Source organism: Agrobacterium tumefaciens (assembly GCA_025560025.1).
Taxonomy (GTDB): domain Bacteria; phylum Pseudomonadota; class Alphaproteobacteria; order Rhizobiales; family Rhizobiaceae; genus Agrobacterium.
The window spans coordinates 1654443-1709402 of record CP048485.1; the positions used below are offsets into that span (position 1 = coordinate 1654443).

General features: G+C 59.6%; 59 protein-coding genes, 1 tRNA gene and 1 other RNA gene (2 of these 61 running past the window's edge). 27 read left to right on the forward strand and 34 right to left on the reverse strand.

Annotation, left to right across the window (positions count from 1 at the left end; translation table 11 throughout):
- From FY152_08185 to FY152_08195, 3 genes are all read left to right on the forward strand, one after another.
- On the forward strand, positions 1 to 122 hold the 3' portion of the coding sequence (locus FY152_08185; GenBank protein UXS32065.1) for a hypothetical protein. The gene continues 472 nt to the left of window position 1, outside the view; only the last 122 of its 594 coding nucleotides appear in the window; its start codon lies off the left edge, out of view; the stop codon is at positions 120 to 122.
- Positions 123 to 191: 69 nt separating this feature from the next.
- Positions 192 to 605 carry a DUF2946 domain-containing protein gene (locus FY152_08190; GenBank protein ID UXS32066.1) on the forward strand — a complete coding sequence of 138 codons (414 nt, stop codon included), beginning with the start codon at positions 192 to 194 and terminating at the stop codon, positions 603 to 605.
- A 46-nt stretch (positions 606 to 651) separates the two neighbouring features.
- A complete protein-coding gene (locus FY152_08195; GenBank protein ID UXS32067.1) occupies positions 652 to 2016 on the forward strand; it encodes a PepSY domain-containing protein in 1365 nt (454 codons plus the stop codon).
- 66 nt (positions 2017 to 2082) lie between these two features.
- Here the strand turns inward: FY152_08195 and FY152_08200 are convergent, their stop codons facing one another.
- Together FY152_08200 and FY152_08205 are read right to left on the reverse strand one after the other, a co-directional pair.
- On the reverse strand, positions 2083 to 2559 hold the full coding sequence (locus FY152_08200; protein ID UXS32068.1) for a hypothetical protein: 477 nt from the start codon (positions 2557 to 2559) through the stop codon (positions 2083 to 2085).
- Positions 2560 to 2571: 12 nt separating this feature from the next.
- Positions 2572 to 3183: an NAD(P)-dependent oxidoreductase gene (locus FY152_08205; protein UXS32069.1), complete on the reverse strand. Its 612-nt coding sequence runs from the start codon at positions 3181 to 3183 to the stop codon at positions 2572 to 2574.
- A 154-nt stretch (positions 3184 to 3337) separates the two neighbouring features.
- On the opposite strand from FY152_08205, the gene FY152_08210 reads away from it, so the two are divergent.
- Positions 3338 to 3721: a helix-turn-helix transcriptional regulator gene (locus tag FY152_08210; protein UXS32070.1), complete on the forward strand. Its 384-nt coding sequence runs from the start codon at positions 3338 to 3340 to the stop codon at positions 3719 to 3721.
- 36 nt (positions 3722 to 3757) lie between these two features.
- On the opposite strand, the gene FY152_08215 is transcribed toward FY152_08210, so the two are convergent.
- Together FY152_08215 and FY152_08220 are read right to left on the reverse strand one after the other, a co-directional pair.
- Complete coding sequence (locus tag FY152_08215) at positions 3758 to 4219, reverse strand: GNAT family N-acetyltransferase (GenBank protein UXS32071.1); 462 nt, start codon at positions 4217 to 4219, stop codon at positions 3758 to 3760.
- Positions 4220 to 4268: 49 nt separating this feature from the next.
- Positions 4269 to 4622: a DMT family protein gene (locus tag FY152_08220; protein UXS32072.1), complete on the reverse strand. Its 354-nt coding sequence runs from the start codon at positions 4620 to 4622 to the stop codon at positions 4269 to 4271.
- A gap of 256 nt (positions 4623 to 4878) precedes the next feature.
- Here FY152_08220 and uvrB point away from each other — a divergent pair, with 256 nt between their 5' ends.
- Complete coding sequence (gene uvrB, locus FY152_08225) at positions 4879 to 7830, forward strand: excinuclease ABC subunit UvrB (protein ID UXS32073.1); 2952 nt, start codon at positions 4879 to 4881, stop codon at positions 7828 to 7830.
- A gap of 82 nt (positions 7831 to 7912) precedes the next feature.
- Here uvrB and FY152_08230 read toward each other — a convergent pair whose 3' ends face one another.
- Positions 7913 to 8512 (reverse strand): hypothetical protein, encoded by a 600-nt coding sequence (locus FY152_08230; GenBank protein ID UXS32074.1) that lies wholly within the window; start codon positions 8510 to 8512, stop codon positions 7913 to 7915.
- Positions 8513 to 8702: 190 nt separating this feature from the next.
- Between FY152_08230 and FY152_08235 the strand changes: the two genes are divergently transcribed.
- Entirely contained in the window at positions 8703 to 9671 is a 969-nt protein-coding gene (locus tag FY152_08235) for an esterase family protein (protein UXS32075.1), read from the forward strand.
- A gap of 13 nt (positions 9672 to 9684) precedes the next feature.
- Here FY152_08235 and FY152_08240 read toward each other — a convergent pair whose 3' ends face one another.
- Entirely contained in the window at positions 9685 to 10119 is a 435-nt protein-coding gene (locus tag FY152_08240; protein ID UXS33244.1) for a DUF1801 domain-containing protein, read from the reverse strand.
- A 141-nt stretch (positions 10120 to 10260) separates the two neighbouring features.
- Here FY152_08240 and FY152_08245 point away from each other — a divergent pair, with 141 nt between their 5' ends.
- Both FY152_08245 and FY152_08250 read left to right on the forward strand, forming a co-directional pair.
- Entirely contained in the window at positions 10261 to 10716 is a 456-nt protein-coding gene (locus tag FY152_08245) for a PRC-barrel domain containing protein (GenBank protein ID UXS32076.1), read from the forward strand.
- 160 nt (positions 10717 to 10876) lie between these two features.
- Positions 10877 to 11488, forward strand: a complete 612-nt coding sequence (locus tag FY152_08250) for a DUF922 domain-containing Zn-dependent protease (GenBank protein ID UXS32077.1) — start codon at positions 10877 to 10879, stop codon at positions 11486 to 11488.
- A gap of 30 nt (positions 11489 to 11518) precedes the next feature.
- Here the strand turns inward: FY152_08250 and FY152_08255 are convergent, their stop codons facing one another.
- Positions 11519 to 12121, reverse strand: a complete 603-nt coding sequence (locus FY152_08255) for a DnaJ domain-containing protein (protein UXS32078.1) — start codon at positions 12119 to 12121, stop codon at positions 11519 to 11521.
- Between the two features lie 394 nt (positions 12122 to 12515).
- Between FY152_08255 and FY152_08260 the strand changes: the two genes are divergently transcribed.
- Complete coding sequence (locus tag FY152_08260; GenBank protein UXS32079.1) at positions 12516 to 12869, forward strand: nuclear transport factor 2 family protein; 354 nt, start codon at positions 12516 to 12518, stop codon at positions 12867 to 12869.
- A 59-nt stretch (positions 12870 to 12928) separates the two neighbouring features.
- Here the strand turns inward: FY152_08260 and FY152_08265 are convergent.
- Positions 12929 to 13004, reverse strand: a tRNA-Thr gene (locus tag FY152_08265).
- A gap of 212 nt (positions 13005 to 13216) precedes the next feature.
- On the opposite strand from FY152_08265, the gene FY152_08270 reads away from it, so the two are divergent.
- Positions 13217 to 14956 carry a GGDEF domain-containing protein gene (locus tag FY152_08270; GenBank protein UXS32080.1) on the forward strand — a complete coding sequence of 580 codons (1740 nt, stop codon included), beginning with the start codon at positions 13217 to 13219 and terminating at the stop codon, positions 14954 to 14956.
- Between the two features lie 16 nt (positions 14957 to 14972).
- Here the strand turns inward: FY152_08270 and FY152_08275 are convergent, their stop codons facing one another.
- The 5 genes from FY152_08275 to FY152_08295 form a co-directional block, all read right to left on the reverse strand.
- A complete protein-coding gene (locus tag FY152_08275; protein UXS32081.1) occupies positions 14973 to 16082 on the reverse strand; it encodes an endonuclease in 1110 nt (369 codons plus the stop codon).
- Between the two features lie 298 nt (positions 16083 to 16380).
- Complete coding sequence (locus tag FY152_08280; GenBank protein UXS32082.1) at positions 16381 to 17409, reverse strand: ABC transporter ATP-binding protein; 1029 nt, start codon at positions 17407 to 17409, stop codon at positions 16381 to 16383.
- Complete coding sequence (locus FY152_08285; GenBank protein ID UXS32083.1) at positions 17397 to 19091, reverse strand: iron ABC transporter permease; 1695 nt, start codon at positions 19089 to 19091, stop codon at positions 17397 to 17399. The genes FY152_08280 and FY152_08285 overlap by 13 nt, the downstream gene beginning before the upstream one ends.
- Before the next feature lie 9 nt (positions 19092 to 19100).
- Positions 19101 to 20084: an ABC transporter substrate-binding protein gene (locus FY152_08290; GenBank protein UXS32084.1), complete on the reverse strand. Its 984-nt coding sequence runs from the start codon at positions 20082 to 20084 to the stop codon at positions 19101 to 19103.
- A gap of 326 nt (positions 20085 to 20410) precedes the next feature.
- The gene (locus tag FY152_08295) at positions 20411 to 21655 is read right to left on the reverse strand and encodes a PLP-dependent aminotransferase family protein (GenBank protein ID UXS32085.1); all 1245 of its coding nucleotides are present in this window, start codon (positions 21653 to 21655) and stop codon (positions 20411 to 20413) included.
- 272 nt (positions 21656 to 21927) lie between these two features.
- Here FY152_08295 and FY152_08300 point away from each other — a divergent pair, with 272 nt between their 5' ends.
- Positions 21928 to 22380, forward strand: a complete 453-nt coding sequence (locus FY152_08300) for a fucose-binding protein (GenBank protein ID UXS32086.1) — start codon at positions 21928 to 21930, stop codon at positions 22378 to 22380.
- Between the two features lie 108 nt (positions 22381 to 22488).
- Positions 22489 to 23520, forward strand: a complete 1032-nt coding sequence (locus FY152_08305) for an endonuclease (protein UXS32087.1) — start codon at positions 22489 to 22491, stop codon at positions 23518 to 23520.
- A 70-nt stretch (positions 23521 to 23590) separates the two neighbouring features.
- Here FY152_08305 and ilvC read toward each other — a convergent pair whose 3' ends face one another.
- The 3 genes from ilvC to FY152_08320 all read right to left on the reverse strand — a co-directional run bounded on the left by ilvC (position 23591) and on the right by FY152_08320 (position 26621).
- Positions 23591 to 24610: a ketol-acid reductoisomerase gene (gene ilvC / locus FY152_08310; protein UXS32088.1), complete on the reverse strand. Its 1020-nt coding sequence runs from the start codon at positions 24608 to 24610 to the stop codon at positions 23591 to 23593.
- Between the two features lie 49 nt (positions 24611 to 24659).
- Entirely contained in the window at positions 24660 to 25313 is a 654-nt protein-coding gene (locus FY152_08315; GenBank protein ID UXS32089.1) for a TetR/AcrR family transcriptional regulator, read from the reverse strand.
- A gap of 399 nt (positions 25314 to 25712) precedes the next feature.
- Positions 25713 to 26621, reverse strand: coding sequence for an AraC family transcriptional regulator (locus FY152_08320; GenBank protein ID UXS32090.1), 909 nt, complete (start codon positions 26619 to 26621; stop codon positions 25713 to 25715).
- Between the two features lie 190 nt (positions 26622 to 26811).
- On the opposite strand from FY152_08320, the gene FY152_08325 reads away from it, so the two are divergent.
- Positions 26812 to 27858, forward strand: a complete 1047-nt coding sequence (locus tag FY152_08325) for an NAD(P)-dependent alcohol dehydrogenase (protein ID UXS32091.1) — start codon at positions 26812 to 26814, stop codon at positions 27856 to 27858.
- Positions 27859 to 28086: 228 nt separating this feature from the next.
- On the opposite strand, the gene FY152_08330 is transcribed toward FY152_08325, so the two are convergent.
- Positions 28087 to 29352: an NAD(P)/FAD-dependent oxidoreductase gene (locus FY152_08330; protein UXS32092.1), complete on the reverse strand. Its 1266-nt coding sequence runs from the start codon at positions 29350 to 29352 to the stop codon at positions 28087 to 28089.
- Between the two features lie 71 nt (positions 29353 to 29423).
- Entirely contained in the window at positions 29424 to 30179 is a 756-nt protein-coding gene (locus FY152_08335; protein ID UXS32093.1) for a pyridoxine 5'-phosphate synthase, read from the reverse strand.
- Positions 30180 to 30410: 231 nt separating this feature from the next.
- Here FY152_08335 and FY152_08340 point away from each other — a divergent pair, with 231 nt between their 5' ends.
- Entirely contained in the window at positions 30411 to 31106 is a 696-nt protein-coding gene (locus FY152_08340; GenBank protein ID UXS32094.1) for a MerR family transcriptional regulator, read from the forward strand.
- 6 nt (positions 31107 to 31112) lie between these two features.
- On the opposite strand, the gene FY152_08345 is transcribed toward FY152_08340, so the two are convergent.
- Positions 31113 to 32240 (reverse strand): AAA family ATPase, encoded by a 1128-nt coding sequence (locus tag FY152_08345; GenBank protein ID UXS32095.1) that lies wholly within the window; start codon positions 32238 to 32240, stop codon positions 31113 to 31115.
- A gap of 124 nt (positions 32241 to 32364) precedes the next feature.
- Here FY152_08345 and FY152_08350 point away from each other — a divergent pair, with 124 nt between their 5' ends.
- Together FY152_08350 and FY152_08355 are read left to right on the forward strand one after the other, a co-directional pair.
- Positions 32365 to 33651, forward strand: a complete 1287-nt coding sequence (locus FY152_08350; protein ID UXS32096.1) for an SDR family oxidoreductase — start codon at positions 32365 to 32367, stop codon at positions 33649 to 33651.
- On the forward strand, positions 33651 to 34133 hold the full coding sequence (locus FY152_08355; protein UXS32097.1) for a DUF2269 domain-containing protein: 483 nt from the start codon (positions 33651 to 33653) through the stop codon (positions 34131 to 34133). The genes FY152_08350 and FY152_08355 overlap by 1 nt, the downstream gene beginning before the upstream one ends.
- Positions 34134 to 34139: 6 nt before the next feature.
- Here the strand turns inward: FY152_08355 and FY152_08360 are convergent, their stop codons facing one another.
- A complete protein-coding gene (locus FY152_08360) occupies positions 34140 to 34622 on the reverse strand; it encodes an SRPBCC family protein (GenBank protein ID UXS32098.1) in 483 nt (160 codons plus the stop codon).
- Entirely contained in the window at positions 34619 to 34978 is a 360-nt protein-coding gene (locus tag FY152_08365; protein ID UXS32099.1) for a helix-turn-helix transcriptional regulator, read from the reverse strand. The genes FY152_08360 and FY152_08365 overlap by 4 nt, the downstream gene beginning before the upstream one ends.
- A gap of 94 nt (positions 34979 to 35072) precedes the next feature.
- Between FY152_08365 and FY152_08370 the strand changes: the two genes are divergently transcribed.
- The 3 genes from FY152_08370 to FY152_08380 are packed head-to-tail and all read left to right on the forward strand — an operon-like array spanning position 35073 to position 36827.
- Positions 35073 to 35501 (forward strand): hypothetical protein, encoded by a 429-nt coding sequence (locus FY152_08370; GenBank protein UXS32100.1) that lies wholly within the window; start codon positions 35073 to 35075, stop codon positions 35499 to 35501.
- Positions 35485 to 36042 carry an RNA polymerase sigma factor gene (locus FY152_08375; protein ID UXS32101.1) on the forward strand — a complete coding sequence of 186 codons (558 nt, stop codon included), beginning with the start codon at positions 35485 to 35487 and terminating at the stop codon, positions 36040 to 36042. The genes FY152_08370 and FY152_08375 overlap by 17 nt, the downstream gene beginning before the upstream one ends.
- Complete coding sequence (locus FY152_08380) at positions 36039 to 36827, forward strand: anti-sigma factor (GenBank protein UXS32102.1); 789 nt, start codon at positions 36039 to 36041, stop codon at positions 36825 to 36827. The genes FY152_08375 and FY152_08380 overlap by 4 nt, the downstream gene beginning before the upstream one ends.
- Before the next feature lie 2 nt (positions 36828 to 36829).
- On the opposite strand, the gene FY152_08385 is transcribed toward FY152_08380, so the two are convergent.
- Positions 36830 to 37423, reverse strand: coding sequence for a LysE family translocator (locus tag FY152_08385; GenBank protein UXS32103.1), 594 nt, complete (start codon positions 37421 to 37423; stop codon positions 36830 to 36832).
- 163 nt (positions 37424 to 37586) lie between these two features.
- Between FY152_08385 and FY152_08390 the strand changes: the two genes are divergently transcribed.
- Positions 37587 to 38432 carry an aldo/keto reductase gene (locus FY152_08390; GenBank protein UXS32104.1) on the forward strand — a complete coding sequence of 282 codons (846 nt, stop codon included), beginning with the start codon at positions 37587 to 37589 and terminating at the stop codon, positions 38430 to 38432.
- A gap of 177 nt (positions 38433 to 38609) precedes the next feature.
- Here the strand turns inward: FY152_08390 and FY152_08395 are convergent, their stop codons facing one another.
- The 4 genes from FY152_08395 to FY152_08410 all read right to left on the reverse strand — a co-directional run bounded on the left by FY152_08395 (position 38610) and on the right by FY152_08410 (position 42019).
- Positions 38610 to 39140 (reverse strand): SRPBCC family protein, encoded by a 531-nt coding sequence (locus FY152_08395; protein ID UXS32105.1) that lies wholly within the window; start codon positions 39138 to 39140, stop codon positions 38610 to 38612.
- The gene (locus FY152_08400; GenBank protein ID UXS32106.1) at positions 39133 to 39501 is read right to left on the reverse strand and encodes a helix-turn-helix transcriptional regulator; all 369 of its coding nucleotides are present in this window, start codon (positions 39499 to 39501) and stop codon (positions 39133 to 39135) included. The genes FY152_08395 and FY152_08400 overlap by 8 nt, the downstream gene beginning before the upstream one ends.
- Positions 39502 to 39633: 132 nt before the next feature.
- Positions 39634 to 40206, reverse strand: coding sequence for an acetolactate synthase small subunit (gene ilvN / locus FY152_08405; GenBank protein UXS32107.1), 573 nt, complete (start codon positions 40204 to 40206; stop codon positions 39634 to 39636).
- Between the two features lie 19 nt (positions 40207 to 40225).
- Positions 40226 to 42019 (reverse strand): acetolactate synthase 3 large subunit, encoded by a 1794-nt coding sequence (locus FY152_08410; GenBank protein ID UXS32108.1) that lies wholly within the window; start codon positions 42017 to 42019, stop codon positions 40226 to 40228.
- A gap of 382 nt (positions 42020 to 42401) precedes the next feature.
- On the opposite strand from FY152_08410, the gene FY152_08415 reads away from it, so the two are divergent.
- Positions 42402 to 44414 carry an ATP-binding protein gene (locus FY152_08415; GenBank protein UXS32109.1) on the forward strand — a complete coding sequence of 671 codons (2013 nt, stop codon included), beginning with the start codon at positions 42402 to 42404 and terminating at the stop codon, positions 44412 to 44414.
- Positions 44415 to 44423: 9 nt separating this feature from the next.
- On the opposite strand, the gene miaA is transcribed toward FY152_08415, so the two are convergent.
- Positions 44424 to 45320, reverse strand: coding sequence for a tRNA (adenosine(37)-N6)-dimethylallyltransferase MiaA (gene miaA, locus FY152_08420; protein UXS32110.1), 897 nt, complete (start codon positions 45318 to 45320; stop codon positions 44424 to 44426).
- Here miaA and serB point away from each other — a divergent pair.
- Both serB and FY152_08430 read left to right on the forward strand, forming a co-directional pair.
- Positions 45319 to 46209 carry a phosphoserine phosphatase SerB gene (gene serB / locus FY152_08425; protein ID UXS32111.1) on the forward strand — a complete coding sequence of 297 codons (891 nt, stop codon included), beginning with the start codon at positions 45319 to 45321 and terminating at the stop codon, positions 46207 to 46209. The genes miaA and serB overlap by 2 nt on opposite strands.
- Complete coding sequence (locus FY152_08430; protein ID UXS32112.1) at positions 46206 to 46778, forward strand: GNAT family N-acetyltransferase; 573 nt, start codon at positions 46206 to 46208, stop codon at positions 46776 to 46778. Before serB ends, FY152_08430 begins: the two co-directional genes overlap by 4 nt.
- A 28-nt stretch (positions 46779 to 46806) precedes the next feature.
- Here the strand turns inward: FY152_08430 and FY152_08435 are convergent, their stop codons facing one another.
- The 7 genes from FY152_08435 to FY152_08465 form a co-directional block, all read right to left on the reverse strand.
- Entirely contained in the window at positions 46807 to 47556 is a 750-nt protein-coding gene (locus tag FY152_08435) for an SDR family oxidoreductase (GenBank protein UXS32113.1), read from the reverse strand.
- Between the two features lie 90 nt (positions 47557 to 47646).
- Complete coding sequence (locus tag FY152_08440) at positions 47647 to 49188, reverse strand: Do family serine endopeptidase (protein ID UXS32114.1); 1542 nt, start codon at positions 49186 to 49188, stop codon at positions 47647 to 47649.
- Positions 49189 to 49413: 225 nt separating this feature from the next.
- Positions 49414 to 50331, reverse strand: a complete 918-nt coding sequence (locus FY152_08445) for a protease modulator HflC (protein UXS32115.1) — start codon at positions 50329 to 50331, stop codon at positions 49414 to 49416.
- A 1-nt stretch (position 50332) separates the two neighbouring features.
- Positions 50333 to 51454 (reverse strand): FtsH protease activity modulator HflK, encoded by a 1122-nt coding sequence (gene hflK, locus FY152_08450; GenBank protein ID UXS32116.1) that lies wholly within the window; start codon positions 51452 to 51454, stop codon positions 50333 to 50335.
- A 143-nt stretch (positions 51455 to 51597) separates the two neighbouring features.
- Positions 51598 to 52125: a dihydrofolate reductase gene (locus tag FY152_08455; GenBank protein UXS32117.1), complete on the reverse strand. Its 528-nt coding sequence runs from the start codon at positions 52123 to 52125 to the stop codon at positions 51598 to 51600.
- Complete coding sequence (locus tag FY152_08460; GenBank protein UXS32118.1) at positions 52122 to 52916, reverse strand: thymidylate synthase; 795 nt, start codon at positions 52914 to 52916, stop codon at positions 52122 to 52124. The genes FY152_08455 and FY152_08460 overlap by 4 nt, the downstream gene beginning before the upstream one ends.
- Positions 52917 to 53006: 90 nt before the next feature.
- Positions 53007 to 53315 carry a DUF2853 family protein gene (locus tag FY152_08465; GenBank protein ID UXS32119.1) on the reverse strand — a complete coding sequence of 103 codons (309 nt, stop codon included), beginning with the start codon at positions 53313 to 53315 and terminating at the stop codon, positions 53007 to 53009.
- A gap of 142 nt (positions 53316 to 53457) precedes the next feature.
- On the opposite strand from FY152_08465, the gene ssrA reads away from it, so the two are divergent.
- From ssrA to FY152_08485, 4 genes are all read left to right on the forward strand, one after another.
- Positions 53458 to 53830, forward strand: a transfer-messenger RNA (tmRNA) gene (gene ssrA / locus FY152_08470).
- Positions 53831 to 54059: 229 nt separating this feature from the next.
- On the forward strand, positions 54060 to 54572 hold the full coding sequence (locus FY152_08475; GenBank protein UXS32120.1) for a hypothetical protein: 513 nt from the start codon (positions 54060 to 54062) through the stop codon (positions 54570 to 54572).
- Between the two features lie 44 nt (positions 54573 to 54616).
- Complete coding sequence (locus FY152_08480; protein ID UXS32121.1) at positions 54617 to 54820, forward strand: DUF4169 family protein; 204 nt, start codon at positions 54617 to 54619, stop codon at positions 54818 to 54820.
- Between the two features lie 105 nt (positions 54821 to 54925).
- On the forward strand, positions 54926 to 54960 hold the start of the coding sequence (locus FY152_08485; protein ID UXS32122.1) for an aryl-sulfate sulfotransferase. Its footprint extends 175 nt past the window's final position; 35 of the gene's 210 nt are visible here — the first part of the coding sequence; the start codon lies at positions 54926 to 54928; the stop codon falls past the right edge of the window.

Below are 54960 nucleotides of genomic sequence, written 5' to 3' on the forward strand. Positions count from 1 at the left end.
ACGTCATTCTGTTCACGCTGGCAGTCTTCATCGACAATCGCCGCTTTCACCGGTTTCTCGTGGTTTTCGCGCTGATCTATCAGATCGCCTGGATTTTCCGCACCTACGACCTGCTGGCCTGAAGAAAGACTTCGCCACGCTCGTCATTGTGTCGCGGTGACAATTCGCCGCAAATATGACATTTCGATTGCATGGGATTCATTCGCAGGATCATGCAGGACAGGAGTTCGGCTGGCGCCATCGCCACGCTGGCGGTTTTGCTTTTCCTTTTGCAGGGTCTCGCCAATGGGCTGACCAGCGGCAATATGGCGATGGCCGCGCTTGCCGCGGATGAGATCATCTGTTCCAGCCATATGCTTGAGGGCGGCGGCAAGCGGGACCCGGCCCCAAATCCTGCGAGCAAGATTGCCGCGGACTGCTGCGGCACGCTCTGCCGTCTGGCATCGGCCACGATCGCCACGCTTCCGGTCACGCCTGTCGAACGGGCGGACAGGATCACGCCGACGGATGAAGTCGCTTTTGTGAACTTCGACGCGGCCTTGCCGCCATCGCCACCCAATCTGGAATCGCGCCCACGCGCGCCGCCTTCCGCTCCGCAAAACTGAGACCTTCCCGGCTCGCCGGAAAATCAATCTTCTTGCGGAGACATCCATGTCCGTTACGACCTCTTTCGAGGGCGAGCGCGCGCCTGCGCATTCCTCGTCCGTCAATCTTTACCGCGCCGTATGGCGCTGGCACTTCTATGCCGGCCTCTTCGTCCTGCCCTTCATGATATCGCTCGCCGTAACCGGCGCGCTCTATCTGTTTCGCGACGAAATCGACAATCTCATTCATTCGGATCTGAAGCGCATAGAGGTGGTGCAGGGCGCCCCCAAAGCACTGCCTTCCGAGATCGTGGCGGCAGCCCTCGCAGCCGTTCCCGGCACGGCAGTCAAATATACGACACCGGCCGATCCGGGCGCCTCAACGGAAGTCACCGTCAATACGGCGGATGGGAAACGCGCCGTCTACGTCAACCCCTATACGGCGCAGGTAACCGGCTCCCTGCCGGATCGCGGCACCGTCATGTGGACGATCCGTTACCTACACAGCCTGAAATATTTCGGCACCTACACCCGTTATCTCATCGAGATCGCCGCCGGCTGGTCCATCCTCCTTGTCGCTACCGGCATCTATCTCTGGTGGCCACGCAAGCAGACGGGTGGCGTCGTCACAGTGCGCGGCACGCCCAAAAAACGGGTGTTCTGGCGCGATACCCATGCCGTCACCGGCATTTTTGTCGGCTTTTTCATCGTCTTCCTCGCCGTTACCGGCATGCCCTGGTCTGGCGTGTGGGGTGCGAAGGTGAATGAATGGGCAAATGGCAGCAATTTCGGATATCCGACGGGGGTGCGCACCGATGTTCCCATGTCCGGCGACCATCTCGATCACGTGGCAAAAACGAGCTGGTCGCTGGAACAGGCAAAAATTCCGGAATCGACGGCCGCTGCCGAAAGTCGACCGATCGGAATAGATGAGGCAATCGCCCGTTTCGACGGACTTGGCCTTGCCCCCGGTTATGCGGTGGCCCTTCCGGGGAAACCGACAGGGGTCTATAGCGGCTCGATTTATCCGGACGACCTGGCGCAACAGCGCGTCGTCCATCTCGATCAATATAGCGGCGAACCGCTGATCGACATGAGTTATGCCGATTACGGCCCGCTCGGCAAGGCGCTGGAATGGGGCATCAATGTGCATCTGGGCCAGCAATATGGCCTCGCCAATCAGATAGTGCTCGTGATGGCCTGTATCGGCATCGTCCTGCTTGCCGTATCCGCCGGCATCATGTGGTGGAAGCGTCGCCCGAAAGGTTCACTCGGCGTGCCGCCTTTGCCCCAGGAAAAACGCGTCCTGCGTGGCCTGATCGCTCTGCTCGCCATCGGCGGCATACTGTTCCCGCTGGTGGGCGCGAGCCTGCTGGCAATGCTGGCGCTGGATATGGCCGTTCAGGCACGCCAGAGGCGACGCGCGCTCTGAAAAGACAAACCGGCCGGGAGCAATCCCGGCCGGTTTCATGCTTTTGGCCAGAGGGCGTAAGCCGCCTCAGAACATCGTATTGTTGTTCGCCGCCTTTTCCGGAACCTCCTGGATCACGTCCCAGTGCTCGGTGATCTTGCCGTCGGTGACTCGGAAAATATCGACGATGGCCCTGCCGCGATCACTTTCATTTTCCGTCGAATGAATGTGCAGATAGACCAGATCGCCATCCGTGGCGCTGCGAACGATCCGCGCCTTCGACTGCGGATTCTCCTTGAAGAAGCCGGTAAAATAATTGACGAACGGCGCCTTGCCGTCCGGCACCATCGGGTTGTGCTGCTTGTAGCTGTCGACGAGGACAGCGGCGCCCTTGTCTACCTCATGCTTGTTGAAGACCGTATCGTAGAACTCGATCACCAGTTTGCGATTGGCTTCTTCCTGCGCGAAATCCCGCGTTGCGGTTTGCGCCAGAACGGGCGCAGCCATCAAGGCGGGCACGAGGGCGAAAGCGGCGATGGCAAGACGGCGTGTTACGAAATTCATGGGTGATACCTCTCAATAACCGATGGTGAAACGCTGGCGGGAATGCTGCGGCTTCTCGACTTCATCGACGAGCGCGATGGCATAGTCTTCGAAGGAAATACGGCTGCCTTCGTCATTGCTGAGGAGGCTATCCTTGCCGAGACGGAATTTGCCGGTTCTCTCACCCGGCACGAATTCGGCTGACGGCGACAGGAAGGTCCAGTCGAGCTGCTTTTCCTGCTTCAGAATATCCAGAAACTCCGCACCCTTGGTGGCCTCGGCCTTGTAGGCGGCCGGGAAATCCGGCAGGTCGACCACACGCTGACCCGGTGCGATTTCAAGACTGCCAGCCCCGCCGACCACGAGATAACGCTGAACGCCGGAAGCGCGCACGGCCTCGATCAGAGTTGCCGGATCGCTGGCGGTGAAATGCACCGAGCTAATCACGGCATCGTGACCCTTCAGCAGTTCCGAAAGCCCTGCCTGATCGAAAAGATCGCCCTTCTTTGCCACCACATTCGGCAGGCTGGCGATCTTTTCGGGATTGCGGGCGATTGCCGTCACCTGATGTCCCCGGTCGGAAAGTTCCTTCAGAATACGGGACCCGGCATTGCCGGAAGCGCCGATGAGCGCGATTTTAGCCATGGCTTCTTTCCTCTTGTCACTATCGTTACCGGTCTAGATTATAGACCGCGAACAAGAGCTATGGTATCGCAGCCGTAGTCGCAAGAAGTCAGCGGCGGCTGATCTGGTCACATGGCGATGACCTGCAAGGGTAAAAAGGGCAAGGGGTAAGAACATGGCGGATACGCAGACGAAAGAAGTTTTTCCTTTCGATCAGCCCTGCCCCATCCGCGACGTGCTGGACCGTATCGGCGATCAATGGAGCCTTTTGGTTCTGGAAGCCCTGCAGGGCGGCGTGCTGCGCTTCAACGAGCTGAACCGCAGGATCGACGATATTTCCAAGCAGATGTTGTCGCGTACCCTGAAGCGGCTGGAAGAAGACGGCTTCATCCGCCGCACGCTTTATGCCGAAGTGCCGCCGCGCGTGGAATATGAACTCACCAATCTCGGCCGTTCATTCCTGGTGCCGATGCAGTTGCTGGTGCAATGGGCCGATGAAAACCACGTCCGCATCTGCAGGGCGCGTCAGCAATATTCCGAAAACGACAATCGCAGCTGAGCGCCGACCGGCAGGACGTCGGCTCGCAAACGATGACTAGGCGAGCCGGTAAACCTTGCAGACCAGCCCTTCCGGCTGGCGATAGGTGGTGAAACCCATCGCGTCATAATAATTCTGCCCGAGCAGATTGTCCGCACCGATGCTGGCGTCGATATTTTTCAGGCCGCGAGCCTCCGCCGCCTTTCGCGTCGCTGCGAAGAGAGCGGATCCAATGCCTCTTCGCGCCGCATGCGGGCTGACATGGGTGCCGATGATGCCCCAGCCTTCCGCAACGTCGTAAGGGTTGTCGGCCTGTGCGTAACGCAGCGACTGAAACCCGAGAATGCGACCGTTTTCATCCTCGGCGATCGAACATTCGATGCGGTCCGTGTGCTGAATGTAATTTGCCAGCACCGTATCAATATCCGTTGGCGCTTTTCGGAGACCGGCGGCGAATATCTCGTTCTGAACCGCCGCCATTCCAGCCGCGTCATCAAGTTTTGCAGATCGTATTTTCATCGATACATCACCTCGATTGTTGCGGCTGGCAGACGGTGGCAGTTGCCATTCAAGACCGGAAGATGAAAGAAGCGCCGAAGGCGATCAGCGCAAAACCGATCACATGGTTGATCGTGATGCTTTCCTTCAGCCAGAAGATCGAGAACAGCGCGAAGACCGCAAGCGTGATGACCTCCTGAATGGTCTTGAGCTGCGCGGTCGAATAGACCTCAGAGCCGATGCGGTTGGCGGGCACGGCGAGCATATATTCGAAGAAGGCGATACCCCAGCTGGCGACAATCGCCAGGAAGAGCGCGCTGCCCTTGTGCTTGAGATGCCCATACCAGGCGAAAGTCATGAAAACATTGGAGGCGATGAGCATCAGGACAGGCCAGATGTGGGCGGGGCTGATCGAGAACGGCATGATGGTTCCTGAAAATAGGGAGGGAGGTCATGAAAGGCAGTTTGAAAACGCAACCATCATTCTGCCCGTATGGATTTGCTCTAGCGCATCGGCGCGAAAACCGGAATCGATTTTCGATACGTTTCGGTAAAGCTGTATTCAGCCGCTACGCAACGCATCCGCCCTGATTTTGTTCCGCAGGCTTCGTTTCCTTTTTGTACTCATTTTTTCACGGCCTCCTCTTCCCTTTGCGCGTGACTCCCTCCATATTTCGCCCATGGCCAGATCACCGAAAAATCCCTCGCCCTCGAACTCCGGCTTCGAGGAAGCCCCGCAATCGTCGTTTGAAGGCGCGCCGCTCAGCGGCAGCGTCGCCGACTGGGTGAAGCAGCTTGAGGCGGAGGCAGAGGCGGGTTCGGTGGAAACCCAGCGCGAAATCGCCTCGAAAGCGGGCAAGCACCGCAAGAAGATCGAGATCGAGGCCCGCAAGGAAGCGGAAAAGGCAGCCCCCAGGACGGCGAAGAACACCACCGCATCCAAAACCGCGCGCGGTGTTTCCATCGGCGCATCGAGCGACCCGAAAACCCGCGCCGCCGCCGGTCTCAATCCGGTTGCGGGCATGGACGTGTCGCTGGAGGAAGCCGCCAATCTCGCGCCTGGCGCCGTCACCGCCACGGTGGATGCGCTGTCGAAACTGATCGAGAGCGGCAATCCACTGTTCAAGGACGGCAAGCTCTGGACACCGCACCGCCCGGCCCGGCCGCCGAAATCGGAAGGCGGCGTCGCCATCCGCATGGCATCGGACTACCAGCCCGCCGGCGACCAGCCGACGGCCATCAACGACCTCGTGGAAGGCATCAATTCCGGCGAACGCAGCCAGGTTCTGCTCGGTGTCACCGGCTCGGGCAAGACCTTCACCATGGCCAAGGTGATCGAGGCCACACAGCGCCCGGCCGTCATCCTCGCCCCCAACAAGACGCTGGCCGCGCAGCTCTATTCGGAGTTCAAGAACTTCTTCCCCGACAATGCGGTGGAATATTTCGTCTCCTACTACGATTATTACCAGCCGGAAGCCTATGTGCCGCGCTCCGACACCTTCATCGAGAAGGAATCCTCGATCAACGAACAGATCGACCGGATGCGCCACTCCGCCACCCGCTCGCTGCTGGAGCGCGACGACTGCATCATCGTCGCCTCGGTGTCGTGCATCTACGGTATCGGCTCGGTGGAAACCTATACGGCCATGACCTTCCAGATGCAGGTGGGCGACCGGCTGGACCAGCGCCAGCTTCTGGCCGACCTCGTGGCCCAGCAATACAAACGCCGTGACATGGATTTCCAGCGCGGTTCGTTCCGCGTGCGCGGCGATACCATCGAAATCTTCCCCGCCCACCTTGAGGATGCGGCCTGGCGCATCTCGATGTTCGGCGACGAGATCGATTCCATAACCGAATTTGATCCGCTGACGGGCCAAAAGACCGGCGACCTGCAATCGGTCAAGATTTACGCCAACTCGCATTATGTCACCCCGCGCCCGACGCTGAACGGCGCGATCAAGTCGATCAAGGAAGAGTTGAAGGTCCGTCTCGCCGAACTTGAGAAAGCAGGACGCCTGCTGGAAGCCCAGCGACTGGAACAGCGCACCCGCTACGACATCGAAATGCTGGAAGCGACCGGCTCCTGCGCCGGCATCGAGAACTATTCGCGTTATCTCACCGGCCGTAATCCGGGCGAGCCGCCGCCGACCCTGTTCGAATATATCCCTGACAACGCCCTGCTGTTCATCGATGAAAGCCACGTCTCCGTCAGCCAGATCGGCGGCATGTATCGCGGCGACTTCAGGCGCAAGGCGACGCTGGCCGAATATGGCTTCCGCCTGCCTTCCTGCATGGATAACCGGCCGCTGCGCTTCGAGGAATGGGATGCGATGCGCCCGCTCACCGTGGCGGTTTCCGCCACACCCGGTTCGTGGGAGATGGAACAGTCCGGCGGCGTCTTCGCCGAACAGGTCATCCGCCCGACCGGCCTCATCGATCCGCCGGTGGAGGTACGTTCCGCCCGCAGCCAGGTGGACGACGTTCTCGGCGAAATCCGCGAGACCGCCGCCAAGGGTTACCGCACGCTCTGCACCGTGCTGACCAAACGCATGGCCGAGGACCTGACCGAATATCTGCATGAACAGGGCGTTCGCGTCCGTTACATGCACTCTGACATCGACACGCTGGAGCGCATCGAGATCATCCGCGACCTGCGCCTCGGTGCCTTCGACGTTCTCGTCGGCATCAACCTGCTGCGCGAGGGCCTCGATATTCCCGAATGCGGTTTCGTCGCCATCCTCGATGCCGACAAGGAAGGCTTCCTGCGCTCGGAAACCTCGCTGATCCAGACCATCGGCCGCGCCGCCCGTAACGTCGACGGCAAGGTCATCCTCTATGCCGACAACATTACCGGCTCGATGAAGCGGGCGATGGAGGAAACCTCACGCCGCCGCGAAAAGCAGATGGCCTATAATGCCGAACACGGCATCACGCCGGAATCGGTCAAGGCGAAAATCTCGGATATTCTTGATTCTGTTTATGAGCGCGATCACGTAAGGGCCGATATTTCTGGCACTTCCGGCAAGGGCTTCGCCGATGGCGGCCATCTGGTCGGCAACAATCTGCAGGCCCATCTCAACGCGCTGGAAAAATCCATGCGCGATGCCGCAGCCGATCTCGACTTCGAAAAGGCCGCGCGCCTGCGCGACGAAATCAAGCGCCTCAAGGCCGCCGAACTCGCCACCATGGACGACCCCATGGCGAAGGAAGAGGCCCGCGCCATCGAAGGCGGCGGAAAAAACAACAGACGCAGCCACTTGTCGATCTCCCCGGAGGGGGAGACATCCGGCAGGACAGAGGCCGCCACAGGTGAAAAATCCCTCTTCGCCAAACCGGCGCTGGACGAAATGGGCCCCGGTTCGGACGCGGGCAAGCCGCTGTTCCGTAGAAACACCCTGGACGAGATGACCGTGGGCAGGACCGAAAAACCCGTGCGTGGCGACGTTCCCGGCAAGCCCGAGACAGAGGCCGGCAAACGTTTCTCACCGCTCATGGAAGGTCAGCCGGAACGCGCGACCGATGATCCCCGCCCTCTCGTGCGCGGCAAGATCGGCGCGGGTTCCTATGAGGACCCCGGCGAGCAGAAGCGCAAAAGCCGAACGAAAGGCAAGACGGGCCGGCCGGGGCGCTGACGCCCTCCCGGCGATATTCAGTGCCAGATATGTATATTGCGAAAAACATGGCCGGAGCACTCACGCGCTCCGGCAACGGCGATCAGCCGTCGCACTGTCTGATCCGCGCCGCGACCTGGCCCGCACCAAACACTTTCGTCAGATCCGCATCCACGGTCATGGCAATGTAGTCTTCACTTTCCGCAGGCTTGATGTAAGTCGAGAAATAGACCGGGCCGGTCGGGAGAACGCCTGTGACACAGGCGCGCAATATCTCGATCTCCGTACTCCCCCTGATGCGTGGCCCCTCGATGCGGGAGCGGCGCACCTTCTCCTGCAATGCTGCAAGCCGTGAAACCTCTTCAGGCTTTATTCTCCACACGCTTGTGGCGGTTCCCGCCCGCTTTTCCGCGTGGAACTGCGCGCGGGCAGCGGCGTCCTTATCCTCGATCAACGCAAATGTCTCGACAGCCTCACCCTTTACGCCGTCTGTAACGCTGCGAATAATCATCACCGCATCACCGGAACCCAGCGACAGATGGGCAGGAAGCTGCAACCCTACACGCACATGCTCGAAATTCATCGTCAGAAAGTCGAGCCGCATGAGCTTGGGAATACTCGAGATGGGCGTGGTCATGCAGCCGGTAAGGAAAAAAAGTAAAATAAGCGATCGTGTGAAACGCGATAACATCAATGGCACCATGTTCTAAATCCGAAATTATCAAATGTGCGCAATGGCCTTGGCGGGAACAATCCTCTCCGGACCCGACACCGTCATACCGGTCCGCAGATGTGAGGGAGTGACATTGCAGCAGTGTTACGTCTTCCGGAACTCACGGTTCCCTTGAACGTTGACCGCCCTTATGGAATGGCAAGCAGCACGGAGACATGGCATGCATCTCAGAAATCTGGCCCTCTCATACCTTTTCCTCTCCTGCACCCCGAGCTTTGCCGGCCAGATCGAGGACGCCACGTTCCACAGTGCGGCCCTGAATGCGCCGCTCCCCGCCAACATCTACCGCCCGGATGGCGCTCCACCGGAAAACGGCTGGCCGGTGCTCTATCTCCTGCACGGCCATGATGGCGACCAGAACAGCTGGCGCGATCTCGGCAATATCGAAAAGACGCTCGATACGCTCATCGCGGCCGGCGCCATCCGTCCGCTGGTGGTCGTCATGCCCGGCGTTAAAAACAGCTGGTATGTGGATTCCGCCGCCATCGGCGGTCCCGGCGACTACGAGACTGCTTTGACCGGCGATCTGCGCCATCAGATGGAAAAAACGCTGCCGGTGCGGAAAGACCGCGAAGGACGCGCCATTGCCGGACTTTCCATGGGCGGTTTCGGTGCGTTGCATCTGGCCTATGGCCACGAGGACCTCTATGGCGCAGTGGCCAGCCTGTCAGGCGCAATCTGGCAGAACGTGCCCGCCTCGGATCTCGACAAGACGCCCGCCGAACTGAAGCTCATTCAGGATAGCGCTTTTTTCCACCGCATCGACCGCACCACCGTCATCAGCGGCGTCGTGCTGCCCTCCACCGGCGATCACTTCTCCGGTGCCTTCGGCACGCCCTTCGACGCAAGACTTTTCAACGAAAAGAACGTCTTCACGCTCGTCGCGCAACACGTCGCCGAAAGCCTGGATTTACCCGCCACCTATCTGACGGTCGGTGACGATGACGGCTTCTTCCTGTGGCGCGGCGCCATCGCCCTGCACGAAACGCTTCAGGCCGACAAGCGCAAATCCGAATTGCGGATCACCGATGGCGATCATGTCTGGTCGGTCTGGAAGGTCTCGATCATTGATGCACTGAAGTTCATCGATGGCGAGTGGGACAAGACAACCGACGTCGCGAAGGATTGACCCCCCGCTGGCGCTATCCAGCACGGCTTCCGGCCCGTTTCTTCCCGGCTTTCCCCGCCAGGTTCAATGCCACCGCTGCCCGGATCAGCGCAATCAGTGCATCCTCGTCAATCTCATCTCCCTCGTGAAAGTCGATCGCCCGCCGTGTATTGCCCTCAAGGCTCGAATTGAACAGGCCGGCAGGATCCGCCAGCGAGGCCCCCTTCGCGAATGTCATCTTCACGGCGTTCTTGTAGGTCTCGCCGGTGGAAATGATGCCCGCATGCTCCCAGACCGGCACACCGCGCCATTTCACCTCTTCCGTCACATCCGGATCGGCCTTCAAAATCAGTGCGCGGATGCGTGCAAGCGTCGCGCCCCGCCAGTCCCCGAGCTCCGCTATCTTCCGGTCGATGAGAACCGACGGCGCGGTCTCCTCCGCATCTTTTTCCACCGTGTTTTTGACCATGACGTCCTCCAGATTTCGCCGCACCTGCGCTCCCGGCGCCAGCATAGACCAAATTTTCATTTCATCACATGCGGAACCAAATTCGCGCTTCGCCGTTTCTTCACCGAACGCAAGGTTCAGCATACAAAGGGAAGAAACATCATGAAAATCAAGGTCATCGCTCTCGCTGCCGCAGCAGCGCTCTCCTCTTCCGTGGCTTTTGCCCAGACGGCCACCACGGCTCCTGCTGTCGGCGCTGACGCAACCTTGTCCGGTCCCGGCATCACCATGGGCACCAAGGCCACCGGCCCGCTGAAGTTCGTCAATGTCCAGAAGACCGACCTCACCGCCTCCCAGCTCGACGGCCTGGATATCTATAACGCCCAGAACGAAAATATCGGTGAAATCGAAGACGTCGTCATCGGCGATGGCAAATCTGTGATCGGCCTAGTCGCCAGCGTTGGCGGTTTCCTCGGCATCGACAAGAGCTATGTGGTGCTCGATCCGGCTTCGGTCGCGGTTCATAACGACAACGGCACCTGGAAGGCCTATGTCGACACCACAAAGGAAGCGCTGCAAAACGCGCCCAAGCTCGACTACGACAAGCTGGACGACTGATTCCCCTGCAGTCGCAAGCTTGACCCCCGCGATCCGTCATCGCGGGGGTTTTTCTTGAGTGGAGTTTCAGCGGTGCAACCGTCAATCCCGCGCGCACGGCGCTTGCCTTGCCGCCCGCCTCTCGCCTATCTTCGGCGCGAAAGACACCAAGGATCGATGCGTGCCCGCCAAAAATCTCTCTTCCTTCGCCATCCTCACGGCCACGATATTGCTGAGCACCCTTCCGTTGTCGGCACAGGCGGCCGACTGGAAACCCGCCGAGCAGATAAAAACCTATGCGATCAGCGGCGATACCGGCGGAGCACTTTACCAGTCCATCGGCGAGCGCGGCCCGACCGCAGGCGTGCAGGCCATTGCCCACACCACCTTCAAGCTGACATGGCGTCGGGATTATCGCCCGCAGCCGGATGGCGCCTGCGTACTGGCGACGGCCCGGCCCAATCTCACCATCATCTATACCTGGCCGAAAGCGCCGGCCAAGTTACCGCAAGCTGTGGCCGCCAGCTGGAAAACCTTCATTTCCGGCGTGGAGACCCATGAACGTGTGCATGGCGAACACATTCTAGACATGGTGAGGAAGATCGAGGCCTTCAGCACTGGCCTCAGGGCGGAAAACGATCCGAACTGCCAGAAGGTCCGCGTTGTCCTGCAGCAGCGGCTGGGCGAGCTTTCCAACGAACAGCGCCAGCGTGGACGCGATTTCGACCGGGACGAGCTTTCCCCGGGTGGCCGGGTGCACCAGCTCATTCTCGCGCTGGTCAACGGTCCCTGACAGCGAAGCAAAGCGATTGCAGCGCGAAAGCTACTCCGCCGCCTCGCCTTTCAGCAATGGTTCGGCGAGCGTTATGCTTTCCAGCTCATAGGAATAGCCTTCCAGCATCGTGTAGGCCTGCTCGATCGCCTCGATCTGTGCTTCTGCATTGCGGATGGCTTCGGCGATGGACTGGCTGCGGGCGCGCAGCATGGAACTCAGCACATCGGTCTCCGGCTTCCTGCCCAGCCGGTCCATATGTTTGCGGACCCGGGTGCGGTGGCGTTCAAGCTCGAGAATATGGAAGCGGCTTTTCAGAATATCGTCGGTCAGCTTGCGGCGCATGGCGGCCACGGGGTCGAAGCTGCCGGGCTCGCGCTCGTCCAGAATGAATTCATTGACCAGCGTTTCGAGCATCAGCAGACCCTTGAGATCCTTGGCATCGGCCAGCTGCGGATCATAACCGGTATCGTCGAACACCTTCCGCCGCACCGGATCCTTCAAAAGCTCGTAAGCCGTCTGCAGGCGGGCGAACTGCTCGCCATCGCCGCCGCTATCGGGATGGGCGGCCTTGGCAACCTTCCGATAGGCCGACTTGATCGCCGCCTCGTCGGCATCGCGTTCCACGCCAAGCAAAACATAAGGATCGATCACAAAAACACCTTCAAACGCAAACTGTTACCCGCGTGCCTTACACAATCCCGTACGGCGCACGGGCGGATCATAAGCCAAATCCACCCTCACGGCACCCCGCCCCGGCGCTTAAACCCGCAACAGCCACACAAAAGCCTTGCGGCATGCGCCGTCACGACCGGCGGAAAAGCCCTTGATACCGAAATTTGTCGGACCCAAGGCGACTATAATCAGGGGCGGGACAAAATTGTGGAAAGCGACGACGAAACATGATCCGCATCGCGTGCCATGCATATCGCAACCCATCGCGACATGCATGGCACGGGGCGTAACCGGCGTGTTTTCAGGGGGTTATGGTGGAACGTCGCCAACGGGTGTAAGCTTAACTTTTGGATCTGAAGGGAGGAATGATCCGATGCCGCAAACCATTACCCAGACCGTCACGGACTATGTGCATGCCATGGCCTATGCGGATGAAGGCCTGATGCGTGATGTTTTCGATCCGCGCGCCAATATCGTCGGCACTTTTGAGGGCGAGACCGAATGGCTGTCGCTCGAGGACTTCGTCGACCAGATGCGAAAAAGCGACCGCGGCCTGCCGGACCACGACCCCACCTTCGAAATCCTCGGCATCGACAAGGAAGGCGACAGCGCCTCGGTGAAACTGGAGACGCGTTTCGACGGCATGGATTTCTACGAATATCTGTCTTTGCTGGAACGCGACGGCAACTGGTCGATCGTGCACAAACTTTACCACATCAAGCCCTAGGCATTAAGGCAGGCGGCGACAGAATACTGATGGGGGGAAGGCCAAGTCGTTGAAAATACTGGTGCCCCCGGCAGGGTTCGAACCCGCGACCCCCTGATTACAAATCAGGTGCTCTACCAACTGAGCTACAAGGGCAATCCAGTGCCTTGCCAACTATCAGATTCTGACTTCGTGTAAAGCGAAAATTGTCCGCATGCCTTCGGCGGACATGTTTTCCACACAAGGCCCGCGGGACGGCTGGCATGACCGCAATCGTTGTGAAAGGCCTGCGAAATAAGCGAAGTATTTACGTGCTGCGACTAGAATAGCGATAACCTATAACCATCCCAGCGGGAATAACGCATCCGATGCGCGCAAGCATACAGAAAATACAGCTGACGGGCACGATCATCATCGCCGTGAGTTCCATCCTGCTGGCCACACTTGCCGCGCTGCCGAGCGTCTCCAACTATCTGCGTTATCGCAACAATGCCGAGCAGCTGAGCCGCTTTGAAACCGCTCTCCATTCCGCCTGGCTGGTATCGGCCGAACGCGGCCCTGCCAACAATCTGATGGGAGCATCATCTGCGGATGCAAAGCTGGTGCAAGGGCTTGCTGCTGCGCGCAAAGCGACGGACGACAGGCTGTCTCAGCTCGAGGCTGCCTTCGCCGAGGAAATGAGGGCTCAGCCCGAACTGGCGAAAGCGCTTGCCGAAACCCGCAGAAAATTGGCGCAATCGCGAGAGGCGGTGGATCAGGTGGCCGCACTTGCACCCGATGGACGCAGCTACAGCGCCATGTCCAATGCCATTCAATTGATGTTCAAGGCGGCGGATAGCGTCAACCTGCTTCGCGGCAGGGCCGCGCGCGCCATCATCATGAAGACGCCTGATGTAGCGATCGACATCGCAATGACCGGCACGGCCGGCGTGATGCGGGACAGAATCGGCCGACTCGGCTCTTACGTGGTCATGAGCCTGCAGGCAAACTCGCAGGACAAATTAAGCTATCGCGCAAAATTCGATACCGAGATGCAGAGCCTCATGCTGCTGAAATCCTCGCTGTGGAACTATACCGCCGCTTATCTGTCGACACCGCGCCTCGACAAGGCGTTTCGCGATTTTGAAACATATTATTTCGGCCAGGCCCTTCGCTACGCGCAGAACACGATCGCGATCGTCATGCCATCCGCCCGTCCAAGTGTTCGTGGATTCTCGGAAAACTACATTCTCGGCATGCGGTCATCGGATACGCTGCGCGACCTTATTCTCGCGGAAACCCGGGCCAGAATCGAAAAGAAGAAGCAGGAGGCGCTGATCTATGGCGGAGTGTCGCTGTTCATCGCCTGCATCGCGGTTTTGGTCCTGCTACGGCTCGCATCGGTCTACAGGACAGCGCTGTTCCAGCCAATGCAATCCGTCCGGGCACAGATTGCCGCGATTGCCGATGGCGATCTCTCCGAGGCGAGCTATCAGGATAAAGTTGCACCCGAAGTGAAGAAGATGTTCCAGGAACTCGATTTCCTGCGCGAGCAGCTACGCCAGAAGGGGGAAATGGAGAACCAGCAGCGGGCGCTCGCCGAACAATTGCGCACGCTCTCCGAAACCGATGCCCTGACCGGCGTATTCAACCGCCGCGCATTGGAGAAGGCCGTTCGCGCGATGCTGACCGGCGAGGACCAGTTTCAGGCTCTTGGCGTGATGATTGTTGACATCGATCATTTCAAATCCATCAACGACAGATATGGCCATGCCATGGGCGACCTCGCATTGCAAAAGACGGCGGGGTTGCTAAGGGGCGCGTTGCGCAAGCACGATATTCTGGCGAGGTATGGTGGCGAGGAGTTTGTTGTCGTCCTGCAGGATGTCAGCCATGCCACGGCGACAGCCACCGCCGACCGGCTTCGCCGGCTGATCGAAGCCCAGATTGTCGATGAACAAAGCGGATTGTCGCTCACGGCAAGTTTCGGCGTTGTCTGGCAGGAAGCGCGCACGATCAACAGCTGGGACGAGCTGATCGCCATTGCCGACGACCGGCTTTACGAAGCCAAGCGCGCCGGCCGAAACAGGGTCTGGGCAACATACTTTCCGAAGGTCGCCAACGGCTAGCCGGCCGAGCCTCAGGCTAGATCAAATCCAGTGTCATCACCACCGGGCAATGGTCCGAGGCCTTGGGGCGGTCCCAGCCGGTGCGCGGATAACGCTCCACCTCCTGCCCCGGCGGAAACACGGTGCGATAAGGTTGGCCGGCGCGGATGATTTCGGGAACCCTTGTGGCGTTGATCTGCGCAAGATGCGGGGAAAGCCAGATATAATCGAGCTGGCACAGGTGTTGTTCCTGCGGCCCGCGGGAATGATAAAGCGTCCAGCGATCCATCACGTCGCGGCGCGACATCGGATTGGTCACAAACCCGTCAGCCGTAAAGATATCGAGCGCGCTCCTCGCCTCTTCGACGGGGTTGAAGCTGTAGCCATTGCGCCTGTCGCCGGAAATCACGACGCGCTCCTTATAATCGTTCATGTCGCCGCAGATGGCGAAATTCTTGTTGCGGGTATTGCCGGCGCCCCAGCGGTTTTCAATGATGCGACGAACCGCCATGGCCTCCGCCTCACGGATCGGCATGGTGGCAAGCCGGGCATCAACCGGGTCGCGGGAATTGGTCATGGATTTGAAATGCGTGACGTAAAGCGTCAGCGGCTTGCCGCCGATCCTCAGATCGATTTCCAGGCAATCCCGTTTGAAAATCTTGTCGTCGATCTGGTTTGTGGCGGCAAGCGTGGGATTGAAGAGGTCGAGATTGCGATAGGTCAGCGCCGCATGGCTCTTGATGTCGACCACCTCGATCCTGTCACCGTCCCGCGTCTCCTCGCGCATGACAACGGCGACATCGATACCGCGGCTGTCATTGCCCTCGACCAGATATTTCTGCAGGTAGCCATTGCCGACCATGCGATAGAGATAGCCATATTCAAAGGCCTGCAGCGCGGCCATGTTGTCCACTTCCTGGAGGCAGAGAATATCGGCATCCGCATCGGCGATGGCCAGCGCCGAAAGCTGGCGCGTATCGTCGGTGGAAGACACCATCCGCGCGCTTTCCAGCGCCTGATAAGTCGCCTCGTCCCTGATATCGAAAAGCTGGATCGCCCTGTCCCGCCGCGTCTGGTTGCGAAAGCCGGTGAAATCGAAACGGGTGAGGAGATTTTCGATATTGAAGGTGGCAAGCCGAAGCGACATGAATGATCCCTGTTTTGAATACCGAGATTAGCGATTCCAGACCCGTTTCGCCAGTGGAGTGTTCTCGCACGAGTGCGGCGATGCCTACCTCTTTCCCATTGCTGAATTTCTCTCCGTCATACCGGCCCTTAGCCGGTATCCAGCCGGCCCAAGTCCTTGGGCTGAAAGGACTCTCTCGCCGCGCAGACGCGCGGCGGCTGGATTCCGGCTCAAGGCCGGAATGACGGGGAACCCCATAAAATGGGAGAAGCGCGATCTGCCGTATTATTGCATCGACAGGTCGCCCGTGACACCACCTCTAAAGCCGCCACGCCGCACGAATGGCCACTGGCAGACGGTCCCCGACTGCAACCGCTTCCCGCGAATACGCCCTCAGCGCCTGCCCATCCGGCAGGTCGAGACGCAGGGCATAACGCTCGCCCTCGTAAAGAACCGACGTCACAGTGCAGGGAATGCCATCTGCATCCCGAACCACATCCTGCGGCCGCACGAGAATATCAGCCTGCGGTGATCCGGTTCCGCTCTCCATCGCCGCCCGAAGTCCCGCCCAATCAAGGTCGCGCACGGCCACTTCCGGCACCGGCAATGTCAAGATTGCCCCCTGCCCCACCAGCGAGCCGACCAGCCTGCCTTCGGGCCGCGCATAAAGCTCCGCCGGTGGCGCGACCTGCAGCAGCTTGCCCTGCGACATCACGGCGACATCGGTCGCAAGCGCCATGGCTTCCGCCTGATCGTGGGTGACATAAATCATCGTCGCGCCGGAGCGGATGTGGAACTCGCGGAACGTCTCCTCCATCTCCTGCCTGAGATGCCGGTCGAGATTGGCGAGCGGCTCGTCGAGCAGCACCACGTCAGGCTCGGTAACGAGGCAGCGGGCAAGCGCCACACGCTGCCGCTGGCCACCGGACAATTCGGCGGGACGACGATCGGCGAAGCTCTCGAGGCGGACGGCGGCAAGCGCCTGACGCACCTTCTCGCGATATTTCTCCCCCGAAATGCCGCGCACCTTCAAGGGATAACCGGCATTGTCGGCAACCGACATATGCGGCCACAAGGCATAGGACTGGAACACCATCGCCATGTTGCGCCGCTCCGGCGGCACCATGCTGCCGGCATCGGCCAGCACCCGCTCACCGAGCAGGATGGAACCGTCGGTAGGCTGTTCGAAACCGGCGATCATGCGCAGTACCGTCGTCTTGCCGCAGCCGGAAGGCCCGAGTAAAGCAAGAAAACCGCCGTCACGTACCGTCAGCGACACATCGTCCACGGCTGGTTTCGAACCGGCACCGAAACTCTTCGACAGGCGGTTCAGGATCAGTTTCGCCAAGGGACCACTCCTTTCGGCAGATAGCGCCCCAGAATTTCCAGCAGAGCCATGAGGAAAATCACCATGATGACGACAAGCACCGAAAGTGCCGAGGCAAGATCGAAGCTGCCGCTGTCATCGAGGTTGTAAATGAGCACACCGAGCGTCTGGGTGCCGGCCGACCACAGCAGCGCCGAGACCGTCAGCTCATTGCAGGCGATCAGGAAAACGAGGATGACCGATGCCCCCGCCGCAGGCCCGACCAGCGGCAGGATGATATCCTTCAACCGTCGCCAGAAACCGGCGCCGGAGAGCCTTGCTGCCTCTTCCAGTGACGGATCGAATTGCAGGAAGGCGCTGACCATGGGTTTGAGGCTGACGGCGAAGAAGGAGGAGAAATAGGCAAGCAGTATGATCCAGATCGTGCTGTAAAGCGTGATGCCGACAAGCGGGATGGGGGCGGCGAAAAGCAGCACGAAGGAGACGGAAATCACCACCCCCGGCAGCGCATAGGGAATATCCACCAGCGCCGAGAGCAGGAACATGAAGCGGCTTTTGCCGCGCACCAGGAAATAGGCCGTCAGCACCGTCACCGCCAGCAGGCAAAGCGAGGTGGCCGTCGCCAGAAACAGTGAGTTGCGGAAGGCGGTACGCGTCACGCTCTGGCGGTAAAGCAATTCCTCATAGGCATGCAGCGTCGCCGTCTTGAGGCTGAGCGGCACGCCATAGGCAGGCGCGAGCGAGCTTGCCACCAGCGCCGTCAGCGGCGCCACCAGCATGAAGAACAGCACGAGCCACAGGGCAAGCTCCGCCGCCACCCGCCACAGCCCAAGCCGGAAGGTCGCCGCCTTGCCGGAAAGACCGATGATGCGATAGTCCCTGCCTTTCATCGCCCGTTCCTGCAAAGCGAGGCCAGCGACGGAGATGATGGCGATCATGGTGGAGAGAATGGCGATATCGCCGAAGGTGCTGGTGCCGAAACTGGCGAAACGGCTGTAGATTAGTGTCGGCAGGGTGAAGATCGAGGCGGGAATGCCGAGGATCGCCGGAATGCCGAAATTGCCGACACTGGAGACGAAGGAGATCGCCGCCCCGGCAATCAGCCCCGGCGTCGACAGCGGCAGGATGATATCGAACAGCACGCGGCGCGGTGAAGCGCCGGAGAGCTTGGCGGCCTCGATGCCGTCCTGCGGCAAGGCCAGCAGGCCGGCCCGCAGCGACAGATAAACAAGCGGCGCGTGCTGCACGCCGAGCAGAAGCGCGATACCCGCAATCGAATAAAGCGGCTGCGGCGACCCCATCGGCGGCGCAAGGCCGATGGCCTTCAACAGCGTGCTCGAGGGACCGGTCATGCCGATCCACGACAGCGCCGTCACCTGCGGCGGGATCATCATCGGCAGCATGAATAGAAAGCTCAGGATCGACTTGCCGCGGATGTCGCAAAGCGTCAGCGCAAGTGCGAAAGCGCCGCCGATCAAAAGCGAAATCAGCATGCCGAAAAACGAGGTGGAGAGCGTGTTCAGCGCCGCATCCCAAAGAGCCGGATCGGCGAGAAGCCGCGATATGTCACCGTTAAGTGACGAGATGATACCGGTATAGGCGAGCCGCCCGAGCGGCAGGGCGCTGAGCGCAAAAACAACGCTGACCACAAAAGGAAACAGCCAGCGCGGCTGGCTGCTTCCATAGGCATTGGAACGGGACATGCCGCTATATCAGCCCTTGGAGCCGAAGATGTCGGAGAAGGTCTTCAGGTCCTGTTCGGAATTCTTCAGCGCATCGGCAGCGTTGAGCGGCAGAACCTTGATCTTGTCGCGGGCCGGGAAACCTTCCGGCATGCCGGCATCGGCGCGAACCGGGATGTAACCGAGCTTGACGAAGCCCTGCTGGCCCTTTTCGGACAGCACGTAATCGACGAACTTCTTCGCCGCTTCCTCGTGCTTGGTGCCCTTGATGATCGCAACCGGCTCGGTGACGGCCGAAACGCCCTCTTCCGGGAAGACGAACTCAACCGGCGCGCCCTTGGCCTTTTCGCGGATCGGCATGTAATCGACAACCACGCCATAGGCCTTTTCGCCCGATGCGACGGACTTCAGAACCGCACCGTTACCACCGCCGGCAATGGCTTCATTGGCCTTCAGCTGCTTGTAGTAATCCCAGCCGAGATCCTTAACGGCGGCAAGCGTCTGCGCATGGATCAGCGCCGCACCCGAGGTCAGCGGGCTCGGCATGGTCACGAGACCCTTGGCTTCTGCCTTGGCCAGATCCTTCCAGCTCGTCGGCTTCATCGCGGCGGCAGTGTTGTACATGATGCCTGTCGTGATGAGCTTGGTGGAATAATAGAAGCCGTCCGCATCGTAGAGCGAGGCGTCGATATTCTTCGCTTCCGCAGACTTGTGGGCGAGAAGCTGGCCAGCCTGCTTCATGCGCTCCAGTGTCACGGTATCGGCGATCAGAAGCACGTCGGCAACCGGATTGCCGGCATTGATCTCAGCCATCAGCTTCGCCATGATCTTCGGCGTTCCGTCACGTACCCATTCAACCTCGAGACCGGGATTGGCGGCCTTGAAACCATCAACGGTCGCCTGCGCGTCCTCGTTGGGCTGGCTGGTGTAAAGCACCAGATCGGCGGCATTGGCGGCGGTGGCGATGAAGCCGAGCGATACGATGGCGGTGAAAGCGGAGAGCAGCGTTTTCATGGGTCCAGTCCCTGTTGTTTGGTGGGACCGCTAAAACATGATTGCATAACATGTATGTGACAGGCAGGATTTTTGGGTGTGATCTGTTGGGGTCAGCGGGATTGAGGGAAACAACGCCCCTTGGCGCTTGCGGCTCACCCCCCTCTGCGCTGCCGGGCATCTCCCCCTCAAGGGGGGAGATCGGCAAGAGGCGCTGACACCACTTCGGTCTCAAACATCGAGATGGGCGAAACCTGCCCGCGAGTCGATCTCCCCCCTTGAGGGGGAGATGTCCGGCAGGACAGAGGGGGGTGAAGCCACAACCTCCGTCGTTGCCGCAAAGCCCCTCAAATCGCCGGCAGCGCCTCGCCCGTTTCCGCCTGCGCCGTCGCGATCAACCGGCCAAGCCGCTTCATGCCCTCCTCGATCATCGCCTCATTGGCGCAGGAGAAGCTGATGCGCAGCGTATTCGTACCGGAGCCATCCGCGAAGAAAGCCCGGCCGGGAACGAAGGCGACCTTTTCCGTGGCGATGGATTTCGCCAGCAACGCCGCGCCGTCCATACCTTCAGGCAACGTCACCCAGATGAACATGCCACCTTCCGGCTTCGTCCAGCGCGTACCCCTCGGCATGTATTTGTCGAGCGCGGCCAGCATCGCGTCGCGACGGGCGCTGTAAGCGGCCTTGATCTTGGCGACCTGCTTGTCGAAGCCGCGCGAGGCGACACGTTCGATGGCGATCTGGTTGATGGTGGAGGAATGCAGGTCGGCTGCCTGCTTCATCAGCACCAGCTTGCGGATGACAGGTGCGGAAGCGACGATGTAACCGACACGAAGGCCCGGTGCGAGCGTCTTCGAAAAGCTGCCGCAATAGATGGTGCGGGTGTTCTCGATGCCGCCCGAGCGGGCGATGTCGAGCGCCATGATCGGCGGAACAGCCTCGCCATCGTAACGCAGCGACTGATAGGCTGCATCTTCGATGACGGCGATATCCAGCTCATCGGCCAGCGCCAGAACCTTTTCGCGGCCGGCCAGATCAACGGTTTCGCCGGTCGGATTGGAGAAATCGGCCGAAAGATAAGCGAACTTCACCGCACCGCCGAGCTTGGCGGCATTCTCACGGTAGGTCTCGGGCGTGCGGTTGCCGCCGGGATTAAGCTGGTCGTAATTCGGCTCATAGGCGTTGAAAGCGGAAAGCGCGCCGAGATAGGTCGGCCATGTCACCAGCGCCGTATCCTTCGGCGACAGGAACAGCTTGCCGAGATAATCGAGACCCTGCTGCGAACCGGAAACGATGAAGACATTGTCGGCGGTGCAGTCGATGCCGATCTCGGCCATTTCGCCGGCCAGCCATTCGCGCAGCGGCTTGTAACCTTCGCTCACCGAATATTGCAGCGCCGAGTTGACCTGCGAACCCGAAAAAATTTCCGCATAAGCCTGCTGGAACTCCTCTGCGGGGAAGAGAGCCGGGTCCGGAATACCGCCGGCAAAGGAGATGATATCGGGCTGCTCGAGCAGCTTCAGCAACTCACGGATTTCGGACGCTTTCATGCGCGAAGAGCGCGTGGCGAAAATTTGTTCCCAATTGAGCATGGGTACGTTTCCTCTTGTGTCGTTTTTATGCGTGCATCTTTACAGAAATGTCGATACGTCAGCAATACTGACTTATCAGTTTTTCGAATATTTCTGCCTCCCTGCACATTGCCCGCAACCGACCTGCCTTAAGGCCGGATTTTGCGGACAAAGCCAAATACACCCTTGCGCAAAGCTTCACAATCACACCTTTGCGATTGACGCAGCATGGTTTTCCGGCTGGATTGCGCGCGCGCCGCAACACGGCGAAAGCATCACGGGAGTTTGACGACATGCTGAAAAATATCGACCCGGCGCTGAATGCCGATGTCCTGCACGCGCTGCGCGCCATGGGTCATGGCGATACGCTGGTAATCTCCGACACCAACTTCCCTTCCGATTCCGTTGCCCGCCACACGACCGTCGGCAAGGTGCTGCATATCGACAACGTCTCCGCAGCCCGCGCCATGAAGGCGATCCTCTCGGTCCTGCCGCTCGATACACCGCTGCAGCCTTCCGTCGGCCGCATGGAAGTGATGGGCGCGCCGGATCAGCTGGAGCCGGTACAGGTGGAAGTGCAGAAGGAAATCGACGCGGCGGAAGGAAAATCCGCACCCATGTATGGCATCGAGCGCTTCGCCTTCTACGAACAGGCAAAAAAAGCCTATTGCGTCATCACCACGGGCGAAACCCGGTTTTATGGCTGCTTCCTTCTGACGAAGGGTGTCATTCCGCCGGCGAAGTAAGGCCAAAAACGGGAAAATTGCGCCGGCCGCCCACCTTCATGACAATTTCAAGTTGTTATGGCAAAAACTTCCACTAGGCTTGAAAAACCAACCGGAGGTGTGCGGATCATGACCCAATATGTCGTGGCGTTCTGGAATGTCGAAAACCTGTTTGCGCCGGAGGGTTATCCGGCGCGTGAGCCGTGGATTGCCGAACGGCTGAAGAACGATCTGAAAGGCTGGACCGAGGATTTGTTCAAAACCAAGGTCAAGCAACTCGGCCTGATCATAAGCCAGATCGGCGGCGCGGGACCGGATCTGCTCGGTGTGTGCGAAGTCGAGAACCGTTTCGTTCTGGAGACGCTGGCGGAACATCTGAACGACCTCATGCCCGCACGTTCTTATCGTGTCGTGCATGCCGATTCCAGCAAGGACCAGCGCGGCATCGATACCGCCTTCATCTATGACAGCAAAAAGCTGCTGATCAACGAGAACGAGATTTTCAGCCATTTCGTGATGCGCCGCACCGGCACGCGCGACATTACCCAATGCACCTTCATCACAAAGGGCGGCCGCCAGCTTATCGCGCTCTCCAATCACTGGCCGTCGCGCTCTGGCGGCGCGGTGGAAAGCGCCGGTTTTCGCATGACGGCCGGCGAAACGCTGGGCTACTGGCACCAGCGTATCCGGGAAGAGAAAGGCAACGACATTGCCGTCGTCGCCTTCGGCGACTTCAACGACGATCCTTCCGATGCATCGCTACGCTACCACGCCAATTCCACCCGCGAGCGCGACGATGTCGAGAACTCGCAATCGGCCATGTTCTACAATCTCACATGGAATTATCTGCGCCAGCCGGTAGTCGATTCCGTCGGCACGGCAAGAACGATCTACGGCACGCTCTATTTCAACGGAGACGCCAATATCTTCGATCAGATCCTCGTTTCCCGATCGCTTCTGACCGGTAGCAGCGGCTTCAAGGCGCGTGAGGAGACGGCAAAAATCGAAGCCATTGCCGCCATGGTCAGCCACAGCAAGAATGAGGGGCCGATCCGCTTCGGCCTGTCGAAAGGCGATGCGGTCAAAAACGTCAATCTCGGTGGGTTCTCCGATCACTTCCCCGTTTCGGTGGTTGTCGAGGAAGACGACACCATCGTTTGACAGCACATCGAAAACAAAAAGGCCGGAGCTTTCGCTCCGGCCTCCATATTTTCCCAACAAGCAATGAAGCTTAGTTGACGGCCTTGTCGACCAGCTTGTTCTTGCCGATCCAGGGCATCATGCCGCGCAGCTTGGCGCCGACTTCTTCGATCTGGTGGGAGTCGTTGTTGCGACGGATACCCTTGAAGCGAGCGCCGCCGGCCTTCCATTCCTGCATCCACTCGGAGGTGAACTTGCCGGTCTGGATGTCGTGCAGGACGCGCTTCATTTCAGCCTTGGTGTCGGCGGTGATGATGCGCGGACCAGTGACGTATTCGCCCCACTCAGCCGTGTTGGAGATCGAGTAGTTCATGTTGGCGATGCCGCCTTCATAGATCAGGTCGACGATCAGCTTCACTTCGTGCAGGCACTCGAAATAGGCCATTTCCGGTGCGTAACCGGCTTCGACCAGGGTTTCGAAACCGGCGCGGATCAGTTCGACGAGACCGCCGCACAGAACGACCTGTTCGCCGAAGAGGTCGGTTTCGCACTCTTCCTTGAAGTTGGTTTCGATGATGCCCGAACGGCCGCCGCCAACGCCGCAGGCGTAGGAGAGAGCGAGTTCAAGGGCGTTGCCGGAAGCGTTCTGATGAACGGCAACGAGGCAGGGAACGCCGCCGCCCTTCTGGTATTCGCCGCGAACCGTGTGGCCAGGGCCCTTCGGTGCGATCATGACGACGTCAAGCGATGCCTTCGGCTCGATGAGGCCGAAGTGAACATTGAGGCCGTGTGCGAAAGCAATTGCTGCGCCATCACGGATGTTGCCGGCGATGTCGGCCTTGTAGATGTCGGCCTGGAGTTCGTCCGGCGTCGCCATCATCAGAAGGTCGCCCCACTTGGCGGCTTCGGCAACGGTCATGACCTTGAAGCCGTCGGCTTCGGCCTTCTTGACGGTCGGCGAACCGGCCTTCAGAGCGATGACGACGTTCTTGGCGCCGGAATCCTTGAGGTTCAGCGCATGGGCGCGGCCCTGGGAACCGTAGCCGACAACGACGACGTTCTTGGACTTGATGAGATTGAGATCGGCATCACGATCATAATAAACGCGCATTTTATGGTCCTTCCCTAATGCTTGTCTCTCAGTTGTCTGAACCGGAATGTCAGGCGGATTTGCCGCTGAGTTCCGAATGTACCTTTTCCGTGCCGTAGAGGGTCAGAAAGGCGACGACCGCCTTCTTCGCCCGGGCGGAAAAATCCTTGTCCGGCGCCTCGCCCAAAAGCATGCGCACATGCAGATCCGAAACGATGAGGCCGTAAAAACTGCGATATGCCTCCTCGGCATCATCGAAACGCAGATAGCCGGAACGGCGACCCGCTTCGATCAGCCCACGCGCTCGCCGGTCGATCTGGCGACGGCCGCGTTCCAGCAGCAGATCGCCGAGCTTCGAGCCATCACGGCTCGCCTGCCCTATCGCCAGACGGTTAAGCGCCAGCGACACGTCACCTGCCAGCACATCCAGCAGATCATGCGCGAAAACCTCGAGGTGATCGGCAAGCTGCGGTGCGGAAACGCGGTCGCCCGCCTTTTCGAAGGTGCGGACCTTGCTCTGCTGAAAGGTGATCATCGCCGCCAGCAGGCCGTCCCGGTCGCCGAACCACTTATAGAGGCTTTCCTTGGAACAGTTGGCGGCGCGCGCCAGCCCCGATGTGGTGAGCGCTTTCTCGCCGCCCTCGACCAATAGACGCAATGCCTGATCCAGAACGGCGTTCTGGCGCGGCGAAAATTCCTGCGCTGTGATCGGGTCGGAAGCCAAGTCTTTCCACTCCAGGGGCTTGATTAATGTACCGTACGGTACGGTTCGAGCGCCATTTAAGCGGAGGCAGCGTTGGGGTCAAGCGGATTCTTCGGGGGAGGACGAGAATTGACGTGTTGCCCCGGAGCGGGACTGCAAGCTTGAGGTGAACCTCCAGGGAATTTTGCGTGGGTAGCGGACCGAGGTGGGTGGGGCTTACCCCCCTCTGCCCTGCCGGGCATCTCCCCCTCAAGGGGGGAGATCGACTCGTTGTTGGGTCTCGCCCATCTCAACGTTTGCGAATGGAGCGGTGGTAGGGCCTCCTGCCGATCTCCCCCCTTGAGGGGGAGATGCCCGGCAGGGCAGAGGGGGGTAAGCCCCACCCGCCACGATCCACTAACCGACGCACAACCTTCCCAACTACCCAGCCGCGCTGATCTCCCGCGATGCATCGATATCCCGCGACGGCGACAGTCCGTAAAAGCGGCTATATTCACGACTGAACTGCGACGGGCTCTGGTAACCGACGCGATGACCGGCGGTGCCCGCATCCAGCCGCTCCAGCAGCATCAGCCGGCGCGCCTCATGCAGCCGCAGCTGCTTCTGGTACTGAACCGGTGTCATGGCCGTGATCGTCTTGAAGTGATGATGGAAGGACGAGACGCTCATGCCAATATGATCGGCCAGATCCTCGATACGCAGCTGGCGTGCGAAATTCTCGCGCAGCCAGGCAATGGCGCGGGCGATGCGGTTGCCATGGCTGCCGGCCGCGATGATGTTCATAAGCTGCCCACCCGCCGGTCCGGTCAGAATGCGATAGAGGATTTCCTGCTCGATCAGCGGTGCCATGGCCGCGATGTCCGCCGGACGGTCGAGCAGACGCAACAGGCGAATGGCCGCATCGAGAAGTTCCGGCGTGGCCGTATTGACGACGATGCCGCGCTGCGCATTCGCGGGCTCGGCGGGCGGATCGATGGGCACGCGCCGCATGAGATCGAGCAGTTTTTCGCTGTCGATGGCAAGCGCAATGCAGAAATGTGGCACCTCCCTGCTCGCCTCCACCACCCGCCACGCAACCGGCAGATCAAGCGAGGTCAGGAGATAATCGCCCGCGCCGTAATTGATGGTGTCGGTTCCCAGCTGAACGCTTTTCGAGCCCTGGATCACCATGGCGAGACGGGGGCGATAGCTGCCGTGGCATGGGGCGCTTGGCGTCGTGCGCCGGCTGATGCCGAGGGAGTCGATTGCCGTCTGCACCTCGCCGTCCTCGGCGGTATGCCGCGCGGCGATGGAGGCGATCTCCTGATAGACATTGAACGGCAAGGACATGGGGGGAAATCCCTTAACTGAAAGCAGAGATGCGGCTGATGCCTTTTATCTAGAAAGCCGCGCGGCCTGCGCAAAGAGTGCCCCACCATATTTTTGCAGGATCGTGCAAAAAGCTCGGAGGATCGCTCTAACGCCGCGTCCCGCTTCCATCGCATATTCCGTCGTCCCCAACTCCCGAAAGGATATTCAGATGGCTATTGCTAGAGGTTACGCTGCGACCGATGCGTCCAAGCCGCTTACCCCATTCACCTTCGAACGCCGCGAGCCGAATGATGACGACGTCGTCATCGACATCAAATATGCCGGCATCTGCCACTCGGACATCCACACTGTCCGCAACGAATGGAAGAACGCCGTCTACCCGATCGTTCCCGGCCATGAAATCGCCGGTGTCGTGAAAGCTGTCGGCTCCAAAGTCACGAAGTTCAAGGTCGGCGACCATGTCGGCGTCGGCTGCTTCGTCGATTCCTGCATCGGCTGCGCCACCCGCGATCTCGACAACGAGCACTACATGCCCGGCCTCGTCCAGACCTATAATGACGTCGACCCCTTCACGAAAACCGCGACCCATGGCGGTTACTCCGACTCGATCGTCGTCAAGGAAGGTTATGTCCTGTCGATCCCGGACAACCTGCCGCTCGACGCTTCCGCACCGCTGCTGTGCGCCGGCATCACGCTCTATTCGCCGCTGCGCCGCTGGAATGCCGGCCCCGGCCAGAAGGTCGCGATTGTCGGCATGGGCGGCCTTGGCCATATGGGCGTCAAGCTCGGCGCGGCCATGGGCGCGGATATCACCGTCCTTTCCCAGACCCTGTCGAAGAAGGAAGACGGCCTGAAACTCGGCGCGAAGGACTATTACGCCACCAGCGACGCCTCGACCTTCGAGAAGCTGGCCGGCACCTTCGACCTGATCATCTGCACGGCCGGCGTCGCCATCGACTGGAACGCCTATCTCGGCCTCCTGAAGCCCAAGGGCAGCATGGTCGTCGTCGGTGCGCCGGAACATGCTATCCCGGTGCACGCCTTCTCGCTCATCATCGGCGCGAAGAACCTGTCCGGCTCGATGATCGGTTCGATCAAGGAAACCCAGGACATGCTGGATTTCTGCGGCGAGCACAACATCGTCTCGGAGATCGAGACGATCAACATCCAGGACGTCAACGAAGCCTATGAGCGCGTATTGAAGAGCGATGTGCGGTATCGCTTCGTCATCGATATGGCGTCGCTCGACGCTTGAGTGTTGGATTGGGCACACACGCCACATCCACACGCCGTCGCCCCGGACTAGATTCGGGGTCCAGCCAGCCCAAGTCCTTGGGCTGAAAAAACTCTTCTCGCCGCGCAGACACGCGTCGGCTGGATGCCGGATCAAGTCCGGCATGACGGAGGAGTAGTTTGGTGCAGCTATCATAACACAAGGGCGGGAAGCCATGCTTCCCGCCCTTGTCATTTGCCCGCCCGACCCTCAGGCCTCGTCCTTCAACGTCTCTTTCTGGGTGATCAGCCGCGCGCTGTGCTGGCCGCTCAGGTAAATCCACAGCCAGCTCCACGCCACCGCCAGCCGCGACCGCGTCCCGATCAAAAAGTAGATATGGGCAAGCCCCCATATCCACCATGCCAGCACGCCCTTGAGCTTGAACCTGCCGAAATCGATCACCGCCGCACGTTTGCCGATGGTCGCCAGATTGCCCTGATGGCTGTAGCGGAAGGGCGGTGGTGACGGCTGGCCGGCCAGCCGCGCCTTGATGACCTTCGCGACATAGGCGCCCTGCTGCTTTGCCGCAGGGGCTATACCCGGCACCGGCTTGCCGTTCTCCTGATTGACGGCGGCCGTATCACCGATGACGAAGATATTCGGATCGTCTTCCAGACTGAGATGAGGTCCGACGATGGCCCGCCCTGCCCGGTCGGCGGCGGCGTTGAGCCATTTCGCGGCTGGCGACGCCTGCACGCCGGCGGCCCAGACAACGGTGCGGCATGGATAATAGGTCTCGCCGACCGTCACGCCCTCATCGCTGCACGCCGTCACCGGCGTACCGAGCAGAACCTCGACACCGAGTTTTTCGAGCGCTTCCTTCGCATAGGCCGAAAGATCCTCCGTGAAGACCGGTAGAACGCGAGGGCCGGCCTCGACGAGCAGTACCCGGGTCTTTCTGGTATCCACATTACGGAATTCCGCCGGCAGCGCCTTGTGGGCCAGTTCGGCGATCATGCCCGCCATTTCCACACCCGTCGGGCCTGCGCCGATGATAACGAAGGTCAACAGCGCCTGCCGTTCTTCTTCACTGGTGGCGAGTTCGGCCCGCTCGAAAGCCAGAAGCAGGCGGCGACGGATTGTCGTCGCATCTTCGAGTGTCTTGAGACCGGGGGCAGAACGCTCCCACTCGTCGCGGCCGAAATAGGCGTGGCGGGCGCCGGTGGCCAGCACCAGCGTATCGAAGCCGATGACCTGACCCGAACTAAGATGCACGGTCCGCGCCGTCCGGTCTATGCCGTTCACCTCCGCAAGCAGGGTCGTGACCTCCTTGCGGTCGCGATAGAGATGGCGGATCGGCCAGGCGATTTCGGATGTCGCGAGAGCCGTCGTCGCAACCTGATAAAGCAATGGCTGGAACAGGTGGTGATTGCGACGATCTATCAATGTGATGCGGACAGGGGCCCCCTCCAGCCCGTGTACCAGTTGCAAACCGCCGAAGCCTCCACCCACGACGACAACATGATGTTCTTGCATATGTCTCTGCCTTCATAAGCTCGCGCACGGAGCATGCGCCGGCAAACTATAGGCAAAAAAATTGACTTTGGTTATGAAATAGCCTGACCGCAGGCCTGACAAAAACGCCGGACTGTTTCAGCCATGCCATATTCAAGCGCATCCGCCGTCAGCCCGTGACCGATGGAAACCTCAGCCAGATAAGGGATACGTTTCATCAGACTGGGCAGGTTTGCGACGGTGAGGTCATGGCCGGCATTGACGGCAAGCCCGAGCGCTCTGGCATGATCCGCCGTCTGTCCGAGCTTTTCGAGAAGCGCCTCACCCTTTTGCGGATCGTCAAAACAGCCGCCATAGGGGCCGGTGTAAAGTTCGATACGCGCCGCGCCCGTTTCCGCCGCCAGTTCCACCGGCTCGCGCTCCCCATCGCCATCAGCAAAAAGCGAGACGCGCATGCCGCCAGCCTTCAGGCGTCCCACAACGTCTCTCAGAAAAACGCCGTGCTTGCGGAAATCCCAGCCGTGGTCGGAGGTCGCCTGCGACGGATCGTCGGGCACCAGCGTCACCTGTTCCGGCTGCGTCTTTTCGCAAAGAACGAGAAAGTCCTCGGTCGGATACCCCTCAATGTTGAATTCCGCGCCGGGGAAGCTGTCATCGATCAGCGCGCGCAGGACGGGCAGGTCCGAAAAGCGGATATGGCGCTGGTCGGGACGAGGGTGTACAGTGAGCCCGCTTGCACCCGCAGCGAGTGCCAAATGCCCGAAATGCGCGACATCCGGCCATGGAAGATCGCGACGGTTGCGCAGCATGGCAATTGCGTTCAGATTGACGGAAAGTTTCGCGGGCATGACATCGGGCTCCGGTTCGGAATTGACATCCTGTTTCACGCAGGTTGACGCCAACCGCAAGGAGGCCGATAAAATTTTTTGGAATACGGGAACGAAAACACACAATACACGTTACGGTTCTTATGTAGCGTTTGGCATGATGTCTTGATCAGAGGGGTCGTCGCAGGGGAACACGCGATCGGCGCCAGTTAAAAAACGGGCACACTGTCAAAGAGCGCAAAGGGGGAGACGATGCAGGATGGCCGTATGCCGTTTGAACACGGCGACGAGGACAAACCCAATTCAAGAAACAGCGGTTTCCTTCCGGATATAAGTCTGCCCTCCTCCCTGCCCGCGGAACCAGTCCCCATCGCCGACATGGCCAATATCTTCGGAGTAACGCACCGGACCCTGCATTTTTATGAGGAGAAGGCGCTGCTGACGTCGAAGCGCATTGGCCAGATGCGGGTCTATACCCACCGCAACGTCAAGCGCATGGCGGTCATCAATGTCTGTCGCGAAGTGGGCATTTCCGTCGCCGCCATTACCGAGATCATGGAAAAACTTGTCCGCTCGCTCTCGCAGGAAGAGGCGGACGACATCTTCCACGCGGCGCTGAGGCAGCGAAAGAGGGAATTGACGGCCGAGCTTTCCACCCTTCAACGTCAGGCGCAGCAGATCGAGGAACTGCTCGTCACCGACAGCGATGCGGACGGACTGGATGCCGGGGAACGGGCGCCAACCAGGGACATCGCGCTGACCGACGCCGAGCGGAAATGCCTGGAGCTGATGGCGGAGGGTTATGCGCCGGTGCGGCTCGCCCGTGCCCTTGGTATTTCAGGCAGCGACCTCAATGTGCTGGAAGCGAAAATCATCGGCAAGTTCAATGCCAGCAACCGCTTTCAGGCGGTCGCCAAGGCGGTCCTGCTCGGCGTCATCCGCGCTTAGTCAAGATCAGCGAACGATTGTCAGTGTCTCTGCTGCACGGGTAATGGCGGTGTAAAGCCACCTTTCGCGCGAATCCCGGAAGGCATAACTCTCATCGAAGAGAACCACATTGTTCCATTGCGAACCCTGCGCTTTGTGCACTGTGAGCGCATAGCCGAAATCGAACTCGTCATAACGCTTGCGCGTGGACCACGGAATTTCCGTCTCCACATCCTCGAACGCGGCCTTCAGCAATTTGATCTTGGCAGCACCGCGATCCATATCGTCGTCTTCGGGCCGGATCATGAGATTGATGCCGGGCTTCACCGTCTCACGCGAAGAACTCATGACCTGCCAGAGCGAACCGTTCAGCAGGCCCTTGGCCGGATCGTTCCTCAGGCAAACCAGCTTGTCGCCGGATTGCGGATAATCGGCCGTAAAGCCCTTCAGCTCGCGAAGCCGCTGGTTATAACGGCGGCGGGTGCGATTGGTGCCGACAAGCACCTGGTCGGCATCGAGCACCAGCGACTGCGTCACCTCGGATTTGGAGATCACCTGTGCTGCGCCGTAATCGCCACGCATGATCTCGCGGCCCTCCCGCACATCCATGGCAAGATGGATGATGGGATTGTCCTTGGCCTGACGATGGATTTCCGACAGCAGATAATCGGGCTCCTGCTCGGTGAAGAAGCCACCACCCGAAACCGGCGGCAGCTGGCCGGGATCGCCAAGCACGAGGATCGGCGTGCCGAAACTCATCAGATCCTTGCCGAGCTGCTCGTCCACCATGGAACATTCGTCGATGATGATGAGTGCCGCCTTGGCAAGCGGGCTCTGGCGGTTGATGGAGAACATCGGCGCGATGGATGTCTTGCCGGTTTCCTCATCTTCCACCGTTTCTTCACCGCGCGGGCGATAGATTAGCGAATGAATGGTGCGGGCGTTGGTGGCGCCGCGTGAGCGCAACACCTGCGCCGCCTTGCCGGTGAAGGCCGCAAACAGCACTTCACCATCGACATTTTCCGCGAAATGTTTGGCAAGCGTCGTCTTGCCGGTTCCGGCATAACCGAACAGCCGGAAAACCGGCGTCCGGCCTTCCTTCAGCCAGCGGGAAACAGCCTTCAGCGCTTCGTCCTGTTGCGGTGAAAATAACATGCGCCCTCATCGCAGGATTCGAGCACCATGCGCAACAGAAAAAGAACGAAAGATGAATCGCCGCGTGAGAATGCGGCAATAAAACACGGCTGGTTTTTAAGCCGTGGTCGCTATCATCCCTCGTATGAAGATATTGATTCTCGGCGCAACAGGTTTCATCGGTTCGGAGGTTCTTAAAAGCCTGCACCTCCACGGGCATGCCGTGACGGGGCTGGCGCGTTCGGTCACCCGCGCCCGCGACAAATGGCCTTTCGCCAACTGGGTCTCAGCCGATCTTTCCAAGATGACTCACGCGACAGACTGGTCATCGCTCGTCCATGACCATGACGCCATTGTCAATTGTGCGGGCGCTCTGCAGGACGGCCTGTCGGATAACCTTGCCGCGACGCAGGAAAAGGCGATGCTGGCGCTTTATGAAGAAGCGGCACAGACGGGCGGCAGACGGATAATCCAGATATCGGCCCGCACGGCGGGGGCCGCATCCGGCCTGCCCTTCCTCGCCACCAAACGCCGCGCCGATGAGGCGCTCGCCGCAAGCGGTCTGCCTCACGTCATTCTGCGCCCCGCACTGGTGGTTGGGCGAAACGCGCACGGCGGCACGGCACTTGTGCGCGCACTTGCAGGCTTTCCCTTCGTGGTGCCGCTCGTCAATGGACAAATCGCCGTCCGGACGGTCGCGGTGGAGGATGTGGCAGCCGTGGTATGTGCGGCGATCGACGGCGAAATCCCGGCGGACAGCGATCTCGAACTCGCCGCGAAGGAAACGCTGACATTGCAGGACGTGGTCGCCAGACACCGGCAATGGCTGGGCCTGCCCCGTGCTCCGATCATAAATCTTCCCGCCGCCTTAATGCGCCCCGTCGGCCTTGTGGCGGATGCCGCAGGCAAACTCGGCTGGCGGTCGCCGCTGCGTTCGACCGCCATGACGGTCATGTCGGAAGGCGTCGTGACGGAGAATGAAGCAGGAGCGGCGATGGCCTCACTCAAGACCCTGGAACAGACGCTGGCCGCTCACCCTTCCGGCGTGCAGGACCTGTGGTTTGCCAGATTATATCTGCTGAACCCCCTGATCGTTCTCTGCCTGTCTCTATTCTGGCTGCTATCCGGCCTCATGCCGCTGCTGAATATCACTGGAGCAGCGGCGCATTTCCTGCCCTTTATGCCGCACACGTCGGCTGTCATTCTAACGCTCGCCACCTGCCTCATCGATATAGCTCTCGGCATCGCCGTCCTGCTGCGGCCTCTCGCCAGAAAGGCGCTTGTCGCCATGCTGCTGGTCAGCGCCGCTTATCTGGCCGGCGGCAGCCTGCTGGAACCGACCCTTTGGCTCGACCCGCTCGGTCCTCTGGTCAAGGTTCTGCCTTCCGTCGCCCTGACGCTCGTTGCCCTCGCCACCTTGGATGAACGCTGATGACACTTGAGGAACTGCTGCGGCTTGCCCATGTCATCGGCGCGACGGTGCTGTTCGGCACCGGCGCGGGCATTGCCTTTTTCATGGTGATGGCACGGCGGACGGCCAGCCCGGCGCTGATCGCCCATGTCTCAGGCACCGTCGTCATCGCCGACACGGTCTTTACCGCCACCGCCGCGATCATCCAACCGGTCACCGGATATTTTCTCGCGCGCATCATCGGCTGGCCGCTGACCGAGGGCTGGATCGCCCTTTCGCTAGGCCTTTATGTCTTCACCGGCATTTTCTGGCTGCCGGTGGTGTGGATACAGATCAGGCTGCGCGATATCGCCCGCGACTGCGCCGCCAACGGACAGGCCCTGCCGGCGCAATGGTTCCGCCTTTACCGCATCTGGTTCGCCTGCGGTTTTCCCGCCTTTTTCGCGGTTCTCGGCATCATCTGGCTCATGCTCAACAAGCCGGACATTCCCCTGTTCGGCTGATGCGGCTCAATTGACCGCCTGTCGTTCGACAAGCTGCGCCAGCTGCTCCGCAACCGTGTTCCAGCCGTCGAAGAAACCCATCTCGGCATGCCTGTCGCGATCTTCAGGATTTCTGTGCATGGCATAGGCCACATATTCCATGCCGTCAGGGTGGTCGCGAAATGTCATGACGGCGGTAAGAAACGGGCGGGCGGATGGACGAAAGCCTTCGGTCAGCGCATCGGTGAAGACCAGACGCTCCTCATGATCCACCGCGAGAAAACATCCGCTTATGTGATCGCCGAATGCCTTGCCGTCCTCACTGTAGCGCGTCTCGAACGCGCCGCCGGGGTAAAGCTCCATTTTCTCGACGCGGCATTGGCCGGGATGCGGCACCCACCATTGTTCAAGGCTGGTCTTGTCGACCCACGCGTTCCAGACGAGCCGGCGCGGCGCCCTGATGATGCGTGAAATCTTCAGGTCGAGATCGGGATTGAAACTCTCGGTCATTGGTCATTCTCCCCTTTGCTGGACAGCCTGTCCTGTTGCGCAATGACGAATTGTTCGAGCCTGTCGGTGCGGCCTTCCCAGATGGCGCGTTGTTGCGACAACCAGCCATCGAGCATCGAAAATCGCTGCTTTTCCAGTGAGCAGAACCGCACCCGCCCCTGCTTGCGCGTCACGATCAGCCCGGCCTCTTCCAGCTGGCGGATATGTTTCATGAACGACGGCAAGGCCATGGCGAAGGGTTCCGCAAGCGTGCCGATGCTCGCATCGCCACCCCCCAGCCGCAAAAGAACGGCCCGGCGGGTCGGATCGGCAAGAGACTGGAAGATATCGTTGAGCGCTTCTGAATAGTTTTCCATAAGGCTAACTATCACGACAAAACACTTAGCTCAATGGATAAGTTTAAAAATCGCAAAAATCGCGATGCAATGGGGAATAAACCGGTATCCTGCGGTGTCTCTTGATGTGCTGGCGGCAGAGGCCGCCCGAACCAAGGAGGATATGTCCATGAAGATCCGCTTTATCGTTCCCGCCCTCGTTCTGGCATTTGCCGGAACGGCCTATGCGGCCCCTGCGGTCGAAACGGTCAAGACCGAAAAAGGCAATGTTCTTGCCGGCGAAAAAGGCATGACGCTCTACACTTTCAAGAACGACAAGAAGGGCGTATCCAATTGCTATGACAAATGCGCGGTGAACTGGCCGCCGTTTTTCGCAGCCACAGGCGACAAGGCCGAGGGGGCCTATTCGATCGTGACGCGCAAGGACGGCAAGATGCAATGGGCAAAGGACGGCATGCCGCTCTATTACTGGGTCAAGGACACGAAAAAAGGCGACGCCACCGGCGACGGTATGAACGGTGTATGGGATGCCGCAAAACCCTGATGGCATGAATGACGAAAAGCGGGGGAGCCTCTCCCCCGCAGCCGGCAGCTTCGAAACGGAGATGCTGGCGCTGATACCCATGCTGCGGCGTTATTCCCGCAGCCTTTCCCGTTCCGACGCAGATGGCGAAGACCTTCTGCAGGATTGCGTGGAAAAGGCGCTGACGAACAGGCGGCAATGGCGCGGAACGGCCCTGAAATCATGGGCTTACACGATAATGACGAATCTTTATCGCAACCGCCACCGCGCCGAGAAACGTCACCCGTCCGAGAGCCTCGACGGCCATGAGAGCATCGCCATTGCCGACACCCTCGGCGATACGCTGGAGAATGACCGGCTGCACGGCGCTCTGGCGCTTCTTTCACCCGAAATGCGCGCCGTGCTGATGCTGGTGACGGTGGAAGGTTACAGCTATCAGGAGGCGGCCGAGACGTTGTCGATCCCGGTCGGAACCGTCATGTCCAGACTGTCCCGCGCCCGCGAAACCCTTCGCCAGCATCTGGCGGCGGATAATATCATTCCCCTGCGGAGACCAAGATGAAAAGGCTAGAGGCCATAACCGAAGACGATCTGCACGCCTATGTCGACGGACTGTTGTCCGACGATGACCGCGCGGCTGTCGAGGCCTGGCTGACCGAGAGGCCGGAAGAGCAGAGCCGCGTGGAGGACTGGAAAAAACAGGCCGAAACCCTGCGACAGACATTCGCCGCCTATGCCGCTTCGCATCCGCACGACATGTCGATGCTTGCTGCCAAGAAAACCAGGCCCGCATGGCGGCTGAAACCGCTTCTCCTGCGAACGGCCGCCGCCTTGCTGATCTTCACCGCAGGTGCCGTGGCCGGCAGGCTTTTGCCGCAGTCCTTCTCCACACCGCAGGACGTGGTGCTGGCAGCGCTGCCGACGGATATTCCCGCACAGGCAAAATCCGCCTATCTCATCTATGCGAGCGAGGTGCGCCATCCCGTCGAGGTCGGAGCCGGAGAGCAGCAGCACCTTGCGACATGGCTCGGCAAGCGGCTCGGTTATCCCTTCGCCATCCCTGATCTTTCCAAACTCGGATACGACCTGGTTGGCGGGCGTCTCATTCCCGTCAGCGGCAAGCCCGGCGCGATGCTGATGTATCAGGACAAGACCGGCCGCCGGGTGACGGTTCTGATCGGCCATAATGAGGAAAACCGTACCACCAGCTTCCGCATGGCCAGCGCCGATGGCATCGAGACCTTCTACTGGATCGACAACGAACTCGGTTACGCCGTGTCAGCCGAACTGACACGCGACGAGGTGCAGGCAATCGCAGAGGAATGTTACCGTCAGTTTCCGGCTTAAACCTATTTCAGCATCGGCCAGAGGCTGATGACGAGAAGGACCGCCATGGTGATGTTGAACCATTTGAGCCGCACGGGAACGGACAGCCAGTCGCGCAGCGCCGAGCCGAAGCCCGCCCAGCTTGAAACACTGGGCAGATTGACGGCGGCGAAAACCACACCGACGATCAGAACGGTGACAAAATATTGTCCCTCATCCGTATAGGTCGCCATGGCGGTCACGGCCATTACCCACGCCTTGGGATTGACCCACTGAAAGGCGGCAGCGGCGGTAAAGCTCATCGGCACCGAGGCCGCCGTCCCCTCGTTCAGGCTGCGGGATGTGCCGATCTTCCAGGCGATCCAGACAAGATAAAGCCCGCCTGCAAATTTCAGCCCGGTATAAAGCAGGGGCACGGAATGCAGCAGCGCGCCAAGCCCAAATCCGACGCCAATCAGCAGCGACAGGAAACCGGCTCCGATGCCCAGCATATGGGGAATGGTGCGGCGGAAACCGAAATTCACGCCGGAGGCAAAAAGCATCATGTTGTTCGGGCCGGGCGTGATGGAGGTGGTGAACGCAAACAGCACCAGCGCGATGAAGGTTTCGGGATTCATGATTTCTCCTGTGAAAAGACCCTATCCACTAGCCCACCATCAAACCAGCCCGATCATCCGATCGGCGAAGTCAAATTTTTTGATGGATCGATCATTCCCATGCCGGGTTTGAGAAGTCGGAACAAAGGACTATTGTCCCATCAACAAGCGCTGGAGCAAACCGATGTATGACGACATTCCTTCCGTCACCCTGCCATCCGGAAAAGAGGTTCCAGCCCTTGGCCTCGGCACCTGGAACATGGGCGATAGCCGATCATCCGCGACCCGGGAGGTTGAGAGCATTCGCAAGGCGATCGATCTCGGCATGACACTGATCGACACAGCTGAAATGTATGCGGACGGCCGATCTGAAGAGGTGGTGGGCAAGGCAATCTCCGGCCGCCGCGACGAGGTGTTTCTGGTCAGCAAGGTCTATCCCTGGAACGCCAGCGCCCGAGGCACAGTGGAGGCCTGCGAAAACAGCCTCGCAAGGCTCGGCACTGACCATCTCGATCTTTATCTGCTGCACTGGCGCGGCGAACATCCGCTGGCAGAAACGGTTGCGGCTTTCGAGAGGCTGAAAAAAGACGGCAAGATCGGCAACTGGGGTGTCTCGAATTTCGATACCGATGACATGGAGGAGCTTTTCGCTGTCCCCGACGGCAAAAATTGCGCCGCCAATCAGGTTCTTTACAACCTGTCCCGACGCGGGCCGGAATTTTTGCTTCTGCCCTGGTGCCAGCAACATGGCGTGCCTCTGATGGCCTATTCCCCCATCGAGCAGGGCCGCATCCTCAACAACCACGAACTCATCCGCATCGCCAAGGCCTATCAGGCAACCCCGGCACAGCTGGCACTGGCCTTTCTGCTGGAAAGGGACGGCGTCATCGCCATCCCGAAATCCGCCAGCGTCTCCCGCGTCGAGGAGAACCGTGGCGCCACCGACCTTGAAATAACCGAAGAGGACTGGGCCGCGCTGGACGCCGCCTTCCCGCCGCCGACGCGCAGGATACCGCTGGAAATGCTGTGATCTAACAGGGCATTGAGAGGTTTTTCGGAATCAGGCAATCAAGCCTTTGAATCGAAATGTGAGCGTTTGGGGGGTACTTTGGCCACCGGGGCAATCGCGCCCATTGGCTACCCGCTGTAACCGCCAGCGACGGCGCGGCCAACCGCGCCGCCATGCCTTGGGACAAACCGTAATTTATTACGGTATGCGCTGCTCATATTCCTCTTTCAGCCCCAGCCAGCTATCCCAGAAGGGTTTGGGCTCCTTTTCCTGAAGACGGGCGGCGAGAATATCGAGATGCGCGTGCCAGCCAGCGCTGACATTGAGCTTGGTCGTCCGGTCCACCAGCCTGCGATGGACCAGTGTCAGAAGCACATCCTTGCCCAGAGCCTGAAGCTCGATCGACACCTCTCCGCCCTCGCCCCAGCTGAAGACGAGGCGATGTGGCGGAATGACGGTGATGATGCGCGAGGCCATCCTGTTCTCTTCGGAAAACCCTTCCGGGCGGTGGCCAGGCGGATCGGAAAGCTCGTCGTTGCGCCAGACCAGTTCGAAAGGCGCATCAGGCGCAAGCCGCATTTCCCCCGATGCCAGCCAGCGGCGGCGAAGCTCGCTTTGTGTCAGATAGGCCCATACCCGGTCGATCGGCCCCGGCAGGAGCCGTTCTATCTTCAGGGTAGCCGGCTCGACGAGACGGCCATAGGCGTCAGGCATTGCAATATCAGCCATTGTCATTTCCTCCATCTGCAGGGGATTTTCCCTGATCTTCCTCCCTGAGCATCTGCTCAAGAATATCGAGGCGGCTGTTCCAGAACTGCCGGTAGAAATCCAGCCATTCATGCGCGTCTGCCAAAGGTTCCGGCGCAAGGCGGCAAACATGTGTGCGCCCCCTCACCTCACGGCGGATTAGCCCAGCATTTTCCAGCGCCTTGATGTGTTTCGAGGCCGCCGCAAGCGATATGTCGAACGGCTCAGCCAACTGGCTTACCGTTCGCTCCCCACGGGAAAGATCGCGCAGCATCGTGCGCCGCGTCGCATCGCCAAGCGCATGAAAGACAGTATCGAGATGTGGAACAGATAATTCAACCATGTTGTTGAATATAGGCCATCAGCACGGAAAGTCAACCATATGGTTGAATATAAATTGATCCGAGCGAAGCCCATAAAAAAACCCGCGGCGAACCGCGGGCTGATATTCCAGCATTTGCTCCGAAAACGGAAATTACATCCCCTGCGAGCCACGGTTCATCGCGGCAATACCCGTGCGGCAGATCTCGATCAGGCCGAGCGGCTTGATGATGGCGACGAACTGGTCGATCTTCGACGACTTGCCGGTGATCTCGAAGATGAAATGCTCAACGGTCGCATCCACCACCTTGGCCTGAAACGCATCGGCAAGGCGCAGCGCTTCGGCGCGAACTTCACCTGTGCCAGCCACCTTGATGAGCGCCACTTCGCGCTCGATCGGCCGTTCCTGCCCGAGTTCACGGGCGCGAACGGTGAGATCGAGAACGCGATGCACCGGAACGATGCGTTCCAGCTGCGCCTTGATCTGCTCGAGCACGATCGGCGTGCCGCGCGTGACGATGGTGATGCGCGACAGATGCGCCTCATGTTCCGTTTCCGAAACGGTCAGGCTTTCAATGTTGTAGCCACGGCCGGAAAACAGGCCGATGACCCGGGCAAGCACGCCCGGCTCGTTGCTGACGAGAACCGACAGCGTGTGATTTTCGACGGCAGCCGTTTCCTTCTGGATGAAATAGGCGGAGCCGGTGGGTTGTAGGTGTGCGTTCATGTCCTTTTCCTCTCCCGGCTCAGACTAGCTGACGGCCCTTGGCGTCGATGGCGTTGGCAACAGCTTCATCCGTCGCCTCATCCGGCAACAGCATCTCGTTGTGAGCCTTACCAGACGGGATCATCGGGAAGCAATTGGCAAGATTGGCAACACGGCAATCGAAGATGACCGGCCGGTTGACCGCGATCATTTCTGCAATCTTGTCGTCCAGCTCCTTCGGATCGTCGCAATACATGCCGACCGCGCCATAGGCTTCCGCCAGCTTGACGAAATCAGGCATGGCTTCGGTATAGGAGTTGGACAGGCGGTTGCCGTGCAGCAATTGCTGCCACTGCCGCACCATGCCCATATACTGGTTGTTGAGGATGAAAATCTTCACCGGCAGACCATACTGGATGGCGCAGGACATTTCCTGGATGCACATCTGGATCGAGGCATCGCCGGCAATGTCGATAACCAGTGCTTCCGGATGCGCAACCTGGACGCCGATGGCCGCCGGCAGGCCGTAACCCATGGTGCCAAGACCGCCCGAGGTCATCCAGTGGTTCGGCTCCTCGAAGCCGAAGAACTGCGCCGCCCACATCTGGTGCTGGCCGACTTCGGTGGTGATGTAGGTGTCGCGTCCCTTCGACGCCTCATAAAGCCGCTGCAGGGCATATTGCGGCATGATGACATCATTGGAGTTCTTGTAAGCGAAGGAATTGCGGGCGCGCCAGCGCTCGATCTGCGCCCACCAGTCGGCTGTCTGCGATTTTTCCGGCTTCTTCGGCAAGGCGCGCCACAGGCGGACCATATCCTCCAGAACGTGGCCGACATCGCCGATGACAGGCACGTCAACGCGAACCGTCTTGTTGATCGACGACGGATCGATGTCGATGTGGATTTTCTTGGAATTCGGCGAAAACGCGTTGATGCGACCGGTAATTCGGTCATCGAAACGCGCACCGATGCAGACCATGACGTCGCAATCATGCATCGTCATGTTGGCCTCGTAGGAGCCATGCATGCCCAGCATGCCGAGCCAGTTCTTGCCGGAAGCCGGATAGGCGCCGAGACCCATCAGTGTCGAGGTGATCGGGAAACCCGTCAGCTCAACCAGCTCACGCAGCAGCCGGGTCGCTTCCGGGCCGGAATTGATGACGCCGCCGCCGGTATAGAAGATCGGCTTCTTTGCCTTCGACATCAGTTCGATGGCCGCGTGAATGGCATTGAGATCGCCCTGGACCTTCGGCTTGTAGCTCTTCTGCTGAATGGCGGCGGAAGGCGGTGTGTAGGTGCCGGTGGCGAACTGGATGTCCTTCGGAATATCGACAACGACGGGACCGGGACGGCCCGTCTGCGCGATGCGGAAGGCCTCATGGATGATGCCTGCCAGCTCGTTGACGTCCTTGACCAGCCAGTTGTGCTTGGTGCAGGGGCGCGTGATGCCAACAGTGTCGCATTCCTGAAATGCATCCGAGCCGATCAGCGATGTCGGAACCTGGCCGGACAGGCAGACGAGCGGAATGGAATCCATCAGCGCATCCTGCAGCGGGGTCACCGCATTGGTGGCGCCGGGACCGGACGTGACGAGCATGACGCCGACCTTGCCGGTGGAGCGGGCATAACCTTCGGCCGCATGGCCGGCGCCCTGCTCATGGCGCACGAGAATGTGCTGAATGTCTTCCTGCTGGAAAATCTCGTCGTAGATCGGAAGTACGGCGCCGCCGGGATAACCGAAGATATGCTCGACGCCATTGTCCTTCAGCGCCTGCAGAACGATCTCCGCACCTGTCATGCGATTGCTGTTTTCCGTATTGTCCTTATCCGTCATTGCCTGTTTCCATCCCGCTTTGGCTTTGGATATCGAGGAGCCCGAGGGCCTGTTTGAAGACATAAAAAAAGGCCCCTTAAGGAGCCTCGTTCAGCGCATGGGTGCTTTCGCCGGATGGTTACACCATCCTGCCCATGCGCCGTCCCACCACGATAAGTACGTTAAGATTTTTCATGGGCCGGAGTGTTAGCCAGAAATGCGCCAGCCGTCAACGCATATTGCAGGAAAAAATCGGAGTCGCCTTCTTTTATTGCCGGAAAGGGCGCTTCCACGAAATTTTCGAACACAGCTGATACACCGGTTGTTAAGTATAATCGTTTAATATTGAAAACGCAGATGCTGCCCGAACCACCGCGATCATCCGCATGTACCGGGATAAGACGTGAGTAACGACGAGTTTCATAAGGCGTCCCGTATGGACGACAACGAACGGCGGTCCGGCCAGCAGCCGGCTAACCGCATGCTGGGCCGCGTCATCGCCTGTGATGGCGCCCATGCGACCATTGCCGCCGAAACCGAGATCGGCTCAACCGATGTCGCCCAGCTCTGGTCCGTCGGCCGCCTGATTTCCATCGAAATGGGAACGAGCCGGGTAGCAGCGCTGGTATATGCCATGCGCACCGGCGAAGATTCTTGGTCATCGGACAAGCCGAACAGGCTGTTGATCGACGTGGAACTCGTGGGCGAAGTCTATCGCACCGAGGACGGCAGCGAACGCTTTTCCTCCGGCATTTCCCGTTACCCCTATCTGGGCGCAGTGGCGCATCGCATCCGCACCGGCGACCTTGCCAAGATCTATGACGGCGGCAAGCGTGACAGCTGCGTCATCGGCAAGCTGACGCAGGACGACACGATCGGCGCGGCCATCAACATCCCGCAAATGCTGGCCAAACATTTCGCCGTCGTCGGATCAACGGGTGTGGGAAAGACCACGGCGGTTACCCTGCTGTTGAACAAGGCGATCGAGACGGACCCCAAGCTGCGCGTCCTCATTCTCGATCCGCACAATGAATTTGCGGCCGCTTTTCCCGATCATTCGGTTGTTATTGACACCGATACGCTCGACCTTCCCTTCTGGCTGATGCGGCTCGAGGAATTCGCAGAAGTGATTTTCCGCGGCCGCAAGCCAGTTCCGGAAGAGATGGATGTTCTGCGCGAGATCATTCCGGAAGCGAAAAAGGCATTTCGCGGCACAGATGGCTCCGCCGTGCGCCGCACAACGGACAAGAGCGCGATCACGCCGGATACGCCGGTTCCTTACCGCATGGCCGACCTCCTGGCCCTTGTCGACGAGCGTATCGGACGGCTGGAAGGGCGCGGGGAAAAACCGGTATTGCGTTCCCTGAAGGGTCGCATCCTCTCGGCCATCAACGACACGCGCTATAATTTCATGTTCTCCAGCAATACGATCAGCGATAATATTCTGGAAACGGTGGCGCATATCTTCCGTATTCCCGGAGAAGGCAGGCCGATTTCGGTTTTCCAGCTGTCCGGCATCCCCTCCGAGGTGGTGAACTCGGTGGTTTCCGTCCTCTGCCGCATGTCCTTCGAGCTCGCAGTATTGGCGCGCGGTTCGCTGCATATGCTGGTGGTTTGCGAAGAAGCGCACCGTTATGTTCCGGCAGACCCCGAGCGTGGCTTTTTCCCCACCCGTCAATCAATCGCCCAGATCGCCAAGGAAGGCCGTAAATACGGCATCTCACTCGGCGTCATCAGCCAGCGGCCGAGCGAACTCGACCAGACCATCCTGTCTCAGTGCTCGACCGTTTTCGCCATGCGGCTGTCGAACGAGATCGACCAGAAGATCATTCTGTCCGCCGTACCGAATGCATCGACCTCAACCACCAGCTTTTTGTCGTCCATCGGCAATGGCGAGGCCATCGCCTTTGGCGAAGCGGTGGGTGTGCCAATGCGCATGCGCTTCGACCGCGTTCCCATGGCCAAATTGCCGAAGGCAAGCGGCGCGGTCAGCCATACGCCCCATGAAACGCCCGATACGGTCGACCTGAACAGCATCGTCACCCGCATGCGCGCCACGGCCAAACCGGTCATCACCGGTTTTCAGCAAAGTGTCGAGGCAGCCTTTTCCGATCCGCCGGAGTCCATTGCCGGCCTCAAAGAAACGGACGACATGGATCGCTGGAAACGCGAATTGGGGACGGCTGCAACGGAAGGCTACGAGCCTTATCGTCCGGACATGCTGCCTGGACGAGCGCCGTCAGCACCGCAAGATCCGCCGACAGGGGCCGATACCGCCTCCGACGCCGTTAACGACCTGCGCAGGGCCGGTTTCCAGATGCAGACGCAGAATGGCCCGCCTCCCGGCGATACTCGCCCGTCGCTGAGGGAAAGCCTGCTGAAGAAGCCGCTCGGCAGCCTCTACCGCAAGGATTGACACCGGCGTTCATGGCTTAAGCCGCGCCCAGTCTTCCCCCATCTGATTGCGGAACCAAGTCATCTGCCGCTTGGCATATTGGCGGGTGGCAGCCGCCGATTTTTCGATCACCTCCGCCTCACTCATGCGGCCGGCCAGCATATCGGCAATCTGAGAAACGCCGATCGCCTTCATCGCGGTCGCATCGGGCGCAAGATTGAGAGCGAGAAGAGCTTTCACCTCCTCCACCGCGCCGCTCTCCATCATGGTTTCAAACCGCCGGTTGATGCGATCATGCAGCACCGGCCTGTCCGGTAAAACCACGATTTTTTGCGCCCGCTCGGGATCGATGATCACCGGACCACTCGCCTTCTGGAAATCCCGGATCGACTTTCCGGTCGCCTCGATGACCTCCAGCGCCCGGACGATCCGCTGGCCGTCCCCCGGCTGAAGCCCTTCAGCCATAGCTGGATCAAGACGCGACAACTCCGCGTGGAGAACCGCAGGCCCCTCTTCGATCAAACGGGACCGCAGCCTCTCGCGTATATCGTCCGGAATGGCGGGCATATCGGACAGGCCGCCCGTCAGCGCCTTGAAATAAAGTCCTGTGCCACCGACGATGACCGGAAAGCGTCCTTGCTTGCGCAAATCGGGAAGCAGGGCCGAAATCTCACGCAGCCATTCGCCTGTCGAATAGAGGCTGCTTGCCGGTACATGGCCGTAAAGCAGATGCGGCACGCCCTCCATCTCGTCTTCGGATGGCCGGGCGGTCAGCACCCGCAGCGTGTCGTAAACCTGCATGCTGTCGGCATTGATGACGACACCGCCCCGCTCCCGTGCCAAACGAAGCGCAAGCGCGGACTTGCCGCTTGCCGTCGGGCCGGTTATCAGGATCGCATCAAAATTCTCATCAAGGTTTTTCATCATGGCTTTCGTTGCCACGCTTATCGCCAATCCGTCAAATCCTGTTCTGACACCGGCCCTCGGCGAAGCCGCCGCAAAGGCCGTCAACGCATCCGGCCTCTATTGGCTGGCCGATGGCATTGCCTGCGATATTGCACTGCCCGAAGGAACGGACATGGAGGCGGCGGATCGTCTTCTGCGAATGGCAATCGTTGATCGGAAAATCGACATCGTCATCCAGGAACAGGATAAGCGCCGCAAGAAGCTCCTGATCGCCGATATGGATTCGACCATGATCGGCCAGGAATGCATTGATGAGCTGGCCGCCGAAGTCGGCCTCAAGGAAAAGGTTTCCGCAATCACCGCCCGTGCCATGAATGGCGAGATCGCCTTCGAACCGGCACTCCGGGAACGTGTGGCGCTGCTGAAGGGCCTGCCGGTTTCGGTGGTCGACGATGTCATCGAAAAGCGCATCACCCTCACTCCGGGCGGCAAAGAGCTGATCGCCACCATGAAGGCCAAGGGTTATTACACCGCCCTCGTTTCCGGCGGTTTCACCGTCTTCACCGGCCCTGTGGCCGCCATGCTCGGTTTCGACGAGAACCGCGCCAATCTGCTCGGCGAAGCCAATGGCGAGCTTGACGGCACCGTTGCCGAACCCATCCTCGGCAAACAGGCCAAGGTGGATGCGCTGAACGATATCGCCACAAAGCTCGGTATATCGCCCGAAGAGGCGATGGCGGTCGGCGATGGCGCCAATGATCTCGGCATGCTGCACCTAGCTGGTGCCGGCGTCGCCCTGCACGCCAAGCCGGCTGTGGCCGCCGAGGCGCAGATGCGCATCGACCATGGCGATCTCACCGCGCTGCTTTACATTCAGGGCTACCGCAAGACGGATTTTGTCATTCCATGATCATCCGTGAGACACAAAGGCTCATTCTGCGCGAGTGGAAGGAGAGCGACCGTAACCTGTTCCGTGAAATCAATGCCGACGAAAAGGTGATGGAATTTTTCCCCTTCCGTCGCAGCCATGCGGAAGCGGACGCGGTTCTGGAAACCATCAATGGCATGATCCGTGGCAGCGGTTACGGCTTTTATGCCATGGAACTGCGCGAGACCGGCGAAGTCATGGGCTTTTGCGGTATCTCCCCCGTGATGAACCTCGATCCGCCCTTCCTGATCGGAACAATGGAGATCGGCTGGCGGCTCGCCACCCGCTACTGGGGCCATGGCTATGTCACCGAAGCCGCGCAATCGCTGCTCGTCATGGCCTTCGATGAAAAGGAGACGCCGGAAATCGTCTCCTTTGCCGTCCATGATAACCAGCGTTCGACGCGCGTGATGGAGCGCATTGGCCTGAAGCGTGACCCCTCGCGCGACTTCGACCATCCGCGCGTGCCGGAAGATACCCATCCGCATCTGCGCCCTCACGTCACCTATGCGCTGACGCTGGAGGAATGGCGGAAACGACAGGCGCGGTAACGCCGCCCACCGCCCGCCAGTTCGGTAATTATTTCACCGCCGCATTGCCGCCATCGGCAAACAGGGCCGATCCGGCAACGAAGCTCGACATCGGGCTGGAGAGGAAAAGGGCGGCCTGCGCCAGCTCCTCCGGCTCCGCGATGCGTTTCATCGCATGCAGCCCCGCGGCCCACTCCTTCTGGGCTGCATCTCCCGCCATCGGCGTATCGACGCCACCCGGAAGCAGCGCATTGGCGCGAATGCCCTTGACGGCGTAATCGGCAGTAATGCCTTTCACCAGCCCCATCAGCGCCGCCTTCGATGTGCCATAGGCTGCCATGCCGGGTATGCCGACACTGGTGCCGACGAAGCTGGAGATGAAGACGACCGAGCCGCCTCCCCGCTTCAACATCGCGGGGATCTGGCTGCGCACGCCAAGAAACGCGGAAGTGAGATTGGCGGCGATCACATGATCCCATTCCTCTACCGAAATCTCCGCAAGCGGCTTCATCGCCCCAACCGCACCGGCATTGTTGACGGCGATATCGAGACCGCCAAAGATGGTCATGGCTGCGTCCGTCAGGCGGGCATGGGTTTCCGCAATGCCGACATCACCCACGACGGTGTGAACGCGACCACCGGCCTGGCGAATGGCGGAAGCCACATCCTCAAGTGCCGCTGCGCCACGCGCGTTGATGATGACGGCCGCACCCTGTTCGGCAAACAGCCTTGCCGTCGCCCGGCCGATGCCGGATGACGCGCCGGTGATGATCGCAACCTTGTTTTCGAGTAATTTCATATCCTTGGCCTCCGTTCGATGGAGACCAAGAATTAAAGAGCGGCCGGCATCCCAACCACCCGATTCCTGACGGACCGAGCGAAAGGCGCTTTATTCCAGCGGCAGCGCCACAACGCGCAGATTGCCCTGGGCATCTGCAACCATCATATGCGCATTCTTGCGGCCTTCCGATTTCAGGCCGTTGATGCGCACCAGCACGTCACCCGGGACCTCCATGAAATCCTGCCCGACTTCGACGATGATATCGCCCGGTTTCATGCCCTTTTGTTCGGCCGGAGAGCCCTGATCGACGCTGGCGACAAGCACACCTTCGACACTTTCGGCAATGCCCTTCTCCGTCCGCAGCTCGTTGCTCAGAACAACGAGGTTCATGCCGAGAACACTCTGTGGCGCTTCGCGCACCTCAGGCGTCTGGTCCTGCGCCTGATCGTCGCTGCCGCCATCATCAGGTGTCACCACGCCGCCGTCGCCGTCTTCGGCCTGCGGATCATCCGTCGAGGCCTTTTCGTCCGGCGTGTCGAGCAATTGGCCGAGCTTCACCTTGAGGGTCTCTTCCTTGCCGTCGCGCAGAACAACCACATCGACTTCCTTGCCAACAGGGCTTTCCGCCACGATCCGCAGGAGGTCGCGCATCTCGTGAATATCCTTGCCGTCAAACTTCAGGACGACATCGCCGGCCACGATCGGGCCGTTTTCCACCGGACCGCCTTTGGCGACACCGGAAATCAGCGCGCCCTTTGCGCTTTCCATGCCAAGGCTTGCGGCCACGTCATCCGTGACAGGCTGCACGCGAACGCCGAGCCAGCCACGACGCGTCTCGCCGAATTCAATGAGCTGCTGCACGATATTCTGTGCGAGTTCCGTCGGAACGGCAAAACCGATACCGATCGATCCACCGCTCGGCGAAATGATCGCCGTATTGATGCCTATTACCTCACCCTTCATGTTGAAGAGCGGACCGCCGGAATTACCCTTGTTGATCGCCGCATCCGTCTGGATGAAATTGTCGTAGGGACCGGCATTGATATTACGGCCGCGCGCCGAGATGACACCGACCGTCAGCGAGCCGCCGAGGCCGAAGGGATTGCCGATGGCCATCACCCAGTCGCCGATGCGCATGCTGCGCGAATCACCGAACTTGACGGCTTTCAGCGGCGCTTTCGGCTCCACCTTCAAGACGGACAGGTCGGTCTTCGTATCGGTGCCGACCAGCGTCGCCTTGAGCTTAGAGCCATTCGGGAAAATCACCTCGATGGCATCCGCGCCCTCGATGACGTGATTGTTGGTGACGACATAACCGGCCGGATCGATAACGAAGCCGGAGCCCAGAGAACTGACCTTTTCGCCGCCTTCAGGCTTCTGGCTGTCGAAATAATCCTTGAAGAATTCCTGAAAGGGAGAACCGTCCGGCAGCTTCGGCGGAACAGGCCCCTTGCCGTCGGTCTTGACGTTCTGCGAGGTGGAAATATTCACCACCGCATCCAGAAGCGGCTCGGCAAGATCGGCCACCGATTCCGGCCCATGGCTCTGCGCTCTCGCAGCAACCGGAGCCGAAAGGCTACCCGCCACAAGCGCGATGCCCGCGACTGCGGCAATGCTGCTGCGAAAAGGCGAAAGAAGGGTCACGGCCATAAGCGTCCTCGCGTTTCAAATAGTCTCGCCTTGCATATATCGACAAAGCATAAGGCGGAATGATGAAGTGTAAAAATACCTTTTCGTGAACAGGCTGGTGACGCCTTGCCCTGCCCACAGCATTGGCACGAAAACCGAGTCAAAGGAAAGAGCTGGCCAAAACCAGTCCCGCCAAAAAGAAAGGGCCGGTCAAAACCGGCCCTTTCAACATCAGTTGATCCGCTATCAGTTCGCCGGTGCCGGCGCAGCAGGCGCCGTAGACGGCGTGCCGTTGATGTCGTTGAAATAACGGAAGAAGGTCGAATCCGGGGACAGAACCAGCGTCGTGCCGTTTCCGCTCAGCGAATTGGCATAGGCAGCCATCGAACGATAGAACTCGAAGAAGCTCGGATCGCGCTGGAAAGCCTCACCGAAGACCCGGTTCCGTTCCGCATCGCCCTCACCGCGCAGCACTTCAGACTGGCGACGCGCATCGGATTCGAATTCCACCACCTGACGGTCGGCAATAGCGCGGCGACGCTGTGCCTCTTCATTACCGCGGGCGCGGATCAGTTCGGCTTCGGCCAGACGTTCCGACTTCATGCGCTCGAAGGTCTGCTGGGACACTTCCTGCGTCAGATCGGTACGGCGGATGCGGACATCCACAATGCTGATGCCAAGCGATTCCGCATCGGGACGCAGATCGTCGCGCACTTCCTGCATCATAGATGCACGCGCATCCGAGAGTGCGGATTCAAAGCCGCGCAGACCGTAGACCCGGCGCAGCGACGCGTCGAGACGGGTGCGAAGCCGCGATTCGGCCGACATCTGGTCACCCGAGACCGTCTGCCGGAAACGGCGCGCATCCGTGATGCGATAAACGACGAAGGCATCAACCTCGTAGAACTTGCCGCCGGAAACCTGAACACGGATATTGTCGTGATCGAAGCGCAGGGCCCGGTTCTCGACATATTGCACCCGGTCGGCATCCATGAAGGCGAAGGGCAGCTTGAAATAGAGGCCCGGCGCGGTTTTCACATCCTGGATCTGACCGAAGCGTACGACGATGGCCTGCTGGCGCTCGTTGACGACGAAGATCGAGGAATAGCCGAAGAAAAGCAGAACGGCGAGACCGACGAGAACGGCCGTAAGACGGTTGCTCATATCAGTTGCCTCCCTGCTGTGCTGCGCCGGCATTGCCGCGCATGATCTCATTCAGAGGCAGATAAGGCACCACGCCCTGCTTTTCATCGATGATCACCTTGTTGGAGCCCTTCAGGACCTGTTCCATGGTTTCCAGGAACATGCGCTGACGGGTCACATCCGGTGCCGTGCGATATTGGTCATAGATGGAAACGAAGCGCTGCGCTTCACCCTGAGCCTCGTTGACGACACGCGATTTGTAAGCATTCGCCTCTTCGACGATCTGCGCTGCCTGACCGCGCGCGGCACCCAGCTTCTGGTTGGCGTACTGATTGGCTTCCTGAACGAAGCGATCCTCGTCCTGTTCGGCGCGCTGCACTTCATCGAAGGCATCGGCCACTTCGCGCGGCGGCGCCGCATCTTCAATGGCCACGGCATTGATGGAGATACCGGCGCCATAACCGTCCATGGTGGACTGGATGATGGTGCGCACGTCTCCCGCAATCGCCTGACGATTATCGCGGAAAATATCCTGCGCCGGACGACGGCCGACGACTTCGCGCATCGCGCTTTCGGAAACCTGCTGCAGGGTCTCGGCCGGGCTGTCGACGTTGAAGAGATAGGATTTCGGATCGGAAACCGTATAGAGCACAGAGAACTGCACGTTGACGATGTTCTGGTCGCCCGTGAGCATCACGCCGCTCGACGAGGAAGACGAGGCGCGCGAACCGATATTCTGCTGCTGTTCGGTGACCTTGACGATTTCAACCGTCTCGATCGGCCACAGATGGAAATGCAGGCCGGGCATCGAGATTTCGTCCTTCGGACGTCCGAAACGCAGCTCCACGCCGCGCTCGTCCGGCTGGACGGTATAGATGGACTGGATTCCGAGGAACACCAGAACGACGAGAACAACAATCGCAACGGCGCCGCCATTAAAGCCACCGGGCAGGACATTTTTGAAACGGTCCTGGCTGCGCCGGATGATCTCTTCCAGATCGGGCGGGCCGCCATTGTTGCCGCCGCCACCGCCGCGAGGCCGGTTAGGCCCCTGCCCCCATGGGCCGCCACCGCCGCCCTGGTTGTTTCCTCCACCGCCGCCACCCCAAGGGCCGCCGCCGCCATTCTGATTGCTCCAGGGCATCAATACCTCTTTATAAAAGCCTCTCCCGGTTCCGTTCGTAAGCGAATGCTCGCGTGCGGCGGGAATATCGACCCGTTATAGGAAGGAGAAGCGTCCGTTTCAACGCAGAGGTGGTAACTAAATACCCAATCAGGGTAAATAGTTCACTTTGACGCGGCTCTTCGCAAATAAGTGGTGAACAGAACCGGATAATTGTCGCTTTCCCCTGCGGGAGCGGCACTTTCCTCGATTTTTTCAAAGACGGCCGGATCGATTTCCGGAAAAAAAGTGTCGCCATCGAGCTTTACCGCCACATGGGTGACGGAAAGTTGATCGGCAAAGGGCATGGCCTGACGGTAAATCTCACCGCCGCCGGCCACAAAAACCTCATCCACGCCCAGTTCCGCGGCCTTGGCTTTTGCAAGTTTCAGGGCCTCATCCAGCGACGAAACGACATCCACACCTGCCGGCCTGTAGTCGGCATTGCGACTGACGATGATATGCGGCCGCCCCGGCAAAGGGCGCTCGCCCACGGACAGGAATGTCTTCCGACCCATGATGAGCGGTTTGCCCATCGTCATCGCCTTGAAGCGCTTGAGGTCGGTGGAAAGCTTCCACGGCATGTCGAGATCGCGGCCGATAACGCCGTTTTCCGAGACCGCAACGATGAGGGTAACACGCGGCTCGCTCATACCGCGATCGGCGCCTTGATGCTTGAATCGGCCTCGTAATTCTCAAGCGTAAAGTCGTCGAACTTAAAGGCGAAAAGGTCCTTGACGTCAGGATTGAGGCGCATCGTCGGCAAGGCCTTCGGCGTGCGCGTCATCTGCAGCCGCGCCTGCTCGAAATGGTTGGCATAGATATGCGCATCGCCGAGCGTGTGGACGAAATCGCCCGGCTTCAGGCCGGTGACCTGCGCCACCATCAGCGTCAGAAGCGCATAGGATGCGATGTTAAAGGGCACGCCGAGGAAAATATCGGCCGAGCGCTGGTAAAGCTGGCAGGACAGCCTGCCGTCCGAGACATAGAACTGGAACAGGCAATGGCAGGGCGGCAACGCCATCTCGTCCACCAGCGCCGGGTTCCATGCCGAAACGATATGACGGCGGGAATTGGGATTGGTTTTGAGTGCCTCGATCAGAAGCGCGATCTGATCGATATGGCGGCCATCAGGTGCCGGCCATGAGCGCCACTGCGCGCCATAGACCGGGCCGAGATCGCCATTCTCGTCGGCCCACTCGTCCCAGATGGAAACGCCGTTTTCCTTGAGATAGGCAATATTGGTGTCGCCCTTCAGGAACCACAGCAGTTCATGGATGATGGAGCGCAGATGCAGCTTCTTGGTGGTCAGAACCGGAAAACCTTCGGAAAGGTCGAAACGCATCTGGTAACCGAAGACAGAGCGCGTGCCCGTACCGGTGCGGTCTCCGCGGTCGGAGCCGGTTTCCATCACATGCCGGAGAAGATCGAGATATTGTTTCATGCGTTCTGCCGCCGATTCCCTGATATCCAGGGAATATAATAGCACAGGGCGGCAGAACCAATCATCTAATGCGGGCTTATCCCCGTTAAATCAAAGCGACTGGAGTTTGCCCAGTTCCTTGGCGACAAGGTAATAGAAGGTCACGCGCGACTTGGAGCGGTCTGCGGCCATGGCCTTGGCGACAGCATCGATCGCCTGATCGGCGCTGCCATCGGTCACACCGAGCTTCTTGCCGCACCAGCTCGCCTTCACACGCGCAAGCTCTTCCGGATCGGAAGCGGACACCAGCGAGGAATCCCGGTTGCGCAAGGCAATGCCGAGATGTTTGACGATCTTGCCGACAATGGCTTCGTCGGCTGCTGCATCGTATTTCTTCACATCTGCGAGATAGTCGGTCATGTCCACTCCTTCGTGTGTCCCCGGCCCGGTGTTGCTTCTGGTGACCGGTTGCATGGAGAATGTGTCAGCAATCTCCCGTCGTCAAGAATAGTCTAAATTGCCGGGGCCAAACACGAAACCTTTTCATGGAATTGTCATCGCCCCCCTTTTCTCGGGGACGGGAAACGCCTATATGAGCCTTGCCGGGGCAACCCGGCTATGGCGATAAACGGTCGGTGTAATAAACCTATTGGACCCGGGGGCGGTACCCGGCGCCTCCACCAAAAACCGGCGGGCTTTGCAAGATCGAGGCCGGCTTTTGATGGGGGCGAAATAGGATCGACAAGGGCGTAAAGATCGAACTTTTGCTCGGCATGATACCGCCGTTATCGGGTCACAAGTGTAGTTGCAAACGACAACAACGCTAAGGAATACGCTCTCGCTGCCTAATGGCGGTGCGGGAATTCCGCTCTAAGTCCTCACGGTTAGCCCCGTGAGGCGGGGTTCGGAGGTACCTGGCAACAGAAACCTCCACCTTCTCCATTTTGCCTGAATTGGTTATATGATAGCTGACTTGTGATCGGCATCGGCTTTTCCGTTGCTGCCGTTCAGGACATTGCGTATACTTGGGCAACGCGTAGCCGTCAGGATCGAAATTGATCCTGGCTCAAGGATTACGCAAAAATTCAAAGTGTTACAGCGTCCCTGGCGTGCATGACGCGCCGTGCATTAAAAGACGTTCGAATAAGGGAAAGACAGGACCGCATGGGGCAGGATCATATCCGTTACGACATTCTCGCACAGGATGCCCTTCGCGGCGTTATTCGTAAAGTTTTGGGTGAAGTGGCCGCAACCGGCCGCCTGCCCGGCGACCATCATTTTTTCATCACCTTCCTGACCGGCGCGCCCGGGGTGCGGATTTCCCAGCACCTCAAGGCAAAATATGCCGAGCAGATGACCATCGTCATCCAGCACCAGTTCTGGGACCTGAAGGTTACCGAAACCGGCTTCGAAATCGGCCTGTCCTTCTCGGATACGCCGGAAAAGCTGGTCATTCCGTATAATGCCATTCGCGGTTTCTACGATCCTTCCGTCAATTTCGAACTTGAATTCGATGTGCCCCTGGCCGATGAGGAAGAGATGGAAGACGCCGAAATCACCGCCTACCCCGTTTCCAATGAAGCAAAGCCCGCTTCCACCGCCGAAGCGCCCAAGGCCGGTGAGGAAAAGAAGGAAGGCTCCGTCGTCTCGCTGGATGCTTTCCGCAAGAAGCAATAACAGCCTCCTGCCCCACCGCGCGAAACTCAAGGAGACATATCCGCATGGCCGCCGATATCGTCAATCTGCGTCAGTTTCGAAAGCAGAAGGCCCGTAGCGAAAAAGAAAAACAGGCGGAACAGAACCGCCTGTCTTTCGGCCGCACCAAGGCGGAAAAAAACCTCACATCCGCCCTCAATGAGAAAGCCGAGAAGGCGCTGGATCAGGGACGGCTCGAAAAGGACGATGACAGGACCGAGGGGGACTGATCATCCCGCTGACCGGAGCTCCTCCCCGGGAAAATCAGAAGAGAATCACAAAACAGGGACTTACCGGCGAGACATGATTCAGATTTCCAGCCGGAGAGCGATGTGATGATCCGCAAACATTCCACGACATTGCATGGCCA

What these genes read in the sequence shown, in the direction of transcription:
- FY152_08330 (UXS32092.1), bottom strand. Translation starts at nt 29,352, where the DNA reads ATGCAAGAACATCATGTTGTCGTCGTGGGTGGAGGCTTCGGCGGTTTG.
- FY152_08290 (UXS32084.1), bottom strand. Translation starts at nt 20,084, where the DNA reads ATGAAAACGCTGCTCTCCGCTTTCACCGCCATCGTATCGCTCGGCTTC.
- FY152_08260 (UXS32079.1), top strand. Translation starts at nt 12,516, where the DNA reads ATGCCGCAAACCATTACCCAGACCGTCACGGACTATGTGCATGCCATG.
- FY152_08205 (UXS32069.1), bottom strand. Translation starts at nt 3,183, where the DNA reads ATGGCTAAAATCGCGCTCATCGGCGCTTCCGGCAATGCCGGGTCCCGT.
- FY152_08195 (UXS32067.1), top strand. Translation starts at nt 652, where the DNA reads ATGTCCGTTACGACCTCTTTCGAGGGCGAGCGCGCGCCTGCGCATTCC.
- FY152_08460 (UXS32118.1), bottom strand. Translation starts at nt 52,916, where the DNA reads ATGAAACAATATCTCGATCTTCTCCGGCATGTGATGGAAACCGGCTCC.
- FY152_08410 (UXS32108.1), bottom strand. Translation starts at nt 42,019, where the DNA reads ATGACGGATAAGGACAATACGGAAAACAGCAATCGCATGACAGGTGCG.
- FY152_08345 (UXS32095.1), bottom strand. Translation starts at nt 32,240, where the DNA reads ATGTTATTTTCACCGCAACAGGACGAAGCGCTGAAGGCTGTTTCCCGC.
- FY152_08340 (UXS32094.1), top strand. Translation starts at nt 30,411, where the DNA reads ATGCAGGATGGCCGTATGCCGTTTGAACACGGCGACGAGGACAAACCC.
- FY152_08390 (UXS32104.1), top strand. Translation starts at nt 37,587, where the DNA reads ATGTATGACGACATTCCTTCCGTCACCCTGCCATCCGGAAAAGAGGTT.
- FY152_08220 (UXS32072.1), bottom strand. Translation starts at nt 4,622, where the DNA reads ATGCCGTTCTCGATCAGCCCCGCCCACATCTGGCCTGTCCTGATGCTC.
- FY152_08210 (UXS32070.1), top strand. Translation starts at nt 3,338, where the DNA reads ATGGCGGATACGCAGACGAAAGAAGTTTTTCCTTTCGATCAGCCCTGC.
- miaA (UXS32110.1), bottom strand. Translation starts at nt 45,320, where the DNA reads ATGATGAAAAACCTTGATGAGAATTTTGATGCGATCCTGATAACCGGC.
- FY152_08395 (UXS32105.1), bottom strand. Translation starts at nt 39,140, where the DNA reads ATGGCTGATATTGCAATGCCTGACGCCTATGGCCGTCTCGTCGAGCCG.
- FY152_08320 (UXS32090.1), bottom strand. Translation starts at nt 26,621, where the DNA reads ATGTCCTTGCCGTTCAATGTCTATCAGGAGATCGCCTCCATCGCCGCG.
- FY152_08365 (UXS32099.1), bottom strand. Translation starts at nt 34,978, where the DNA reads ATGGAAAACTATTCAGAAGCGCTCAACGATATCTTCCAGTCTCTTGCC.
- FY152_08435 (UXS32113.1), bottom strand. Translation starts at nt 47,556, where the DNA reads ATGAAATTACTCGAAAACAAGGTTGCGATCATCACCGGCGCGTCATCC.
- FY152_08400 (UXS32106.1), bottom strand. Translation starts at nt 39,501, where the DNA reads ATGGTTGAATTATCTGTTCCACATCTCGATACTGTCTTTCATGCGCTT.
- FY152_08295 (UXS32085.1), bottom strand. Translation starts at nt 21,655, where the DNA reads ATGCTCAATTGGGAACAAATTTTCGCCACGCGCTCTTCGCGCATGAAA.
- FY152_08430 (UXS32112.1), top strand. Translation starts at nt 46,206, where the DNA reads ATGATCATCCGTGAGACACAAAGGCTCATTCTGCGCGAGTGGAAGGAG.
- FY152_08190 (UXS32066.1), top strand. Translation starts at nt 192, where the DNA reads ATGGGATTCATTCGCAGGATCATGCAGGACAGGAGTTCGGCTGGCGCC.
- FY152_08385 (UXS32103.1), bottom strand. Translation starts at nt 37,423, where the DNA reads ATGAATCCCGAAACCTTCATCGCGCTGGTGCTGTTTGCGTTCACCACC.
- FY152_08480 (UXS32121.1), top strand. Translation starts at nt 54,617, where the DNA reads ATGGCCGCCGATATCGTCAATCTGCGTCAGTTTCGAAAGCAGAAGGCC.
- FY152_08325 (UXS32091.1), top strand. Translation starts at nt 26,812, where the DNA reads ATGGCTATTGCTAGAGGTTACGCTGCGACCGATGCGTCCAAGCCGCTT.
- FY152_08230 (UXS32074.1), bottom strand. Translation starts at nt 8,512, where the DNA reads ATGGTGCCATTGATGTTATCGCGTTTCACACGATCGCTTATTTTACTT.
- FY152_08200 (UXS32068.1), bottom strand. Translation starts at nt 2,559, where the DNA reads ATGAATTTCGTAACACGCCGTCTTGCCATCGCCGCTTTCGCCCTCGTG.
- FY152_08275 (UXS32081.1), bottom strand. Translation starts at nt 16,082, where the DNA reads ATGTCGCTTCGGCTTGCCACCTTCAATATCGAAAATCTCCTCACCCGT.
- FY152_08355 (UXS32097.1), top strand. Translation starts at nt 33,651, where the DNA reads ATGACACTTGAGGAACTGCTGCGGCTTGCCCATGTCATCGGCGCGACG.
- uvrB (UXS32073.1), top strand. Translation starts at nt 4,879, where the DNA reads ATGGCCAGATCACCGAAAAATCCCTCGCCCTCGAACTCCGGCTTCGAG.
- FY152_08285 (UXS32083.1), bottom strand. Translation starts at nt 19,091, where the DNA reads ATGTCCCGTTCCAATGCCTATGGAAGCAGCCAGCCGCGCTGGCTGTTT.
- hflK (UXS32116.1), bottom strand. Translation starts at nt 51,454, where the DNA reads ATGCCCTGGAGCAATCAGAATGGCGGCGGCGGCCCTTGGGGTGGCGGC.
- FY152_08380 (UXS32102.1), top strand. Translation starts at nt 36,039, where the DNA reads ATGAAAAGGCTAGAGGCCATAACCGAAGACGATCTGCACGCCTATGTC.
- FY152_08215 (UXS32071.1), bottom strand. Translation starts at nt 4,219, where the DNA reads ATGAAAATACGATCTGCAAAACTTGATGACGCGGCTGGAATGGCGGCG.
- FY152_08245 (UXS32076.1), top strand. Translation starts at nt 10,261, where the DNA reads ATGAAAATCAAGGTCATCGCTCTCGCTGCCGCAGCAGCGCTCTCCTCT.
- FY152_08375 (UXS32101.1), top strand. Translation starts at nt 35,485, where the DNA reads ATGCCGCAAAACCCTGATGGCATGAATGACGAAAAGCGGGGGAGCCTC.
- FY152_08300 (UXS32086.1), top strand. Translation starts at nt 21,928, where the DNA reads ATGCTGAAAAATATCGACCCGGCGCTGAATGCCGATGTCCTGCACGCG.
- FY152_08240 (UXS33244.1), bottom strand. Translation starts at nt 10,119, where the DNA reads ATGGTCAAAAACACGGTGGAAAAAGATGCGGAGGAGACCGCGCCGTCG.
- FY152_08350 (UXS32096.1), top strand. Translation starts at nt 32,365, where the DNA reads ATGAAGATATTGATTCTCGGCGCAACAGGTTTCATCGGTTCGGAGGTT.
- FY152_08445 (UXS32115.1), bottom strand. Translation starts at nt 50,331, where the DNA reads ATGAGCAACCGTCTTACGGCCGTTCTCGTCGGTCTCGCCGTTCTGCTT.
- FY152_08270 (UXS32080.1), top strand. Translation starts at nt 13,217, where the DNA reads ATGCGCGCAAGCATACAGAAAATACAGCTGACGGGCACGATCATCATC.
- FY152_08335 (UXS32093.1), bottom strand. Translation starts at nt 30,179, where the DNA reads ATGCCCGCGAAACTTTCCGTCAATCTGAACGCAATTGCCATGCTGCGC.
- FY152_08235 (UXS32075.1), top strand. Translation starts at nt 8,703, where the DNA reads ATGCATCTCAGAAATCTGGCCCTCTCATACCTTTTCCTCTCCTGCACC.
- ilvN (UXS32107.1), bottom strand. Translation starts at nt 40,206, where the DNA reads ATGAACGCACACCTACAACCCACCGGCTCCGCCTATTTCATCCAGAAG.
- ilvC (UXS32088.1), bottom strand. Translation starts at nt 24,610, where the DNA reads ATGCGCGTTTATTATGATCGTGATGCCGATCTCAATCTCATCAAGTCC.
- FY152_08475 (UXS32120.1), top strand. Translation starts at nt 54,060, where the DNA reads ATGGGGCAGGATCATATCCGTTACGACATTCTCGCACAGGATGCCCTT.
- FY152_08305 (UXS32087.1), top strand. Translation starts at nt 22,489, where the DNA reads ATGACCCAATATGTCGTGGCGTTCTGGAATGTCGAAAACCTGTTTGCG.
- FY152_08360 (UXS32098.1), bottom strand. Translation starts at nt 34,622, where the DNA reads ATGACCGAGAGTTTCAATCCCGATCTCGACCTGAAGATTTCACGCATC.
- FY152_08440 (UXS32114.1), bottom strand. Translation starts at nt 49,188, where the DNA reads ATGGCCGTGACCCTTCTTTCGCCTTTTCGCAGCAGCATTGCCGCAGTC.
- FY152_08455 (UXS32117.1), bottom strand. Translation starts at nt 52,125, where the DNA reads ATGAGCGAGCCGCGTGTTACCCTCATCGTTGCGGTCTCGGAAAACGGC.
- serB (UXS32111.1), top strand. Translation starts at nt 45,319, where the DNA reads ATGGCTTTCGTTGCCACGCTTATCGCCAATCCGTCAAATCCTGTTCTG.
- FY152_08465 (UXS32119.1), bottom strand. Translation starts at nt 53,315, where the DNA reads ATGACCGACTATCTCGCAGATGTGAAGAAATACGATGCAGCAGCCGAC.